Origin of the sequence: Azospirillum oryzae, from assembly GCF_008364795.1 — a bacterium.
GTDB classification, from domain to species: domain Bacteria; phylum Pseudomonadota; class Alphaproteobacteria; order Azospirillales; family Azospirillaceae; genus Azospirillum; species Azospirillum oryzae.
Map to the genome: position 1 here is coordinate 229,535 of NZ_VTTM01000008.1, position 41,914 is coordinate 271,448.

Consider the following 41,914-nt stretch of genomic DNA (forward strand, 5'->3'; position numbering starts at 1 on the left):
CAAGGACCTGCTGCGCTTCATCACCTGCGGGTCGGTGGACGACGGCAAGTCGACGCTGATCGGCCGGCTGCTCTACGACTGCAAATGCCTGTTCGAGGACCAGCTGGCCAGCCTGGAGACGGACTCCGGCCGTTTCGGCACCACCGGCGCCGGCCAGCTCGACCTCGCGCTGCTGGTCGACGGGCTGGCGGCGGAGCGCGAGCAGGGCATCACCATCGACGTCGCCTACCGCTTCTTCACCACCGAGCGCCGCAAGTTCATCGTCGCCGACACGCCGGGCCACGAGCAGTACACCCGCAACATGGTCACCGGCGCGTCCACCGCCGACGCCGCGGTGCTGCTGGTCGACGCGCGCAAGGGCGTGCTGACCCAGACCCGGCGCCACAGCACCATCGTCTCGCTGCTTGGCGTGCGCCATGTCGTGCTGGCGGTCAACAAGATGGATGCCGTCGGCTGGGACCGCGAGACCTTCGAGCGCATCGCCGCCGACTACCGCGTCTTCGCGGCGCGCATCGGCATCACCGACGTCACCTGCATCCCGGTCTCCGCGCTGACCGGCGACAACGTCACCAAGCCGTCGGACTCCATGGCCTGGTACGGCGGCCCTACCCTGCTCGGCCATCTGGAGAGCGTCGACGCCGCGGCGGAGCGGAAGCTCGGCTCCTTCCGCATGGCGGTGCAGTGGGTGAACCGGCCGAACCAGGACTTCCGCGGCTTCAGCGGCACGGTGGTCGGCGGCGCGGTGCGCGTCGGCGACGACGTCGCCATCCTGCCCGGCGGCCGGACCAGCCGGGTGGCCCGCCTCGTCACCATGGACGGCGACCTTGAGACGGCGGAGCCCGGACAAGCCGTCACCCTGGTGCTGGCTGACGAGGTCGACGCCAGCCGCGGCGACATGATCGTCGCCGCCGCCGGCCGGCCGGAGGTGGCCGACCAGTTCGCCGCCCATGTGGTGTGGATGGACGAGCAGCCGCTGCTGCCCGGCCGCTCCTATCTGCTGCGGGCCGGTACGGCGACGGTCGGCGCCCAGGTGACGGAGCTGAAGCATTCCATCAACGTCAACACCCAGGAGCATGCCGCCGCCAAGCATCTGGATCTCAACGACGTCGGCTTCTGCAATCTGGCGCTCGACCGCCCGATCCCGTTCGACGCCTATGCCGACAGCCGCGAGACCGGCAGCTTCATCCTGATCGACCGGCTGACCAACGCCACCGCCGGCTGCGGCATGATCCGCTTCCCCCTGCGCCGCGCCTCCAACATCCACCGCCACGCCACGAAGGTGGACAAGGCGGCGCGGGCGGGGGACTTGCAGAAGCCCTGCGTGCTGTGGTTCACCGGCCTGTCCGGTTCCGGCAAGTCCAGCGTCGCCGACCGGCTGGAGCAGGAGCTGCACCGTCTGGGACGGCGCACCATGATCCTGGACGGCGACAATGTCCGCCATGGCCTGAACAGGGATCTGGGCTTCACCGACGAGGACCGGGTGGAGAACATCCGCCGCGTCGCCGAGGTGTCGAAGCTGATGGTGGAGGCCGGGCTGATCGTGCTGGTCAGCTTCATCTCCCCCTTCCGCGAGGAGCGCCGGATGGCGCGCACCCTGGTGGAGGACGGCGAGTTCCTGGAGATCTTCATGGATACGCCGCTGGAGGTCTGCGAGGCGCGCGACCCCAAGGGGCTGTACAGGAAGGCGCGCGCCGGCCAGCTCCCCCACTTCACCGGCATCGACAGCGCCTACGAGCCGCCGGAAGCCCCGGAGATCACCTTGAAGGGCGGCGAACACGGCACCGACGAGATGGTCGCCCAGGTGATCGAGGAGCTGCGGCGGCGCGGGGTGATCTGACCGGGCAGCGCCCCGATGAGGGGAAGGGTGTCCGCTTCCATCGGGAGCGGACACCTTTTTCCATTGTGGATCACCCCAGCGTGCGCTTCACGATCAGCGACAGCTTTTCCAGCATCGCCGGATCGCGGTGGGAGGGGGCGGTCATGATGGCGTTGTCCAGCGCGGTGTGGCAGCCCTGGGTGCACGCACCCTCGCGCCCCGCCACCTTCGGCGCCAGGGCCGAGACCAGCGCGCGCGCCCTGCCGGCATTGGCGACCACCACCCGGATCACCGCATCGACCGACACATGGTCGTGCCCCTCGTGCCAGCAGTCGTAATCGGTGACCATGGCGACGGTCGCGTAGCACATCTCCGCCTCGCGGGCGAGCTTGGCCTCCGGCATGTTGGTCATGCCGATGACGTCGCAGCCCCAGCTGCGGTAGAGGTTCGATTCGGCGACGGTGGAGAATTGCGGCCCCTCCATCACCATGTAGGTGCCGCGCCGCTGGTGCGGGATGTCCAGCTCGACCAGCGCCTGCTCGATCAGGTCGCCCAGCCGGCCGCAGACCGGATGGCCCAGCGCCACATGGGCGACCAGCCCGCTGCCGAAGAAGGTTTTGTCGCGGGCGAAAGTGCGGTCGATGAACTGGTCGATCACCACGAAGGTGCCCGGCGGCAGATGCTCCTTCAGCGAGCCGACCGCCGACACCGACAGGATCTCGGTCACACCCAGCTGCTTAAGCGCATGGATGTTGGCGCGGAAATTCAGCTCCGACGGCGGGATGCGGTGGCCGCGGCCGTGGCGCGGCAGGAAGACCAGCTTCTGCCCCGCCAGCTCGCCGGTCAGCAGTTCGTCCGACGGGTCGCCGAAGGGCGTGGTCACCTTGACCCAGCGGGTGTTCTCCAGCCCGTCGATGTCGTACAGGCCGCTGCCGCCGATCACCCCCAGAACCGTTTCGCCAACCGCATCACTGCTCATGCCCTGCTCTCCCCGCTGAAGCCGGTGCGACTATTCCGGGCAGACCGGGAGAAGGCAACAGCGGACTTCCTCCACAAGCGGCCACAAGCAGATTGATGCAGGCCCGTCCGCTCACTACTCTCGCCAGCCCGGCTTTTGATGGAGTGTCAGTCATGCGGATCGACGGGACGGCCTATCGCACCATCTGGCCGGACGGCGAGGGTGCCGTCGCCATCATCGACCAGACCCGGCTGCCGCACGACTTCGCCGTCGTCCGCCTGACCAGCCTGGAGGAGGCCGCCCACGCCATCCGCGCCATGCTGGTGCGCGGCGCCCCGCTGATCGGTGCCGCGGCGGCCTACGGCGTGGCCCTGGCCCTGCGCGCCGACGCCAGCGACCGCGGGCTGGAGCGGGCCTGCGCCACCCTGCTGGCGACCCGCCCGACGGCGGTCAACCTGCGCTGGGCGCTGGAGCGCATGCGCGGCCTGCTGGCCCCGCTGCCGGAGGCCCAACGCGTCGGGGCCGCCGAGGCGGAGGCCGCGGCCATCGCCGACGAGGATGTCGAGATCAACCGCTCCATCGGCCTGCACGGCGCGGCGTTGATCCGCGCCGCGGCGGCGAACAAGGTTCCGGGTGAGCCGGTCAATGTGCTGACCCACTGCAACGCCGGCTGGCTCGCCACCGTCGACTGGGGCACGGCGCTCGCCCCCGTCTATGCCGCCTTCGAGCAGGGCATCCCGCTGCATGTCTGGGTGGACGAGACGAGGCCGCGCAACCAGGGCGCCAGCCTGACCGCCTGGGAGCTGAAGCACCACGGCGTCCCCCACACCGTCATCGCTGACAATGTCGGCGGCCATCTGATGCAGCATGGCAAGGTCGACCTGTGCATCGTCGGCACCGACCGCACCACCGCGACCGGCGACGTCTGCAACAAGATCGGCACCTATCTGAAGGCGTTGGCCGCGCACGACAACGGCGTGCCCTTCTATGTCGGGCTGCCGTCGCCGACCATCGACTGGACCATCGGCGACGGCGTGCGCGACATCCCCATCGAGGAGCGCGACGGCCGCGAGGTGAGCGAGCTGACCGGCCGCACCGCCGACGGCCGGATCGAGACGGTGCGCGTCACCCCCGACGGCAGCCCGGTCGCCAATTACGCCTTCGACGTCACGCCGGCCCGGCTGGTGACCGGCCTGATCACCGAACGCGGCGTCTGCCCCGCCACGCGCGACGGACTGCTGGGACTGTTTCCCGAGCGGGGCTGAGGGCGTCACCGGCACGGTGACGGTCAGGCGTCTGGCGGCTCCCCCACCATCTCCCGCGCCCGCCGCAGGTCGGCGACGAAATCGCGATAGGCCTGCTCCGCCGTCTCTCCGGCCGGCAGGCGCAGCAGGTAGGACGGGTGGACGGTGACGAAGCCGTTCCAGTCGCCGAAGCCCATCGGCCCGCGTTCCCGCAGGACCGACACGCTGCGTCCGGTCAGCGCCAGGGCCGCCGTGGCGCCCAGCGTCACCACCAGACGCGGGCGGACGAAGCCCAGCTCCTTCATCAGCCACCAGCGGTAATGCTTCACCTCGCCGGCGGTCGGCGACTGGTGCAGGCGGCGCTTGCCGCGGGCGACGAACTTGAAATGCTTCACCGCGTTGGTCAGGTAGGCGGCGCTGCGCTCGATCCCGGCCTCCTCCAGCGCGCGGGTCAGCAGCTGCCCGGCCGGGCCGACGAAGGGGCGGCCCTCCAGGTCCTCCTGGTCGCCGGGCTGCTCGCCGACGATGGCGATGGCGGCTCCCACCGGCCCCTCGCCCGGCACCGCCTGCGTCGCCCCCGGCACCAGCGGATCCGCCGCCAGGATGATGCGGTTCAGCTCGGCCAGCGTCGCCGGCTCCTGCCGGGCCATGGCGGCGACGGCCTTGTCGGGGTTGCGGCGGCGGGGGGTGGCGGCTTCCGCCTCGATCATCGCCTGCACCCGCGCAGGCGCGGAGCGGATCATACCGGGAATGGCCGCCGCCTCCGGCAAATTGGCCCAGTATTTCCGCGGCATCTCCGCCCGCATTGCCGCGGGGTTCACCCGCGCCGGGTTGAAGGTGCTCTCGTAATAGCGCTGCCAGCCCTCGGCGAAGCGGTCGTCACGGTCGAGCCCCTCCGGCTTCACCGCCGCCGGCCCGACGGTCAGCGACCGCCGGTCCCACTGCAGCGAGCCCACCGGCGTCAGGATCGTCCAGACCAGACTCTCGAAGCGCTCGACGAAGAAGGGGGCGGTGGCCTCGACGATGAAATGGTCGGGCTCGAACCACGCGACATAGCGCTCGGCCCCATCAGGATCCCTCACCTCGCGGAAGCGCAGGAAGGCGTGCATCTTGTGCAGGTCGCGCCTTACCGCCTTGTCCAGCAGCGCCAGCCGGTGCACCAGCGGGTCGGCATGGTGGTCGAGCATGTCGCGCTCCCCCCGCAGCACCCGCCAGACCAGCCGGTGCAACAGGGCGTAGCGTTCCGGATCGCGGTGGCAGACCACGCTTTCGATCAGCGCCCCCACCGGGCGCGGCAGCGATACCGGCGGCGCGTCCGCCGGCAGAGGTGCGTCATCCCCGAACAGCGACGGCGCCGCCCCGACGCTCCACACCACCTCGCCCGGATCGGCGCCGAGCGCGACCAGCCCGCGCAGCGCGCGGCGGAAGCCGTCGAGGTCGGCGCCGTCCTTCAGGTCCACGCGGTACATGGGGCGATACACGGCTCAGAACAGGCTGAGCTGCTTGGGCGGCGCCACCAGACGCTGCCGCAGGTCGGCGCGGTCGGTCAGCCCGCCCGGATGGTGGTCGGCGGCGATCAGGAAGGCGCGCGCCCGCTTCAGCCCGGACGACAGCCGGGCCACATCCTCCAGCCGCAAGGTGGTGTGGCGCCGCGCCTCGACGATCTTGTCGACCGCCCGCGCGCCCAGCCCCGGCACGCGCAGCAGCATCTCGCGGTCGGCGCTGTTGACGTCGACCGGGAAGCGCTCGCGGTTCTTCAGGGCCCAGGCCAGCTTGGGATCGATGCCGAGGTCCAGCATCCCGCCCTCGCCCCCGGCGGCGATCTCCTCCACCGTGAAGCCGTAATAGCGCAGCAGCCAGTCGGCCTGGTACAGCCGGTTCTCGCGCTGCAGCGGCGGCGGCTTGGCCGGCAGGGCGGAACTCGCCTCCGGGATCGGGCTGAAGGCCGAATAATAGACCCGCCGCAGCCCATAGCGGCGATAGAGCGTGTCGCTGGTCTCCAGCACCGACAGGTCGGTGGAGGCGTCGGCGCCGACGATCATCTGGGTGCTCTGCCCGGCGGGGGAGAAGCGGCGCTTCTCCTCCTTGGCCTCCAGGATGCGTTCGCCGACCTGCCCCATCACCGCCTTGATCGCGGTGCCGTCCTTCTCCGGCGCGAACTCCTTCAGGCTGCGGTCGGAAGCCAGTTCCAGGTTGATCGACAGCCGGTCGGCCCACAGCCCGGCCTGCTCGATCAGCCAGGGGCTGGCCTCCGGGATCGTCTTCAGGTGGATGTAGCCGGCGAAGCCATGGTCGCGCCGCAGCGTGCGCGCCACCAGCATCAGCTGCTCCATCGTGTAATCGGGCGAGCGGATGATGCCGGAGGACAGGAACAGCCCCTCGATGCAGTTGCGCTTGTAGAAGCCCAGCGTCAGCCGCACCACCTCGTCCACGCTGAACCGCGCCCGCCGCACGTTGGAGGAGCGGCGGTTGATGCAGTAGGCGCAGTCGAACAGGCAATAGTTGGTCAGCAGGATCTTGAGCAGCGAGACGCAGCGCCCGTCCGGCGTATAGGCATGGCAGATGCCGGCCCCGGTGGTCGAGCCGATGCCGTCCGGCCCGCCCGTCCGCCGCTTCGCCCCCGACGACGCGCAGGAGGCGTCGTACTTCGCCGCGTCGGCGAGAATTTCGAGCTTGTCGAGCAGCGCGTCATCCACCGTGGAGGCTTCCCTCTCCCTTGAAGATGTTCGCAATATGTTCTTTTGAAAGCAAAAGGCAAGCCGAATGGCGGGGGCAAAATTGCGTCTCCGGCCCGCCCCGTCAGCCCACCAAAAGCGCCTCGCCCAGTTTCCGCAGCACGCTGTCCCAGTCGCCCGGCGCCGTCTGCCGGAACAGCCTGACCGACGGATACCAGACCGTGTCGTGGCGCCCCTGCATCCAGCGCCATTCGGCGCTGTGGGGAAGCAGCGCCCAGGTCGGGCGCCCCAGCCCGCCGGCGAGATGGACGGTCGAGTTGTCGACCGACACCACCAGATCCATGGCGGAGATCAGCGCCGCCAGCCCGTCGATGTCGCCCCAGGCATCCAGCCCCGGATCGGTGACGCCGGCGGCGGCGGCCTCCGCGGCGACGTCGCCATATTGCAGGCTGACCAGCCTCACGCCGGGCCGCTCCAGCGCATGTGCCAGCCGGGCGAGCGGGAGGGAGCGCAGATGCCCGACGGCGGCGTTCTTGCTGCTCCACGAAACCCCGATCAAGCGCCGGCCATCCCCGAGACGCCGCCGCAGTTCGGCCACCCGGTCGGGATCGGCCTTCAGGAAGGCGGGCTGGCGGCCGGCGAAGTCCTCGATCCGGCGGCGCATCAGGCGCGGCAGGCTGCCGGCCGGGATCTGCGCGACCACGTCCGGCGCGGTCAGCCGTCCGTCCGGCGGTTCGCCGCGCGCCACCACGGTGACGCCCGGCAGGCAGTGGGGCAGGCAGTGGGGCAGGCCGCGGGCGAAGAGCGGGGCCAGCCGCGCGTCGCAGTCCAGCACCACCCGTGCCCCCTCCCCGGCCAGCTGCGGGATCAGGCTGGCGAACATCACCTCGTCGCCCAGCCCCTGCTCGCCCCACACCAGCAGTCTGCCGTCGCCCAGCGGCCTGCCGTCCCAGAGCGGCTGGGGGAACTCCGCCCGCGGGAAGCGGCCGGACGGCACGGCCCAGCCCAGCTCATAGTCGTCCCACCCCTCCGCCAGCCGGCCGAGCGTCAGCAGGGCGATGGAGCGGTTGAAACGCGCCTGGGGGGCGCCGTCATCGGCGTTGACCGCCTGTTCGAAGGCGCCCAGCGCCTCGCCGGCCTTTCCCCGCGCCATCAGGACGGAGCCCAGCGTGTTCCAGCCCCCGGCAAATTTGGGTTCAAATTCGGGTTCTGCGGCGACGGCGGCCCGCGAGTCCGCTTCCGCCGGTTCCAGCCGGCCCAGCTTCAGCCAGCCGTCGGCGCGGTTGTTCAGCAGCACCGGGTTCCCCGGCAGCAGGGCCAGCCCGCGGCCATAGCCGGCGACCGAATCCGCAAGCCGCCCCAGCCCCTTCAACCGGTTGGCAAGCTCGTTCCACAAGGCCGGATCGCCGGGGGCGAGCGCCACGGCGATGCGCGCGGCCTCCGCCGCCCGCTCCGGCAGCCCTTCCCCCGCCAGCAGGCTGGCGAGGGTGGAGAACAGCCCGGCATCCGCCGGATCGTCCGAGACGGTCATCGCCCGGCGCTGGGCCGCCATGGCGGCCCCACCCCGCCCCAGTTCCCGCTCTGTGGCGGCGAGCCGCAGCAGCGCCCTGGCATGCGCCGGCTCCAGCACCAGCGCCGCGCGGAAGCCGTCCCGCGCCCCGGCGAACCGCCCCTGCGCCTCCCGCAGCAGCGCCCGGTTCAGGTGGATGCTGGCGTGGAGCGGCGCCACCCTCAGCAGGGCGCCATACTGCTCCTCCGCCTCGGCCGTCCGTCCCAGATCCTGCAGGAACCCGGCCAGCTGGAAGCGCGGTTCCACCGCCTCCGGCTGCAGGGCGACGGCGTTGGCGTAGAGGCGGGCGGCGCGGTCCGGCCGCTTCAGCGCGGCCTCGACCCGTGCCAGATTGATGGAGAAATCGGCGATGTCGGGCGCGACGGCGATGGCGCGGCGGATCCGGTTGATCGCCTCGTCCGTCCGGCCGGTCAGCGCCGCCAGGATGCCCCACAGGTGAAGCGCATGGGGATGGCCGGGGGACGCCGCGAGAATGCGGCGATACAGGGTGTCGGCCTTGGCGAAGCGCCCGGCCTCCTGATGATCCAGCGCCGCGACCAGGGCTTCCTGCAATGTTGCCATCGCCCTTTATAGGTTGGGGGGAATTGCCGGTACAAGTCCCGCTCCGGTTCCGGTCCTTATCGGCTCGCAAATTGTTCGGGGGCCGTCTTGACAGGAAAGCGGGACGGGGCCACGTGCTCATCACCTGGATCCGGGCCCCTCTGGCGACTTAGACGTGGTCGCGATGTCGGATCTCTTCACCTGCTTTTGCGCCGACGGGCGTGACCGCACTTGGAGGGACCGATGTCCTTTTCCCCGACCCCTTCGCCGGAAAGCCCGCCCCGGATCCCGGCCCTTCCCGCTTCCGACGCCTCCCCGACGCGCGCCGCCCCTCCGGCGCGCGGCCGCAGCCTCACGCCCCTTCGGGGCGACAGTCTTGCGCCTTGTCAGGGTGTCGGCGGCAGGGCCTTTCCCGCAACTTCCTCATGAGAACGAGCATCGCCATGGACCAGACCGAACGCCAGATCATCGACGACCTGTTCGCCAAGCTGCATCAGGCCGAGGCGCAATCCGGCCCGCGCGATCCCGAGGCCGAGGCGCTGATCCGCGAGCGCATCGCCCGCCAGCCGGCCGCCCCCTATCTGATGGCCCAGGCCATCGTGATGATGGAGCAGGCGCTCGCCGCCTCGCAAGGCCGCAACGAGGAGCTGGAGCGCCAGCTGCGCGAGCGTCCCGCCGCTCCGGCCCAGTCCGGCGGCGGCGGTCTGTTCGGCAGCCTGTTCGGCGGCGGACGGCCGGCTCCCCAGCCCCAGCCCCAGTACCAGCACCCCGCCGCCGCCCAGGCGGCCATGCCGCCGGGTTCGCCCTGGGGCCGTCCGGCCGCCAACGGGCCGGCCGCCAATGGGCCGGCAGGCGCCCCGGCCTATGGCGACCCCCGCGTCGCCGGTTATGCCCAGCAGCCGCGGGCCGGCGGCGGCTTCATGGCCGGGGCCATGCAGACGGCGGCCGGCGTCGCCGGCGGCATGCTGATCGGCAGCGCGCTGTCCAGCATGCTCTCCGGCGGCGAGGCGGTGGCCGCCGAGGCCGCCGGTGCGGCCACCGACGCGGCGACCGCCGCCACCGATCATGCCGAACAGGCGGTCGAGGACAGCGGCTGGGGCGATTTCGGCGGCGAAGAAGAACTCTGAGGCCCGCGCCGGTTCGCGGGAGGGAGGCGACCGGCCCCCTTCCCGCGGGCCTGTTCCCTCAGGCCTTCACGATGCGCTCGTCGAAGCCCTCGACGGCGCGCATGGCGTTGCGGGTGTCGACCACCAGCGGGCAATGGGCGGCGAGGCTGTGCCAGTCGATGCCGTCATGGTCGGTGACGATCACCGCCGCGTCGAAGCCGGCAAGCCGCTCCGCGTCCCAGGCGACGGAGGTGCGGCCGGCAAGCGCCGCATGCTCGCGGGTGACCGGCAGCACGGGGATGAAGGGGTCGTGGTATTCGACCGCCGCCCCGCGCTCCAGCAGCATCTCCATCAGCCGCAGCCCCGGCGACTCCCGGCTGTCGTCGACGTTCTTCTTGTAGGCCATGCCGACCAGCAGGATGCGCGCCCGGCTCAGCCCGATGCCGGCGCGGCGGTCGAGCGCCAATGCCAAGCGGTCGACCACATGGCGCGGCATCATCGTGTTGACCTCTCCCGCCAGCTCGATGAAGCGGGTGGAGATCTGGTACTCGCGCGCCTTCCAGGTCAGATAGAAGGGGTCGATCGGGATGCAGTGGCCGCCCAGGCCGGGGCCGGGATAGAAGGGCATGAAGCCGAAGGGCTTGGTCTTCGCCGCCTCGATCACCTCCCAGATGTCGATGCCCATCGGCTCGAAGACGATCTTCAGCTCGTTCACCAGGGCGATGTTGACGGAGCGGAAGATGTTCTCGGTCAGCTTGGTCGCCTCAGCCGCCCGCGTGCCCGACACCGGAACCACCTGCGGCACCACCTGCTCGTAGAGCGCCACCGCCAGCCGCCGCGCGCCGTCGTCGTCGCCGCCGACCACCTTGGGGATGGTGCTGGTGGTGAAGCTGATGTTGCCGGGATCCTCGCGCTCGGGCGAATAGGCCAGGAAGAAGTCGCGTCCGCTGGCCAGCCCGGTCTCCTCCAGGATCGGCCGCATCACCTCGTCGGTGGTGCCGGGCCAGGTGGTCGATTCCAGAACCACCAGCTGGCCCGGCCGCAGCCGGTCGCGGATCAGCCGGGTGGAGGCCTCGACGAAGCTCAGATCCGGCTCGCGCTGCGGCGACAGCGGGGTGGGCACGCAGACGATCACGGCGTCGCAGGCGGCGAATTGGTCGGCGTCGGTCGTCGCCCGGAACCGCCCGGTCGCCACCGCCTCGGCGACGCGCCCGTCGGCGATCTGCCGGATGTAGGAACGCCCGCTATTCAGCGCCGCCGCCTTCGCCGGGTCGATGTCGAAGCCGGTGACCGCAAAGCCGGCCCCGGTCAGCGCCAGGGCCAGCGGCAGCCCGACATAGCCGAGCCCGATCACCGCCACCCGCGCGCTGCGGCCACGATAGGCGTTTTCCAGCGACTGGATGTCGGGCGCCTGGATATCGAGCGAGGTGTCCGCTGTGCTCATCATGACGTTCCGTATCGACACTTCGAAGAGCTGGGCAACCTGCCAGCCATCGCCGAATGTGTGACGGTCGGCACGGCTTTGCGCAACCCCCCGTTCCGCATGCGTGTCGAGAGCCGGTCCCGGCCGGCCTTCCGGCGCCGCTTACAGCCGGTCCGCCCCGAAGGTGTCGCAGGATTCCAGCCGGCCGCTTTCCAGGCCGGTGCGGAACCAGCGGACGCGCTGGGCGGAGCTGCCGTGGGTGAAGCTGTCGGGGCTGACGGTGCCGCGCGCCTGACGCTGCAGGCGGTCGTCGCCGATGGCACTGGCGGCGGTCAGCGCCTCCTCGACGTCGCCGGGCTCCAGCATCCGGCGGTCGCGGTTGGCGTGGTTGCCCCAGATGCCGGCGAAGCAGTCGGCCTGCAGCTCCAGCCGCACCGACAGGGCGTTGGCCTGGGCCTGATCGCCCGCCCGCTGCTGGGCCGCCTGCACCCGGTCGGAGATGCCCAGCAGGTTCTGGACATGATGGCCGACCTCATGGGCGATGACATAGGCCTGGGCGAAGTCGCCGGGCGCCTGGAAGCGGTCGCGCAGCTCGCGGTAGAAGCCGAGGTCGATGTAGAGCTTGCGGTCCATCGGGCAGTAGAAGGGCCCCATCGCCGCCTGCGCCCGGCCGCAGCCCGACGACACCGTGCCGGTGAACAGCACCAGCGTCGGATCCTGGTACTGGCGCCCCATCTGCTGGAACAGGCCCTGCCAGGTGTCCTCGGTGTCGGCCAGCACGACGGAGACGAAGCGCTTCAGCTCGTCGTCGGCCTGGCTGCGCGGGGCGGCATCGCCGATCTGCGTCCGCCCGGCCGTGCTGCGGTCCGCCTGCTCGCCGCCACCCAGCAGCACCGTCGGGTCGACCCCCAGCACCATCGACACCAGCAGCAGAACGATGGCTCCGCCGATGCCCAGCCCGCCCCGGCCGATGCGGAAGCCGCCGCCCCCGCCGCCGCCGAAGCCACCACCGGAGCCGCCGCCGGCACCCCCGCCAGCACCCCCTTGGCCGCGACGGTCCTCGACATTCTCGCTTTCCCGTCCGCCCTGCCACCGCATCGCCACCCTCCTTTCGGCCATCCTTCGTGATGGACCGGTGGAGACGAAACCATGGGGCCGCTCGCGCGTTCCCTGGAGACCCGTAGCCAGAAGGAGGACCGGAGCGACGAGAGGAGAGGAGCAGCTTGTAAAAACCTGTTTCGCCCCCATCTGGAGACATGGCCGACACCGCATTCGCGGTGCGTTTCCCTGCCCCCTCCGGTTCATCGAGGGGGAGCTTTCCTCGGGGAACACCGGTCTTTTGGGGCATGCCCGTTCCGGGGCCGGTCCCGCTTATCGGAGCCTTGCCGGGCGGTGTCCGCCGCAAGGGCTCCTGTTTCAAGATGTCACACACTAGGAAGAGCCGGCCGGCCCCCGAGTCCATCGGTCAGCCTATCCGGCCTGGAGAATTTTCATGACGACCCCGATCCATTCCACCGCCTCCCATTCCATCGGCCATTTCGCAGCCCAGTCCGCGCTTGCGCCTGCTCATCTGGCCGCCACCCGTCGTTCCGCCGGCCAATTCGCCGCAGTCGACGGCAAAAAGGCCGATTTCCGCTCCAATCCCGAGCCGTCCGGCTTGACCCGGAGCGAAGTGCGGCAGATTGTGCTCGACATCCTGGGCTGAGCCTCTTGACCCGGGCTCGCTCCTTTCTACCCCTCCACGACCATAGGAGATCACCATAGCCAAGCTCTACGACGCGGACCCCGTCCGCGAAGGCCCGCGCCTCAACCGTGAAATCACCGCCCGTATGGTCCGCCTCGTCGGCGCCGACGGCGAGATGGTCGGCGTGGTGCCGCTCCGCCAAGCGCTGGAAGCCGCCGCGGATGCCGACCTCGACCTCGTCGAAGTGGCGCCCCAGGCGGATCCGCCTGTCTGCAAGATCCTCGATTACGGCAAGTTCCGTTTCGAGGAGCAGAAGAAGGCCAACGAGGCGCGGAAGAAGCAGAAGATCATCGAGCTGAAGGAAATCAAGCTTCGGCCGAACATCGACGATCACGACTATGAAGTGAAGATGCGCTCCGCCATCCGCTTCATCGAGGAAGGCGACAAGGTCAAGATGACCATGCGCTTCCGCGGTCGCGAGATGGCGCACCAGGATCTCGGTCTGAATGTGCTCGTCCGCGTGCGCGACCAGCTCCAGGACATCGCCAAGGTCGAGCAGATGCCCCGGGTCGAAGGTCGTATGATGGTTATGGTGCTGGCCCCGCGCTGAGCCCTGGCCAAAAGGGAACCTGCGGGGCGGTGCGCCGCCCCGCCCCTTTCCCCTGATGACTGCAAATCCCGCCCCAAATTGCGCCGGACAATTCCCGGCAAATTCTGCGTAATGCGGCGGAATAATACCTGGATATTCGTATTGGGTTATTGACCCTGTCGGTATCGAGCGCGGATCATTGGGAAGTTTGCTTCCCCCTGTGTTCCGGAAAGTCGTTGTAATGAAGGACGAACGTGTCGCGCCCGCCTGGGAACCCATCTCCGGCGAACGGCAGTTCCGCCTGCTGGTCCAGAGCGTGGTCGACTACGCCATCTTCATGCTCGACCCCACCGGCGTCATCCGCAGCTGGAATGCGGGGGCGGCCCGGATGAAGGGCTATGCCGCCGACGAGATCATCGGCCAACATTTCTCCAGCTTCTACACGCCAGAGGACCGCGCCGCCGGCGTGCCCCAGCGCGCCCTCGCCACCGCCCTGTCGGAGGGCAAGTTCGAGGCGGAGGGCTGGCGCCTGCGCAAGGACGGCACCCGCTTCTGGGCCAGCGTCGTCATCGACCCCATCCGCGACGAGACCGGGACTTTGCGCGGCTTCGCCAAGGTCACCCGCGACATCACCGAACGCCGCAAGGCCCAGCAGGCGCTGGACGAGGCGCGCGAGGCCCTGGCCCAGGCGCAGAAGATGGAGGCGGTCGGCCAGCTGACCGGCGGCGTCGCCCACGACTTCAACAACCTGCTGCAGGCGATCAGCAGCAGCCTGGAGTTGATCGAGCAGCGGCTGTCGGCCGGCCGCACCGACATCGCCCCCTTCGCCGCCACCGCGCGCGCCGCGGTGGACCGGGCCGCCACCCTGACCCGGCGCCTGCTGGCCTTCGCCCGGCGCCAGCCGCTGAAGCCGGAGCGCACCGACCTCAACATGCTGGTGGTCGGGCTGTGGGACCTGCTGGGCCGCTCGGTGGGCGAGGAGATCCGGCTGGAACGCCGGCTGGCGGAACCGCTGTGGCCGGTCCATGCCGATGTGAACCAGATCGAAAGCGCCCTGCTCAACCTGGTCATCAACGCCCGCGACGCCATGCCCGACGGCGGATCGGTGACGGTGGAGACCGCCAACGCCGTTTTTGCATCGGGCGACCTCGTCAACGATCCTGGGGTGGAGCCCGGCGACTATGCCGTGCTGACCGTGCGCGACAGCGGCACCGGCATGCCGCCGGACGTGCTGGCCCGCGTCTTCGAGCCCTTCTTCACCACCAAGCCGATCGGCCAGGGCACCGGGCTGGGGCTGAGCCAGCTCTACGGCTTCGCCCGCCAGTCCGGCGGCTTCGTCCGCATCGACAGTGCGGTCGGCCGCGGCACCGCGGTGCATCTCCACCTGCCGCGCGACGATGCCGCCGCCGAGCAGGCCGCTCCGGCCCCTGCTTCCGCCGCCGTCCCCGCCCCGCCCACCGACCGGGCCGGGCGGGGCACGGTGCTGGTGGTGGAGGACGAGGAGCTGGTCCGCATGCTGCTGGTGGAGGTGCTGGAGGGCGACGGCTACACCGTGCTGGAGGCCGCCGACGGCGCCACGGCGCTTGCCCGGCTGAGCGAGGCCGCGGCAGGGCGGGAAGGCGCAGGGGAAGGCGCAGGGCCGCCGGTCGACCTGCTGGTGACCGATGTCGGGCTGCCCGGCCTGAACGGCCGCCAGCTGGCGGAGGCGGCGAAGGCGCATTATCCCGATCTGAAGGTGCTGTTCCTGACCGGCTATGCCTTCCAAGCCCTGGACGACAGGCCCGGCGATGGCGAGGATGGGCTTGGCCGCAACATGCGCCTGCTGGCCAAGCCGGTGGCGGTCGATGCCTTCCGCGCCATGGTCCGTTCGATGCTGTCCGACGGATGACGCCGGCCGCCCGGCGGCCATCCCGCCCCGTCCCGCTTTCAAAGGGGAAGCCCGCAACGCCGACAGCGCCCGCGCCGCAGCGGGGCTGCACCAACCGCCGGACCTGAGACGATGCCCCTGCTCGCCCGCGTTTCGACGCTGCTGCTGCTTTCCCTGACCGTTTTCGCGGTCCTGCTGGCGCCCCTGCCGGCCTCGGCCAGGAGTTCGGCCGAGAAGGCCTGGACGCCGGTCGCCGCGGAGATCCTGATGGACGCGCACAGCGGCAAGGTCCTGCGGGCGCGCAATGCCGACCAACTGACCTACCCGGCCTCGCTGACCAAGATGATGACGCTGATGCTGACCTTCGAGGCGCTGGACCGCGGCACGCTGCGGCTGAACCAGAGCCTCGTGGTGTCGCGGCATGCCGCGTCGATGCCGCCGTCGCGGTTGTGGCTGGCGCCCGGCAGCACCATCACGGTGGAGCAGGCGATCCTGGCGCTGGTCACCCGCTCGGCCAACGACGTCGCGGTGGTGCTGGGCGAGGCGCTGGGCGGCAGCGAGCCTGCCTTCGCCAAAAAGATGACGGCGCGTGCCCGGCGGCTTGGCATGCGCCACACGGTGTTCCGCAACGCATCGGGCCTGCCCGACCGGCTGCAGCGGACGACGGCGCGCGACATGGCGATCCTGTCCCGGGCGCTGATCGGCCGCCATGCCAAACATTACGCCTATTTCAAGCGCCGCAGCTTCGACTGGCAGGGCGATACGGTCTATGGCCACAACCGCCTGATGGCGCGCTATCCCGGCATGGACGGCATCAAGACCGGCTACATCGCCGCGTCCGGCTTCAACCTTGCCGCCTCGGCGGTGCGGGACGGACGCCGCCTGATCGCGGTGGTGCTGGGCGGGCACAGCGCCGACGCCCGCGACAGCTTGGTCGCCGACCTGCTGGATGCCGGCTTCCAGCGCCCGACCAGCCCGTCCCGGCCGGCGCCCGCGCAGCCGGATCTGGTGATCACCAAGAACAGCGCCTCGACCGCCGAACGCAGCACGGCGGTGAGCGTGGCCGTCCCGTCGCTGAAGCCGGCCGCCACGGAAGCGGCGGACAGCTCCTGGTCCATCCAGGTCGGCGCCTTCGCCAGCCATGCCGCCGCGGTGCGCAGCGCCCGCGACACGGCCAAACGCCTGGGCTCCCTCGCTGCCGGCGCCAGCCCCGCGGTGGTCCGCTCCGGCGGTCTCTACAAGGCCCGCCTGACGGGATTCCCCGCCGCGACCGCCGACGCGGCCTGCAGCGCCCTGAAGACGGCCGGACGCGGCTGCTTCCCGGTGCGGGGCGGGTGACGCGGGTGCGGAGCGCTTCCTAGAGTCTGTCCGATGCTTATTGAAGCATCGGACAGACTCTAGCCTTTTGATTTGCCGTGCGATTCACGCTTCAGACGATTCCGTCTGAACCGATCGCACTCTAAATCGCCGCCATGATGTGGCTGATCAGGGCCGCCGGCGGGATCGGCTTGGACAGGATGCGGATGCCGGGCTCGCGCCCCAGATCCTGCAGCACCGCCTTCTCGGCATAGCCGGTGACGATCAGGACCGGCAGGCCGGGGCGGTGACGGCGGATGAGGCGGGTCAGGTCGGCGCCGGTCATGCCGGGCATGGCGAAGTCGGTGACCAGGACGCCGATCCCCTCGTCCGCCTCCAGCAGAGCCAGGGCCTCCTCGCCGCTGGAGGCCTCCGACACCAGGATGCCGGCCTCGTCCAGCACCGCGGCGTTCGCCATGCGGACCAGGGCGTCGTCCTCGACCAGCAGCACGCGCACGGCGGCAGGCTGGGTGGCGGACGGCACGGGCGGCGGCTGGTTTCCGGCGGCGGCCCCGGCGGGCGCGTCCGACCCGCCGTCCGCCGGAACCGGGGCGTGGGGCAGGTACAGCGTCACCGCGGTGCCGAGGCCGGGATGGCTTTCCAGGCGCATGCCGCCGCCGGACTGCGCGGTCAGGCCGTGGACCATGCTCAGCCCCAGCCCGCTGCCCTGCCCGACCGGCTTGGTGGTGAAGAAGGGGTCGCAGGCCCGCGCCAGCACGTCCGGCGGCATGCCGGTGCCGCTGTCGCGCACCGTCACGGCGACATAGCTGCCCGGCGCCAGGGTGGGCGCTGGTGCGGGAGAGATCCCGTCGCCCGCCCCCGTCTCCGCGTCCTTTCCCGTCCCCACCGACAGGCTGGTCACGGCGATGGTCAGGGTGCCGCCGTCCGGCATGGCGTCGCGGGCGTTGATGGCGAGGTTCAGCAGGGCGATGTCGAACTGGTGGGGATCGACCAGCGCCGGCGGCACGGCGTCGTCGCGGTCGATGCGGATGCGGATGGCGCCGCCCAGCGTGTGTTCCAGCAGCGACGCCATCCCCGCCACCTGGGCGCCGAGGTCGACCGGCGCCGGGGCCAGCCGCTGGCGGCGGGCGAAGGCCAGCAGATGCTGGGTCAGGGTGGCGCCGCGGTCGACCGCCTGGCTTGCCACCTCCAGCGCCCGGCGGCTCTCCGCCCCGCGCAGCTCGCCGCCGGCCTCCAGCATGTGCAGGCTGGAGCGCACCGCCTGCAGCAGGTTGTTGAAGTCGTGGGCGACGCCGCCGGTCAGCTGGCCCAGCGCCTCCATCTTCTGCAGCTGGCGGACATGCTCCTCCGCCTCGTCGCGGGCCTCGACCGCCTGCCGGCGCTCGCCGAGCGCGCGGTTGGCGGTCTCGTAGGCCAGGAACTGGCGCGCCATCGCCCACAGCATCAGGGCGAGCGCCACCGCGCTGACCAGCCCGGCGCCGGCGATGACGACCGCCTGGCTCTGCCAGCGGGCCAGGACCTCTCCCCGTGTCCGGCTGACCGAGACGACCAGCGGGTAGTTGCGCAGGAGCTGGGCGGACAGGATGCGGTCCTTGTCATCGACCGAGCGCTGCAGGGTGGCGGTGGCGGTGCCGGACAGGGCGATCTGGCTGTCGATGGCGGGATTGGCGGCGATGGTCCCGACCTTGTCGGGCAGCGGCGGGAAGCGCGCCAGCAGCATGCCGTCGCGCCACCACAGGCTGAAGCCGCTGCCCGGCACCACATGAAGGCTGCGGTAGAACTGGTCGAAATAGGACAGGCGGATGGCCCCGACGACCAAGCCGGCCAGCCCGCCGTCGGGGGTGTTCACGCGCCGCGCGATGTAGAGCGTCCACTCCCCGGTGACCATGCTCTTCGTCGGCCGGCTGACATAGGCCTGTCCGGGATCGGCGTCCTTGAGTGCGAGGTAATAGTCGCGCTGGGACAGGTCGAGCGTCGGAGCCGGGAACTGGCGGGTGGAATTGACCAGTCCGCCGTCGGCGGCGACCAGGCTCAGGGCCTCCATCTGCGGCAGGCTGGACGCCTTGGCCTTCAGGATTTCATGAACCTGCCGTTCGAAGCGCAGCCGCTTGAAGGCCTCGAGGCTGCGCCGGTACTCAAGCGGGATCTGCTCGGCGACCCCGTCGACGGTCAGGTCGATCCCTTCGATGGCGCGCGCCGTCTGCTCGGCCAGCGAGGCGTTGAGCGTGCGCAGGCCCAGCGTGGCCTCGGCCAGCGTCTCGTCATGCAGCCGGTTCAGGACGATCGCGGTGCCGCCGCACAGCACCGCCAGCACGGCCACGCCGAGCGCCCCGATGCGCTGGAGCGGACGGTTGGTTCTCAGAAGCCGCAGCATGACGCCCGTATCCGATCCGCCCTCACAGCCGCGTCCGCATCCATCCCCGGTCCTGTCCCCGCCCCTGTTCCCGCCCCTGTGTCCGCTGCCGTCGCCATGACGATCCGCTTCCCCCCGTGACGGCCCCAAGTGTGACGAGCCAAGTGATGACGGGCCCAAGTGGCGCTCGCCGTCCGGAAGCACGGATGGTTTCGACACTGCATTGAGCGTGACTATAGACGGCGCCGCCTGCCGGGCAACCGGCTGCAGGTCATAGAGCGCGCTTGTCCGCTGCGGTGCTTCGTCCCGGAGGGGGCTTTTCCGTCAATGCCGGTCGTGCAGGCAGTGGGCGTGGTCGGCCAGCACCTCGATCACGTGGCAGCTGCGCACCTGGTCCTGGGCGCAGCCATCGACCATCCGCCGCACCTCGTCGCGCAGGGCTTCCAGCCGGGCGATCCTGGACTCGATCTCGGCCAGATGGGTGCGGGCCAGCAGGTCGGCGTCCCGGCAGGGCCGGCCCGGATCGTCGGCCATGGCCAGCAGCTGGCGGATCGCCTCCACCTCGAAGCCCAGTTCGCGGGCATGGCGGATGAAGCGCAGGCGGTTGACCGCCTTGTCGTCGTAGGTGCGGCGGTTGCTGCCGGTGCGCGGCGCCTCCGGCAGCAGTCCGATGCTTTCGTAATAGCGGATGGTCGGGATCTTCACGCCGGTCCGCTTGGCGAGCGCGCCGATGGTCAGGCTGGACATGGTCGGCATTTCCCTCTCGATCCTCCAGTCTCTGGAGAATTTAGGCTCCGGGGAAGCGGCCGGCAATGTGCCGCTTCCGGGGACGGAACCGCTGGCCCCCTGGGGGAAGAGGGATCAGGCCTCGGCCGCCTTCCCGTATTTTCTATTTCCGCTTGTTCATCCCGCCACCAACGGTTATTACCCCGCCCCAAGTCTTGGCCCCGTGCAGCAAGGGCGTCGCTGTGAAGATCCTGTGCGTCATCCCGCATTTCTACCGCCCCAAGGCCGGCCATGCCGCCGGCGGGAACAATTCCAGTGATATCAATCGTAAGGCGGAACGCATCGCCGTCCTTGGCGAGACCATTTCCGCCTTGCATCAGCTCTATGGAAACCGGGTAGCCGGTCTCGATCATTGGCGCAAGGTGGCGTGGCAGGCCGTATCCCCGCATCGTGCCGAAATCGATGTGATCGTCTGCACAGTCGGCGACAACCATCTGCTCAATTCTCTGCGGATCAGCCCGGTTCTCTACCGCCAGGCCAAGTTCAACGACGATTTCCCGCCAACCCGGTTGGGATTCGGCGCCCATATGGCGATGCGGGAACTGGCGGGGCAGTATGACTGGTACTGCTATGTCGAAGACGACATCATCATGACCGACCCGCTGTTCTTCCGCAAACGGGCGCTGTTCGATGCGCAGTTCGGGCCGGAGGCGCTGCTGCAGCCCAACCGGTTCGAGAACGCTTCGGCCTTCGGCTACAAGGTCTATCCGGACTACGTTCTCGGCCGGCCCTGGACGACCATGCATCAGGATCTGTCCGACCGGCCGGAGTTGACCATGGAGTTCATGGGAGAGGCCGTTCGGTTCGAGCGCACGTCCTATCCGGCGGCCGGAAGCTTCTGCCTCAATGCAGCGCAGCTTGAGCGCTGGGTATCCCACCCGTCCTTCCTCGACATGGACGAATCCTTCCTGGGGCCGCTCGACTCCGCGGGGATCCTGTCGATCATGAAGGCCTTCCGGGTCTACAAGCCGGTTCTGGACCATGGCTCCTTTCTGGAGGTGAAGCATGGCTCGCCCCGCTGGTCGCCCATCGTCGGGCTGGAACAGCATCCCATCATCCCCAGGACCGACCCTTTCGCCGGACTTCCGGGGCATTCGCCTGAAGACGGCGAGCCGGATGCGGATAGCGGGGCGGCAGGGTCTGCCGAGCAGGTCGGCTGAAACCGCAGGCCGCTGAGGCGGCCGGGTTCGGGCTTCTGCCGGGCTGTGCATGGACGGCGTTTTCCCTCTTGATCCTCCAGTCGCTGGAGAATTTAGGCTCTGTGGGAACCGTCGAAGATGCGCATCCGGAAGGAGCTTTCCCATGTACGAAACGCAGGGCGATGTCGGGACCGGCGGAGCCGTCTTGCGCACCAGCCGCTACCGGGTTTCCGGCATGGATTGCGGATCCTGCGCCGCCAAGATCGAGACGGCGCTGCGCCGGGTGCCGGGGATCCATGAGGTGCGGGTGTCGGTTCCCGCCGGCACGGTGGCCGTCTCCCATGAGGACAGGCTCGACGCCGATGCGGTGGTCCGTCCGCTGGCGGCGCTCGGCTATGGCGCCACCCCCGCCGATCCGGTCGCGGACGGCCCGGCGGCCCCGGCGGCGGCTTGCGGCGGCGGCTGCTGCGGGTCCGGCGCGGTCCATTCCCACTCCCACTCCCACGGCGATGCGGATGAGGCGCCCTGGTGGCGCGGGCGCAAGGCCCGGCTGACCGTGGCGGCCGGTGCGGCCCTGGCCGCCGCGACGGTCCTCGGCCTGCTGGTGCCGGCGACGGAGCCCTGGGCCTTTCCGCTGGCGCTGCTGGTCGGGCTGGTTCCGGTGGCGCGCCGCGCCCTGGCGGCGGCACGGGCCGGAACCCCCTTCTCCATCGAGATGCTGATGACGGTCGCCGCCATCGGCGCGCTGCTGATCGGCGCGGTGGAGGAGGCGGCGACGGTCCTGGTCCTCTTCCTGATCGGCGAATTGCTTGAGGGGGTGGCCGCCGGCCGGGCGCGGGCCGGCATCCGCGGCCTGACCGCCCTGGTCCCCGACACCGCGTTGCTGGAGCAGGGCGCCGCCGCGCCGCAGGCCGTTCCCGCCGCCGGGCTGGCCGTCGGGTCGGTCATCCTGGTGCGGCCGGGCGACCGGGTGGCGGCCGACGGCATCGTGCTGTCCGGCCGCAGCGCCGTCGACGAATCCCCCGTCACCGGCGAAAGCGTGCCGAAGCCCAAAGGCGTGGGCGATGCGGTCTTCGCCGGCACCATCAACGCCGACGGCGCGCTGCGCGTCCGCGTCACCGCCGCGGCGCGCGACAACACCATCGCCCGCATCGTCCGGCTGGTGGAGGAGGCGCAGGCGAGCAAGGCCCCGACCGAACGGCTGATCGACCGCTTCGCCCGCTTCTACACGCCGGGCATCGTCGGGGTGGCGGCGCTGGTCGCCCTGGTGCCGCCGCTGGCCTTCGGCGGCGGCTGGACGGAGTGGATCTACCGCGCCCTGGCGGTCCTGCTGATCGGCTGCCCCTGCGCGCTGGTGATCTCCACCCCGGCGGCCATCGCCGCCGGCCTGTCCAACGGCGCCCGGCGCGGGCTGCTGCTGAAGGGCGGCGCGGTGCTGGAGGCGTTGGGCCGCATCACCACCGTCGCCTTCGACAAGACCGGCACCCTGACGGAAGGCAGGCCCCGCGTCACCGACCTGACCTCCTTCGGCGCCGGCGAGGCGGAACTGCTGGCCGACGCCGCGGCGCTGGAAGCCGGGTCGAGCCACCCGCTGGCCCGCGCCATCCTGGCCGCGGCGGCCGAACGCGGCATCGCCCCGTCGGCGGCCGACGAGCTCACCGCCCTGCCCGGCGCCGGCCTGAACGGCCGGGTGGGGGGCCGTCTGGTGGCGCTGCTGTCGCCCCAGGCCGCCGCCTCCGCCCTGAAGCCTGCGCAGGCGGAGCAGGCCGCGGCCTTCGCCGACGCGGGCAAGACGGTCTCCGTCCTGCTGGTGGACGGCACCGCCGCCGGGTTGATCGCCATGCGCGACGAGCCGCGCCCCGACGCCCGCAGCGGGATCGCGGCGCTGGACCGCGCCGGCATCCGCTCGCTGATGGTGACCGGCGACAATGCCCGGACCGCCGGGGCGGTCGCCGGAGCGTTGGGCATGACGGCGCATGCCGAACTGCTGCCGGAGGACAAGCTGCGCATCGTCCGCGGCCTCCAGGCCGGCGGGCAGCGGGTGGCGAAGGTCGGCGACGGCATCAACGACGCCCCGGCGCTCGCCGCCGCCGATGTCGGCATCGCGATGGGCGGCGGCACCGACGTGGCGCTGGAGACGGCCGACGCCGCCATCCTGCACGGCCGGGTCGGCGACGTGGCGGCGATGGTGGCGTTGTCACGCCGCACCATGGCCAACATACGTCAAAACATCGCATTGGCTTTGGGCTTGAAGGCTGTCTTCCTGCTCACCACCGTGTTGGGCGTCACCGGGCTGTGGCCCGCGATCCTGGCGGACACCGGCGCCACCGTGCTGGTCACCGCCAACGCCCTGCGCCTTCTGTCCGTCCGTCCCTGAGTGTTCGAGGGAACGCCCGGACCAAAGTTCTGATTTCGTTAGGAGAAATTCGATGAGCATGACGCGGCGGACGATGATGCGGGGGGCGGCGCAAGGGGCCTTGGCAGCCGTTCTGGTGCTCGGCCTCGGGTCGATGGGGCTGCCGGGCATGGTCCGCGCCGCCGTTCCCGCCGGCGGTCCGGCGGTGGAGGTCTGGAAGGCCGCGAGCTGCGAATGCTGCGAGGGCTGGGTGCGGCACATGCGCGCCGCCGGTTTCGAGGTCACCGTCCACACCGTCGACGACGTGACGCCGATGAAGCGCATGGCCGGCGTGCCGGACGACCTCGCCTCCTGCCACACGGCGCGGGTCGGCGGCTATGTGCTGGAGGGCCATGTGCCGGCCGACGACGTGCGGCGGCTTCTGGCCGAACGGCCGCAGGCCCGCGGGCTGGCGGTCCCCGGCATGCCGCAGGACGCCCCCGGCATGGACATGGGCGTCGGCCAGCCCTATCAGGTCATGCTGTTCGGCGGCGCCGGCGGACCGCAGGTCTTCGCCCGGCATTGACGGGCCCGATGCATCCCGGATGATGGCCGAGGGTGATGACCATGGGCGGCGTTCAGGCCGCCTCGGCCATTGGTGGGCTGGCCGGCGCGGCTTTGCGCGACCGGACCAGCAGGCCGTTGACCATCGCCTGCCCCGGCAGTTCGATGAAGCGGTAGGTCAGGGCCGACAGGACGATCACCGCCAGCAGATAGCCGCCGCTCACCAGATCCATCACCCAGGCGTCGCCGAAGGAAAGCAACCGGTCGCTGCCGCCCTGCACCTCGCGTTCGACGAACAGCGGCCGGCCGAGGACCCCCTGCATCACCGTCGTGCCTTTCTGCAGCACGGCGATCAGCAGGGCATGCACCATGTAGATCGAGTAGGACCAGGCGCCCAGCCGCTGGAAGGGCGAGGTCGCCAGCAGGCGGGAGACCGGCCCGGCTTCGAAGGCGAACACCCACACCACCAGCCCGAACAGGAGCGGGGCCGCCAGCGACAGGGCGTTGCCCCCCGCGGCCGAGACGAAGGCCACCACCGCCAGCAGCGCCCCCGCCTCGGTCAGCCCACCGGCAAGCCGGGACACGGCTTTATCGGGGCGCCAGCCAGCCGCCGCCTGATACAGCCGATAGACGAGACAGCCGGTGAAGAAGCCGTAGAGGCAGCGGAAATAGCCGTAGTCGATGCTGGTGTCGATGTGGTTGGCGGAAAAGCGCATCACCACCAGGGCGCCGGCGACGGCGAGCGTGGCCATGGCGACGGCCAGCACCATCGGCCGGCGCACCGCCAGGCAGAGGATGGCGAAGGTGATGTAGACGAAGAACTCCGCGCTGATCGACCAGCTCGGGATGTTCCAGGTCCATTGATCCTCCACCCCCAGCGCATGGACCAGGGCGAAGTTGCTGACCAGGGCCGATGGGGCATAGGTCCCGGTGAAGGCGGCGGTTCCAGCATGGCCGCCGGATGGTCCGGAGACCGCCTTCACGCATTCCAGCGCCACGAAGGCCAGCAGCACCGCCGCATGCAGCGGCCAGACCCGGCCGAACCGCCGGACCAGGAAGGTTCCGGCCGACGCACCGCCGCCGATGCGGCCGGAATAGGCGTGGACGATGACAAAGCCGCTCAAAACAAAGAAGAAATCGACAAAAAGATAGCTGCCGTGCACGAAGTCGAGCATGTGGAAATGATCGATGCTGTGCAAATGGTACAGGGCAACGCATAACGCGCACAGGCCACGCCAGCCGTCGAGCACCGGGAACCGCATGGGAACCTCCGGGTGATGTTCAAAGGCGTTTCTTGGAAAATCTGTTCAAAAGGGCAACAAAACCTACGACTGATTGCGGGAAGTAAAAAAGGACGCGGGAGGTTTATACCGAAGGATCGCCGACTACCCATGGCGGCCCTGCCCCGAGACCAGCGGCACTGCGCTCTCCCGTTCGGGTGATCCCGGACATCCGGTCTCATGCGTTGAAATATCCGCTCCGGAGGATAGGATCGGCGGCAATGGCATCTGCGAAGACATGGGCGAAGACTTGGGCGCGGGCGGTCAAGCGCGACGTGCTGGCGGTCTATCTGGCGGCGCGCGACCCGCGCACCCCCTGGCCTGTCCGCCTCCTGGCGATGGCGGTCGCCGCCTATGCGCTGAGCCCGATCGACCTGATCCCCGATTTCATCCCGGTCCTGGGCTATCTGGACGATCTGCTGATCGTGCCGCTCGGCATCCTGCTGGTCGTCCGCCTGATCCCGCCGGAGCTTCTGGCCGAACACCGGGCCGCCGCGGCGCGCCGATCCGCCCGCCCGGTCAGCGTCGCCGCCGCCGCGGTCATGATCGCCCTCTGGCTGGCGGCGGGCGCCCTGCTGTGGCGGTGGCTGGCGCCGTCGGTCGAAGGTTGGCTGTCCTAGAGTCTGTCCGATGCTTATTGAAGCATCGGACAGACTCTAGCCTTTTGATTTACCGTGCGATTCACGCTTCAGACGATTCCGTCTGAACCGATCGCACTCTAGCCGCCCGCCGCCACGCCGTCCATGGAGCGCGCCATGATTCCGGCGACGACGGCGTCGAGGTCGCCGCCGCGGTAGAGCGTGCCTTCGATGCCCGCCCGCTGCGCCGCCTGCAGGTCGGTGTCGCGGTCGCCGATCAGGAAGCTGCCCTTCGGCTCCACCGGCCACTCGGCCATCGCCTGCAGCAGCATTCCGGGTTCCGGCTTGCGGCAGGCGCAGTCGGTCCGGTAGGGCGGCTCGCCATGCTCGGGATGGTGCGGGCAGTGGTAGAAGGCGTCGACATGGGCGCCGACGGCATGCAGTTCCTGCTGCATCCAGCGATGCAGGGTCCGCACATGCTCCTCGCTGTAGAGGCCGCGGGCGACGCCGGCCTGGTTGGTGACGACGAAGACCAGGAAGCCGGCATCGTTCAGCCGCTTCACCGCCTCCCTCGCCCCCGGCATCCAGGTGATCTGGTCGGGGCGGTGGGCGAAGCCGATGTCCTCGTTCAGCACGCCGTCACGGTCGAAGAAGGCGGCTCTGCGGCGATTGGCGTTCGGGGCCGGGTGTGACTCGTTGGGCATGATAGAGGGGGGCATGATGGAGGCGGGCCGTCTTTCTCGCGGTGGGAAACTTGCGGTTCGGTCTGGTTGAAAAGCCGCCCAGGTGTCGCCGTTGTCAACCCGGATGCGTCAACCCGGATGCGGCTTCCCGGCCTGCTCCTCCACCGCCTGGCCGCGCAGCAGACATCCGCAGCGGCCCGGCATCTCATCACTGAACCAATTCATGCCCCGTCAACAAAGCAGGTCATTCATCGATAAGACGATATGGCATCGATAAGATGACATGGTTTCATGAAAACATATATTCGCTCCACGCCGTCACCTCACCCCCGCACCTCACCCCGCTCGATCCGGCGGACGCAGCCCAGCAGCAGATCTTCCAGGTTCAGCGGCGGCATGTCGATGTGGATGGCCTCGAAGCCGCGGTCGCGGGCCCGGACCGTCAGGTCGCGGTTCGCCGCGGCGATCGACAACAGGACGGGGCGCACGGCACCGCGCATCGCCGCCAGCCGGTCGAAGGCCGTGGGCCACGGCCCGCAAGCTTCCCGGCGCTCCTGACCCGTCTCCCCCATCACGATCAGGTCGGGAACGAGGGGGCCGGGGGTGCAGCGATCGAACAGGGCGAGGTGGCCCCGCGCCAGCAGCGCCAGCCCTTCGTCCATCGTGCCGCCCGCCACGACCCGCCATCCCAGCGTTTCCAGATAAAGCCGCAGCCCTTCGCGCAGCAGCGGACTGCGGTCGGCGACCAGTGCCCAGCGCACCCGGTTCCCGCCCCTGCGCATGGCCGGACCGCCGGTCGCCGGCAGGGCGGCGTCTTCCATTCCGCAGTCGTCCGTCATGGGGGCCTTGCTCCGCTTCGATGACTCCTGTTTCCGGCAAGGGGTCGATCCGACGACTTTTGAGGAAAATTACAACGACCGCATCCTTCACATGACGGACGAAACGCTCGGCCTATGGTCATACGCAACCGATTGGTCTTGAGCGCGGGCGATTGCCTACAGGAAATTGTCTGCAAGCGGAGGTTTTCCCCCATGGCGCAGGCTGCGGACTCGCTGATCGAGGACATCTACGACGCGGTGACCTTTCCGGAGCGCTGGGGCGGCATCCTGGAACGGCTCTGCGCCTTGAGCGATGCGACGCACGGCCTCCTGTTCACCACCGCCTCCCATCACGACAGCCGGGCCGACGCGCTGTGGGCCCGCCACAACATCACCGACAGGCAACTGGTCGACTATACCACCCATTTCCGTCACCGCGACGTCTGGGCGAACGCGGCGGCGGCGCGTGGCCTGCTGAGCCGCTGCGGGGTCCGCCGCGGCGAGGAACTGGTGTCCGACGCGGTGCTGCGGCGCTCCGCCTTCTTCAATGAGCTGCTGCGGGGTCACGGCATGGGCCGGCTGTGCGCGCTCGCCCTGTCCGACGGCGGCGAACTGGCGCCGGTGCAGCCGGTGCTGAGCCTCTACCGGCCGGCCGACGCCGCCCCCTTCCCCGACGAGACGGTGCGGCTCCTGCAGGGCTGCGCCCCGCATCTTCAGCGGGCGATACGGCTGCGCGTCCGGCTGTGGGGGCGCCAGGACGGCCGGGAGGAGGACGTCCTGTGGAGCGGCCGGATGATCGACCGCCTGCCGATGGGGGTTGCCCTGCTCGACGCGGCCGGGCGGATCCTCTGCCTGAACCGGGCCGGACAGGCGATGGTCGATGCGCGGGACGGGCTGCGGCTTCAGCAGGGGCGTCTGCAGGCCGAACAGGGGGCCGAGGCGCGCCGGCTTTCCCATGTGCTGGAGGCGGCGGTGTCGGCCGGTGCCAGGACCGCGGCGGTGCGCCGGGGCGAGGCGGCCGACCTCCGGGTGTCGCGCCCGTCCGGCCGGGCGCCCTATCTGCTGACCGTCCTGCCGCTGTCGCCCGAGGCGGCGGGGCCGTTCGGCGGAGACGGCGCCCGCATCCGGGCGGTGGTCTATATCGTCGACCCGGCTGCCGTGGCGCCGGGGCTGGGCGCGCGGCTGGGCGGCCTGTTCGGCCTGACGCCGGTGGAGGCCGCCCTGGTCGCCGACCTGCTGGCCGACCTGACCCCGGCCGAGATCGGCGACCGCCGCGGCGTGGCGATCAGCACCGTGCGCAGCCAGCTGCGCAGCATCTTCGCCAAGACCGGAACCAGCCGCCAGAGCGAGCTGATGAATCTGGTCAACCGCTGCCTGATGCTGCCGGAGGGACCGTGAGGAAGATGGTCACGGCAGCGCCGACACCACCAGGAGGCCGAGATAGATGCCGATGAACAGGCCCAGCACGATGCCGTAATCGGCTTCGGTCATTGGATTGGAATCGGGGTCGAACTGCCGCATGAATACGCCTTCTGCGCCGTCTGTCCTGCCTGAATAACAGTGGACGGCGGCGGGGCGTTGCGACATCTGCGGGCTATAGGGGGGAGCGCCATCCGGGACCGGCCCCTGCGAACCGGTCTCCTCGATTGCATCCAGATCAGGTGGAGGAGCTTTCCGCCTGCCCGGTGATGGCGGGCTTCGCCGGCGCCTCTTCGGCAAGCGCGCGGTAGGCCAGTCCGCCCGCCAGCCCGCCGGCCAGCGGCGCGAGCCAGAACAGCCAGAGCTGCTGCAGCGCCCATCCGCCGACCACCAGCGCCGGACCGGTGCTGCGCGCCGGGTTCACCGAGGTGTTGGTCACCGGGATGCTGATCAGGTGGATGAGGACGAGCGCCATGCCGATGGCCAGCGGCGCGAAGCCGGCCGGCGCCCGCCGGTCGGTGGAGCCCAGGATCACCAGCACGAAGAAGAAGGTCAGCACCAGCTCGATCGCCAGGGCCGAGGTGATGCTGTACTGGCCGGGCGAGTGCGCCTCGTACCCGTTGGCGGCGAGGCCGTTGACGGCCAGGCTGTAGTCGGCCTTTCCGGTGGCGATGACATACAGGACCAGGGCCGCCGCGAAGGCCCCGACCAGCTGGGCCAGCACGTAAGGCAGGATGTCCTTGGCCGGGAACCGCCCGCCCGCCCACAGCCCGACCGTGACCGCCGGGTTCAGGTGGCAGCCGGAGATGTGGCCGATGGAATAGGCCATGGTCAGGACGGTGAGGCCGAAGGCGAGGGAGACGCCGAGCAGTCCGATCCCGACCTGCGGAAAGGCGGCGGCGAGCACGGCGCTGCCGCAGCCGCCGAAGACCAGCCAGAATGTCCCGAGAAACTCGGCGGAACTGCGCCTTATCATACTCATGCCAACCTCCCACTGCTGTCAGGGTTGCCGAAGGCCGGTGGACGCCGGTATGGGCACGAGCATAAATCCGCCGCCGGCAGGCACGGCTTCGCGCGTTCGGAGAGGGGGATGTGGCAGAAGAACAGGGTGGCGGAGGATGCTCCCCGATCAGCCGAACGATCAGCCGAAGAGGTGCCGTTCTCCCAGCTCCTCGGCGCGCTTGCGTTCCAGTTCCTGATTGTAGCGGCGCAGCGCGTAGGCCTCCGTCAAATAGCCGAGCAGCCGCTTCGTCGCCGTGCTCTCCACGACCGGAAGGCTTTCCTCCTCCGTGTCGGTGAAGAGCTTGAGAGCGCTGCGCACATTCTGCCCCGGCAGCAGGACGGCATCCGCCGACCGGGCGAGATCGCCGGCGGTGCGCTGGTCCATGTCCGCCTGCAGGGTCGGATCATGCACGGTGGAGAGGGTGACGATGCCGGCATAGGCTCCGCGTTCGTCGAGCACGAAGACCTGCTTGGCGCTGCCGAGCGGAAACATGCGGCGCAGCTCGGCCAGGCTCATGGATGCGGGGACGCTCTTGGCGTCGCGGCGCATCATCCGTCCCACCGTCAGGTTCTCGATCCAGCCGATGTCGTGCGCGCCGTGGATGGGCAGGCCGCGCAGGTGGAAGCGCCAGGTGGCGAAGGAATGGCCGAACGTCCGGCGCACGATCATCGTCGCGACCGCCACGCTGGTGAGCACGCCGAGGGTGACGGGAAAATCGGCGGTGGCCTCCTCGACCAGCATGACCATGGTGAGCGGGGCGCCGACGATGGCGGCGGCGACCGACCCCATCCCGATCAGGATGAAGGCGGTATAGTGGATGCCCACGTCGGGCAGCAGCCAGCCGACGATCTTCACGAAGAGGCTGCCGTACAGGCTGCCCAGGAACAGCGAAGAGCTGAACAGCCCGCCGCGGAAGCCGGAGCCGAGGGAGATGGACGAGGCGATGACCTTGGCGGCCAGCAGGCCCGCCAGGACGATCCCGTCATAGCCGAGGACGATGTTGTGCTGGATCGCGCCGTGGCCGCTGCCCAGCACCTGCGGGTAGAGCATGGCGATCGCCCCGACCAGCAGCCCCCCGACGGCCGGCCTGAGCCAGCCGGGGACATGTGCCGCCCGGAACAGCCGCTCCGCCAGCGTCACCGCCTTCATCGTGGCGATGCCGAGGATGGCGGCGCCGATGCCGACCAGGACGAAGAAGGGATAGTCGCTCGGACCCACGCTGACGGCGTCGTAGACGGCGAAGATGGTGTCGTGGCCGCTGGTCCAGCGGGTGATGATGCCGGCGGTGATGGCGGACAGGCTGACCGGCGCCAGGGCGGCGAGCGTATAGCTGCCGATCACCAGTTCGAAGGCATAGAAGGCCCCGGCGAGCGGGGCGTTGAACGCGGCGGCGATGGCGGCGGCGGCGCCGCAGCCGACCAGGATCCGCAGGTCGGCGCGGCGAAGCTTGAAGGCCTGCCCGGCCGTGGAGGTGACGCCCGCCCCCACCTGGGTGTAGGCCGCCTCCATGCCGACCGAGGCGCCGAAGGCGTTGGACATCAAGGTCGAGGCGGCCAGGCGAAGGCTGTCGAGCAGGGACATCGTGCCGCCGTAGAGCGCGTTCGCCTCGATGGGGTCGACGATGTCCTTCGCCCGCAGGCGCCGGGCGAAGCTGCCGAAAATGCCGAGCGCCAGCCCGCCCACCATCGGAATGATCAGCGGCTGCCAGGGGCCGATGGCCACGCCTGCGCTCAGATGGGCGCCGCGCGGGAGATCGAAGAGCACCGAATGCAGCAGCCCGACGGCTTTCTGGAGCAGGGCGACCCCGCCGGCGATCAGGGCCGCGGCAAGCACCCCGAGGGCGACGATGGCGAAATCATTGTCGCGGACATTCCGGCTGGCCAGGGCGCGGAGCAGGAACAGGCGGCTGCGGAACCAGCCGCCGTGACGGCCCTCCGGAGCGGGGTGCAGGGACGGCCGGTCGCCCGTGTCCTTCCGTTTGGGAAGGAGGGGAATGGGGGGCAGGGACATGGCGGGACGCGGCTGTTGGAGCCCCCGGGACGGGCGGACATCCCCGGCATCTGCAGCGTCGTGCGTTCAATATGAAACGCGCGACGCTGTGGCTTCATGTTTGGCGATTGGATTCACGCACCAAATCGATTCCGATTTTACGCGATCCGGTCTAAGCGGCGCCGGTGCCGGACGCAACGACAAACTCACCGGCCCCTGCCCCCGCCTCCGCCCGTTTGAAATCCATGGTCCAGTTCGTTTCCCAGCTTTCGCCGCCGTCGGCGGACATCGCCTGCTCCCAGCGCGGGCTGGCGGTGTGGGTATCCAGCCAGAGGAAACGAGTCTTGACCGGCCGCCCCTTGAAGCAGTCATCCGCGTAAAAAGTTCCGACCTCACCCTCGAACCGTCCCATCACCGGGGTCTCGATCGAAAGCGGATCGGCGGTGGAAAGCCACCAGATGGCCCAGAGCCCGCGCCGTGGATCGTAGGACCTGATTGCAATCGCTCTGTAAGCGCCCTGCGGGAGGTTCAGAAAATTGTCCTCGATGTTTCCGTTCCCGCCAAGCACCGGCCGCATGTCCGCCGTTCCGGTGAAGCTGTCCCACTCCTGACAGCCGGCCAGACGCTCTCGCAGACGGCGATGCGAGACGTGCCAGGATCCAATCTCGAAATCAAAGGCACGCGCCATCTCGTCATGGTCGCTCATCTGCAATCTCCCAGGCCAAACAAGAGTACAATGTTCGCTTTATGTTCCAAGCGGTGTCAAGGCCATAGGAGAAGTGACCCAAAAGCCGCCGTCCGCGACGATGCCTGGGGACGACGCCGGGGGGGCGGTGCCGTGGTGGTGCTGGTCGATGACGACCCGCTGATCCGGGCCGGTGCGGCGTCGCCCTCATCCAGGATGCGATCCACCCGCCCCTTCGGCAGCCGGACGGCCACCCCGGCTTTTGCCCGGGGTGGCCGTCGGAGGCGGGCGGTTGACATCCGCCCTGCCACGCATTGTGCGCTTCAGATCACTGCTTGTTGCCGGGCTTGGCGCCGGACTTGTTGGCGTCCGCCCTGCCGCCGACCGGCTCCACCTTGACGTCGGTGCGGCGGGCGACGGCCTCCACGGTCTTTTCCTGTTCGGACGCCGTCTTGGACAGCACGACCTCCTCGACGACGCGGGCCTTCTTGGTGATCTCCGGCGTTTCGGAGGCCGCCGTCAGCTCGATGGTCTTCTCACCGAAGGCGGCCTTCTCCTCGTCGGGGCTCAGGGGCCGGTCGACCTTGCGGTGTTCCACATCCACCGTCTCGTCGCGCAGCGTCACGGTTTCCCGGACCGGCGTCTCGGTGACCTCCGACGTGGCCTTCACCCCGCCCTTGGCGACCCGGCGCTTGCCGATCTCGACCTCCTCCTTCACCGACTGGAGGGTCTCCTGCTCGACGCTGCCGCCGTTGCCCGCCTTCTGGGCCGGCTTACCCGCCGCCGAGGGGGCGGGCAGGTCGACGGATCCATTCTCGTCGAGGATGGCTTCCGCCGCGTCGGCATCCTGGTCGGCAATGTCGGCCGCGACCAGGGTGTGGCCCTGGCGGATGGCCGCACCGTACTGCTCGGCCAGTTCCTTCTCGAAGCCGTGCCCCAGCAGGCCCCGGGCGGCCTTGTCGGCGCTGTCGGGGCCGCCGAAGGTTTCGATATCGGCTTCCTGGCAGCCCGCCGCGATCAGAGCCTGGAAGGCCTTTTTGGCGGAACCGCTTTCCTTGTAAAGTCCAACGACGATCGTGCTCATGATATTCTCCAGTAGGATTTAAAGTATTTCAGGGGCTTGAGATAAGGCAGGCCGCTCAGGCCGCAGGGGCGTCCGGCGGCGGATCCTGGTCGACGACGACCTCCTGCCGGCGCAGCGTGACACGTTCGGTCATCTTGCGGCTCGCGGTGCGGCGGGTGATCCGGACCTCTTCCACCAGCTTCAGGCGGACCTCCACGACCGCCACCTCCTCGATCACCGAGATGACGGTCGTGTCGCCGTCCTGACGGTCGGGGATCGGGGCATCGACGAAGCGTCCGACGGGGAACCGCTCGACCTCCAGCGTCTCCACCGACAGGTCGGCTTCGACAGGCTGCTCATGCTCGTGGCTGATGGTGCGGGCATGAACGGTCCCGGTCACCTGGGCCCGTTTGTTGACGCTCACCCGCTCTTCGACGGCGAGAAGCGTCTGCGGCCCGTTTTCGTCCGAGTTGGTCAACGGAGGTCCTCCTGCGGTTCTGCTCCTGCGGTTCCGGTGGGCCGGGGAGCTGGAAAGAGCCGGCCGGATGCCGGCGGCGGCGTCAGGCCTCGGGCCGGGGCGTCATCTGCTTGGCGCCTTCCGTCATGCGGGACGCGGCCTGGGCGATGCGGACATTGACTTCGAAGAAGGCCAGCCAGCCGCCGAGCAGATAGCGGCTGCCCGCCATCATGATGTCCTGCGGGCCGTGGGCCCGGAGCATGCTGCTCATCATCTCGTTCTGGCGCTCGACCGCCTGGTTCATGAAGGTGACGGCCTCCGCGAGGCCTCCCCCATAAATCGCTGCCGGAGCATTGCCGGATTCCGTCGCCCGTCCGGCATCCGGAAAGCCACCCATGCTGCCGCTGCCGGACAGCTTCGGCGGCCAGGGTCTCGGCTGCTGGCCGAGGAGGCCGCGGGAGGCCTGTGCTGCCGCTGCGCCGGCTTTCGGCGCTTGCTCTTCACTGGCACTGCGGATGCTGGGGCGGATGTTGGGCCTCTTGGATGCCTCGGCGCTTGCCGCGGCTTCGTCGCTGGCGCTGTGAATGGTGGGGCGGGTGGTGGGAGTCGGGTGCGTGCCGTCGTCCATGTCGTCTCCATGACTGTTCGGGATGGTGGTCGGGTGCGGGCAGGGAGCGCCGGGCTCGACCTGAATGACTTAGGCAAATATTATGCTGCGCTGCAAAAAATCAATTGGCGCAGAAATATAATTATGAGAACTCCACTATAAATCGTAAGCTAAAAGGAGATAATGTTTGAAGAAATGTGGCCGGTATTATGACATTCGTGATTTCGAGAAAATTGCTTTCTCTGGATAATTAATATGTTTTGTTTGTCAGATCAGGCGTCCGTCGATGTGTCGGCGCCACTTTTGCGTATAATGAGCCTGTGGTCCGCACCTGTATCTTTTCAAAAGAAACGACCAAACGCAGGGAGCGTTGCATGCCCGGTAATCCCCGCGACCAGAAGGACGCAGAGAAGATGGTCAAGGCGGAGGAGGCGCGTGGCGGTCCCTTCGTGGTGGCCGCGGAATCGACCCTGATGCCGATGCTGATCGCCGATCCGACCCTGCCGGATGTGCCGGTCGTCTTCGTCAACGCCGCGTTCATCAAACTGAGCGGCTATGCGCGTGAGGAGGTTCTGGGCAGGAGCTATCACCTCCTGTCCGGCGCCGACACCGACCCGGAGGTGGCGCGTGCCATCGACCTGGCCGTGCGCGCCGGGGAGGCCATCGTGCGCGGGGTGCAGCTTTACCGGAAGGACGGAAAGCTGCTGTGGGTGCTCCAGCATGTCGCCCCCGTCTTCGAGGAGGGGCGCATCCGTTACCACTTCGCCTCATTTGTCGACATCACCGAGCGCAAGGCGGCGGAAGACCAATTGCGGCAGCTCAACGAGGAGCTCGACCGCCGCATCTCGTCACGCACCGAGCGGCTGGACGATCTCAACCGCCAGCTCGCCAGTGAAGTCGAGCGCCGCATCGAAGTGGAACGGGTGCTGCGCAAAACGCTTTACGACAAGGATTTGCTGCTGCGCGACAAGGACGACCTGATGCGGGAGGTGAACCACCGCGTCAAGAACACCTTGCAGATGGCCTCGTCCTTTCTGCGCATCCAGCTGAGCGTTGCCCGGAGCCAGGGGCCGGCCGTGCAGGAGGCGCTGCACAGCGCCGTGGAGCGGCTGGACCGCATGGCCGAGATCCACGAGAAGCTCTACCGGGCGCAGGGGCTGCAGGAGATCGAGTTCGGCGGGTATCTGGGGATGCTGTGCCGTGACCTGCTGGCGTCCTTCGGGGCCGCACCCAGCCCGAACATCGTGCTGGACGTCGATGCCGACGAGGCCTTTTTGAAGCCGGATCAGGCCATCCCGCTGGCCCTCATCGCCAACGAAGCGATGATCAACGCGCTGAAATACGCCTTCCCCGATGGACGCCCCGGCCGCATCGCCGTCTCGTTCCGCCACACCTCGCGCAGCCTTCTGTGCATGACCATCGGTGACGACGGCGTCGGCATGCCCGACGAACGGCGGACCGGCTCGCTCGGCCTCACCCTGATGGAGTTGCTGGCCAAGCAGATCGAAGGCGGCGTGACCGTCAGGTCCGGCAAGGGCACCACCGTCACGGTGTCGATCCCGGCGTGACCGCCCGAGATCCCGGCGTGACCGCCCGATGGCGACGGGTCCAAGCGGCCGGAGCGAAGCGGTCATGACGCTGCATATCCCGACATCCGAGGTTCTGCGTGGCTTGCTGGACGAGGCTCCGGCGGACTGCATCACGCTCGGCTGGCTGCTGGAAAAACTCCACAAGCGCTCCTTCGGCATCGTTCTGCTGCTGCTGGCGCTGATCGGGCTGGCTCCGGGAACGTCGCCGGTCGTCGGGCTGCTGCTGACCGTTCCCGCTTTCCAGATGATCCTGGCGCGCGAGAGTCCGGTTTTTCCCCGGATCATCACGTCCCGGCGCTTTTCGACACGGCGCCTGGTCCGGCTGGTCGATCGTGCCGTGCCGGTGCTGAGGCGCATGGAGACGGTCATACACCCGCGCTGGAAGACGCCGTTCGAAGCGACGACGCGTGTGGTCGGGCTGGTCGTTCTCGCGCTGACAAGCGTCTTCTTCGTCCCGATCCCCCTGAGCAACGTCGTGCCGGCCGTGACGATCATGCTGATCGCCCTGGCTTATCTGGAGGAGGACGGGGTGTTGCTGGCGCTGTCCCTGGCGGTTGCCGCCGCCGTTCTCTTCGTCGCGACCTTCACCATCTGGCAATCGGTCCAGGCGGTCCGGTTCATGGCGTCTTGAGCCGGGCATCGCAACGGCGTCGCCGCGACCTGCCCCGATGGAGCGGGGGAAGGATCGCGCTCCACATTGAGGCAATAAAAGCGTATAAGAATTAAGAAAAGAAAAGCGTACAGGATTTTGCGCCAAATGAGATTTGATATAAATATTTGAGGTTGATCATTGTGTCGTAAATTATCGCCACCATATTCATTATGAAACTCGTAACAGGAGGTTGCGATGACGCTCAGGAATACGACGCTATCAGAGTGGACCGCTTCAGAGCGTGCAGCCTGGGCGTTGTCCGCGCCGAAATGGAAAAGCATGGCCTATCTGACACTTGGCATGTCAGTCGGCTTTCTTGCAGGGTTGGCGTTCTCGGGCTTCAGCGGATAGCGTGTCTGCTGCAAGATGAACGTCCTGCAAAGACGACGGCTGCGACGACGGCTGCGCTCGACCACCCGAATAGCATCTGCTGGACGCCATCCGCCGCAAGCCCGTCAATTCGAACGGGCACCTCGCTTGCCATCAAAGCTTGCCATCAAAATGCGATTACCAGGTCATTCGTCCGACCGGCGACCTGACCCGGAGAGCACCTTCGGAAACCGCCGGACATGCACGGGAGCATCTTTCGATGAGCACCGCATTCACCCGCACAACCACCAGGACCGTGACGTTCACCCGTCCCTTCGAATTGAGCGGCATGGACGGAGTGCAGCCGGCGGGGAGCTACGTCGTGGAAACCGACGAGGAGCTGATCGACTCGCTCTCTTTCCCCGTGTACCGCCGTACTGCGACCTGGATCCATCTGCCGCATGTCGATGGACGCTCCAATGGAGGGTCGGGCATGGCGCAGACGGCGCTCATCGACCCGGATGAACTGGACAGGATCCTGGCATCGGCGGAAACGCCGGAAACGGAACCCCCATACGGTTCGCAGGGGCATGGTTCGCAGGGCACGTGAAACCGGGTCGGGACCGGTCGGGTGCCTTCACCCTCATGCCGGGATGACTGTCGCGGCGAGGAACACGCAAGAGCGGTGCAGTCAGTCCAGTTCCTACTGTGGACCGCACCGGAGAGGAGAAGCCGTCATGCTAGCCACCCACCCAAGCAAGCGCCTGTCGTCGGTCCATTTTCTGCGCGGGAAAATGTTCATTCAGACCGCTTCGGCGCTCCCGGCTGCCGTGAGCATTGCCGATGAACGGCAACGCCAGCTGGAGCGTGGCGCCCGGCTTCGTGGCTGGGACGACGACGGTGGTGCGCAGCCGGAAGAGCACGCCAAGGAGTGAAGCGCGCTTCACTCGACGTTCAAGTCCGATCGTCCAACTGTGAATCGGCATGGAATACGGGCTCCGTCGCGATGACCGCGGACAACCTTGCGGACGAGCTTGCGGCTGTGACCGGTGCGGCGGACGATCTCCTGGATGGCGACGCCCTCCTTGGCCAAGGCGAGAATGACGCCGTTGGTCTCCTCCCGGCGCAGATCGAGCCATGATGCCGATGCCGCGGATGAAGCCGGAACGGACAACAATCCAGCGCCATCAAATCTGCGACAGAGCCCCTTTCCCGCGCCGATCCAGGGTCCCGATCTCAAGCCGATCGACCCCTGCCGTCATCTGATTGTTGAAATGGTCTGTTAGACTTTCGCATGGAGCTGAAATACGGAAGCAGTGAGCGGTCTATACCAAGTACCAACTGTCTGCTCGTTGGAGCCGGTCCGATATTTGGAACTCATCCGCAACGGCCGGCGCGAGGCGTCGGTCTGGGTGAGCCGGATAAGCGTCGTGAAGGTTCGCGGCGCGCCCAGCGCCAATGGGAGCCAACCATGTCGGACATCATCATCACCGAAAAGCAACTCTCCAAGTCCGCCTTCTCGGCGGTCATCAACCTGCCGATCGAGCAGGTTGACATCGCCGACTGGCTGTTCAATCTGCCGGAAGCCGAGTACCAGCGCTGCTGCCCGCCCGACCACATCTCGGCCGGCTCGACCACGACCGACGACGGCAAGCGCATGTCGATCAATGTGGAGATGATCGGTCAGACCTTGATGGTCCAGCACTACGTTGCCGAGGTCGCCACCCCGAGCCTGTGCAAGATGGTCTCGACCTCGGACGCCTTCACCCCGAACGGCCGCACGCGTGTCCAGGTCATCTGGACCCTCAGCGTCGAGAAGATCGACGATAAGAGCTGCAAGTACACCAACAGCGTGGTCGCCCACCCGACCCAGGAATTCCTCGATTTCATCGACAAGCACGGCACGCCGTTCGATGACGCCGCGGCCGCCCGTCAACGCGACGGCGGCGACCACAACAGCCGCGAAACCCCGCTGTTCGCCGCCAGCATCGAGCGCCGGGCCCTGGCCCGCAGCGTCGCCAAGGCCGCTTGAGCCTTCCATCAACCCGATCGAGCGCAGGACGGCTCCCCCGGCAATCCGTCCCGCAGTCCATCGACGTTCAGCCCGGCCCTTGCGGTCGGGACTGAACCGCCGTCCCGGCTACGCGTGGCTTCACAGTCTTGTCCTCGGAAGGGTGAAGCAAGCCCTGCTCTCGGGCCCGGTCGAGGAGGGCTTTGACGCTCGATGGCGCCCAGGTCCGGGCGCCGGTTTTGGTCGGGATGCCCTGACGCTCCAGCTGGCGGCCGATGCGGGCGAGCGTCGGCTTCTCCCCATCGGTCGCGTTGTGGATGGTGGCGACCAATTCCACCAAGCGCCTGTCCTGCACCACCGCCTTCTTGGAGTGGCGCGGCGCCGCCTTCAGCAGGCTGGGATCGGCCAAGCCGTCGCCGACCAGGCGACGGACGGCCCGGATCAGCGCGTCGCGCGTCCAGGGCGCCGGGTTGTCGCCCGGGCGCTTCTTCACCGCCGTGTTGAGCACGTCGACGACGCGGTCCCACGGGTGCGCCGGCCGCAGCCGTTCGACGACCGGCAGAAACTCCCCGGCGCCCGCAGCGACCCGCTCGCTGAGGCGGTCGTCCCGGGCGTGGGCCACCCGGCGCCGGGCGAGCGGGTCCTTGGCGATCAGTCCCGGATTGCCCGGCTGCTTGCCGATCGCCTTGGCGGCCCTCACGCCGGCCTTCGTCCGCTCGCGGATCAACGAGCGCTCGAACTCGGCTACGGCGCCGAGGATCTGCAGGGTGAATTTCCCCTGCGGGCTGCCGGTGTCGATCGGATCGCCGAGCGACTTGAAGGCCGCTCCCTTGCGTTCCAGGCCATCGATCACATCGAGCAGATGGGCGAGCGAGCGTGCCAGGCGGTCGATGCGCACCACCACCAGCGTGTCGCCCTTGCGGACCCGGTTCAGCACCGCCTTGAGCTGCGGCCGCTCGCGGTCGGCGCCTGAGGCGTTCTCCCGAAAGACCTCGGTGCAGCCGAATGCCTTCAGGTCGAGGAACTGCGCCTCGGTCGACTGGTCCTCGGTGGAGACACGTGCGTAGCCGATGAGGGCCATGGGTGCCTGTTTCCTGTGTCCGATGGCTTCCCAACCAACAGGGCAAGGCAACCCCATCCGGCCGGCTGCGCTAGAATACCCTGTTTTCAGGTCTACCGCATGACTATAACCGTCCGGTTGATACCCAGCGGAAAAAATTCGGCCGCCACGCCTGCCCCCAATCCTCTCCGCAGACAGCGAGACAAGACGCCAAACCAGACGATCGGCCGGTAAGCGCCGGCCGAGATGGTCGGACGCGCAACCCCATGCTGGGTAAGGTTCGCCCGCTTCCCGATGTCGGTGCAGTTAGAAAAGATCGCTGCAATCGGCTATCCTGGCGCGGCTGTCCCGGAGCCGCGATGATCCTCCTCTCCCTTCTCCCCGCCCTGCTCGCCGCCGAACGCGCGCTCGGCCGCCTCGACCAGGCGCTCGCCGACCCGGCGCGGCGCCGACGCCTCGCCGCCGATGCCGCCCGCCGCTCGGCCGCCGCCGTGATCCGGCTCGACGGCCACCGCCTCGACGCCCACGACTTCCAGCGCGCCCTGGCCGCCCCGGAGCACGCCCAGGGCGAGGCCGCCCGCGCCGCCCTGCTGGTGCCGCTGTTCGCCCAGCTGCCGGCCGGCCTGACCGTCGCCCTGCCGCCGGAGCGCGCCCCCGTCCGGCCTGCGTCGGTCCCGGCCAGGGAGGCGGACCCGGGGGACGTCGTGGCCGCGGTGCGCGCCTCGATCGCCGCGCTGGAGGCGGTCGATCTCGGGGGCGGCGAGGACCCGGAGGACGTGGAAGGCGATGCGGCCGGCGCCGTCCCGCCGCTGCTGGCGCCCTGGACCCGGCCCTGGCTGGACGAGTTGCACCAGCGCTGGAGTGTTGCCCAGGGCGGCCGTCCGGTCGGCCTCGGCGAGGCCCGCGCCGCCGATGCCGGTCCGGCGCTGCAGGCGGTGGCCGAGGCCCTGGATGCCGCCCCCGGCCTGCTCGGGGCTGCGGCGGCGATCCGCGCCCTGGCGCTGCGGCCCGACCCGGGAGCGCCGGAGCGCCGCGGTCCGGACGATGATGTCGAAAGCGTCGCCCTGCGCGCCGCGGTCGCGGCGGGGCGGCCGCCGACCTCCTGGTGGAGCGTGGTGGTGTGGCTCGCCGCCCCCGATCTGGTCCGTGCCGCCTGCCGCCTGCATCATGCTTGGCCGCCGCTGACGGCAGCGCTCGCCCGCGACGTCACCGGCTACCGGCTCGCCCTGGGTGGGACCGAGGGCGCCTGGACCCGCTGGATCCTCGACAGCATTCCCGAGCTGGTGGCGCATGAGTTGGAACGGCTGCGCCACCTCGATCTGCTGCAGGAGCATTGGGAGGCGCGGCTGGCCGCCACGCCGCGGCGCAGCAGCTCGCGGCTGCCCGACGTGCTGGACTGGCTGCACGACCGTCCGGCCTTCACCATCAGCCGGGTGGCGGGCGAGCTGAAGGGGCGTTGCGGCCTGTCGCTGCGCGGGGTGCATCTGCTGGTGGAGCAGCTCGCCAAGGCCGGCGTGGTGCGCGACATCGCCGACCGCGGCGGCGAGCGGGTCTGGGCCTGCGACCTCAGCTTCCTGCCGCCCGGCCGCTGAACGGCCGGGCCTTATCCAGCAGGCCATGGCGCAGTTGGACCGGCGGACCGTGATGCGGCGTCCTGAGGAAGGCCTTAGAGCACCTAACAAAAGGGCGTTTGGGCTGTTGAGAGGTGTATGGCTTCACCTCTCGTATCCGACGCCCTTTGGGCG

At 69.1% G+C, this 41,914-nt stretch carries 36 protein-coding genes and 1 pseudogene (1 of these 37 only partly in view); 19 read left to right on the plus strand and 18 right to left on the minus strand.

Annotation, left to right across the window (positions count from 1 at the left end):
• Nucleotides 1–1,837 carry the 3' portion of a sulfate adenylyltransferase subunit CysN gene (cysN, locus tag FZ938_RS21280; protein ID WP_149200436.1) on the plus strand. 107 nt of this gene lie to the left of the window's left edge, so the window shows 1,837 of its 1,944 coding nt (coding positions 108–1,944); its start codon lies beyond the left edge, outside the window; it ends in the stop codon at nt 1,835–1,837.
• A gap of 70 nt (nt 1,838–1,907) precedes the next feature.
• Here cysN and FZ938_RS21285 read toward each other — a convergent pair whose 3' ends face one another.
• Entirely contained in the window at nt 1,908–2,795 is an 888-nt protein-coding gene (locus FZ938_RS21285) for an S-methyl-5'-thioadenosine phosphorylase (RefSeq protein ID WP_149200437.1), read from the minus strand.
• A gap of 152 nt (nt 2,796–2,947) precedes the next feature.
• Between FZ938_RS21285 and mtnA the strand changes: the two genes are divergently transcribed.
• Nucleotides 2,948–4,039, plus strand: coding sequence for an S-methyl-5-thioribose-1-phosphate isomerase (gene mtnA / locus FZ938_RS21290; protein ID WP_149200438.1), 1,092 nt, complete (start codon nt 2,948–2,950; stop codon nt 4,037–4,039).
• A gap of 23 nt (nt 4,040–4,062) precedes the next feature.
• Here mtnA and FZ938_RS21295 read toward each other — a convergent pair whose 3' ends face one another.
• The 3 genes from FZ938_RS21295 to FZ938_RS31400 all read right to left on the minus strand — a co-directional run bounded on the left by FZ938_RS21295 (nt 4,063) and on the right by FZ938_RS31400 (nt 8,824).
• Complete coding sequence (locus FZ938_RS21295; RefSeq protein ID WP_149200439.1) at nt 4,063–5,487, minus strand: UdgX family uracil-DNA binding protein; 1,425 nt, start codon at nt 5,485–5,487, stop codon at nt 4,063–4,065.
• A gap of 15 nt (nt 5,488–5,502) precedes the next feature.
• Nucleotides 5,503–6,714, minus strand: coding sequence for a putative DNA modification/repair radical SAM protein (locus FZ938_RS21300; RefSeq protein WP_149200440.1), 1,212 nt, complete (start codon nt 6,712–6,714; stop codon nt 5,503–5,505).
• Between the two features lie 103 nt (nt 6,715–6,817).
• Nucleotides 6,818–8,824, minus strand: coding sequence for a tetratricopeptide repeat protein (locus tag FZ938_RS31400; protein ID WP_149200441.1), 2,007 nt, complete (start codon nt 8,822–8,824; stop codon nt 6,818–6,820).
• A 422-nt stretch (nt 8,825–9,246) separates the two neighbouring features.
• On the opposite strand from FZ938_RS31400, the gene FZ938_RS21310 reads away from it, so the two are divergent.
• On the plus strand, nt 9,247–9,930 hold the full coding sequence (locus tag FZ938_RS21310; protein WP_149200442.1) for a DUF2076 domain-containing protein: 684 nt from the start codon (nt 9,247–9,249) through the stop codon (nt 9,928–9,930).
• 58 nt (nt 9,931–9,988) lie between these two features.
• Here FZ938_RS21310 and FZ938_RS21315 read toward each other — a convergent pair whose 3' ends face one another.
• Both FZ938_RS21315 and ypfJ read right to left on the minus strand, forming a co-directional pair.
• Complete coding sequence (locus FZ938_RS21315; RefSeq protein ID WP_211101137.1) at nt 9,989–11,353, minus strand: nucleotide sugar dehydrogenase; 1,365 nt, start codon at nt 11,351–11,353, stop codon at nt 9,989–9,991.
• Nucleotides 11,354–11,494: 141 nt separating this feature from the next.
• Nucleotides 11,495–12,430 carry a KPN_02809 family neutral zinc metallopeptidase gene (ypfJ, locus tag FZ938_RS21320; RefSeq protein ID WP_149200444.1) on the minus strand — a complete coding sequence of 312 codons (936 nt, stop codon included), beginning with the start codon at nt 12,428–12,430 and terminating at the stop codon, nt 11,495–11,497.
• A gap of 394 nt (nt 12,431–12,824) precedes the next feature.
• Here ypfJ and FZ938_RS21325 point away from each other — a divergent pair, with 394 nt between their 5' ends.
• From FZ938_RS21325 to FZ938_RS21340, 4 genes are all read left to right on the plus strand, one after another.
• Complete coding sequence (locus FZ938_RS21325) at nt 12,825–13,037, plus strand: hypothetical protein (RefSeq protein WP_149200445.1); 213 nt, start codon at nt 12,825–12,827, stop codon at nt 13,035–13,037.
• Between the two features lie 55 nt (nt 13,038–13,092).
• A complete protein-coding gene (infC, locus tag FZ938_RS21330) occupies nt 13,093–13,626 on the plus strand; it encodes a translation initiation factor IF-3 (protein WP_111070757.1) in 534 nt (177 codons plus the stop codon).
• 220 nt (nt 13,627–13,846) lie between these two features.
• Nucleotides 13,847–15,493, plus strand: coding sequence for a PAS domain-containing sensor histidine kinase (locus FZ938_RS21335; RefSeq protein WP_149200446.1), 1,647 nt, complete (start codon nt 13,847–13,849; stop codon nt 15,491–15,493).
• Nucleotides 15,494–15,604: 111 nt separating this feature from the next.
• Nucleotides 15,605–16,810 (plus strand): D-alanyl-D-alanine carboxypeptidase family protein, encoded by a 1,206-nt coding sequence (locus FZ938_RS21340; RefSeq protein ID WP_149200447.1) that lies wholly within the window; start codon nt 15,605–15,607, stop codon nt 16,808–16,810.
• Nucleotides 16,811–16,931: 121 nt separating this feature from the next.
• On the opposite strand, the gene FZ938_RS21345 is transcribed toward FZ938_RS21340, so the two are convergent.
• Nucleotides 16,932–19,163, minus strand: a complete 2,232-nt coding sequence (locus tag FZ938_RS21345) for a hybrid sensor histidine kinase/response regulator (protein WP_149200448.1) — start codon at nt 19,161–19,163, stop codon at nt 16,932–16,934.
• Nucleotides 19,164–19,466: 303 nt separating this feature from the next.
• A complete protein-coding gene (locus tag FZ938_RS21350) occupies nt 19,467–19,889 on the minus strand; it encodes a MerR family transcriptional regulator (protein ID WP_149200481.1) in 423 nt (140 codons plus the stop codon).
• Nucleotides 19,890–20,110: 221 nt separating this feature from the next.
• On the opposite strand from FZ938_RS21350, the gene FZ938_RS21355 reads away from it, so the two are divergent.
• From FZ938_RS21355 to FZ938_RS21365, 3 genes are all read left to right on the plus strand, one after another.
• Entirely contained in the window at nt 20,111–21,088 is a 978-nt protein-coding gene (locus FZ938_RS21355; protein WP_149200449.1) for a calcium-binding protein, read from the plus strand.
• A 142-nt stretch (nt 21,089–21,230) separates the two neighbouring features.
• On the plus strand, nt 21,231–23,444 hold the full coding sequence (locus tag FZ938_RS21360; protein ID WP_149200450.1) for a heavy metal translocating P-type ATPase: 2,214 nt from the start codon (nt 21,231–21,233) through the stop codon (nt 23,442–23,444).
• 52 nt (nt 23,445–23,496) lie between these two features.
• Complete coding sequence (locus FZ938_RS21365; RefSeq protein WP_149200451.1) at nt 23,497–23,988, plus strand: DUF411 domain-containing protein; 492 nt, start codon at nt 23,497–23,499, stop codon at nt 23,986–23,988.
• A 52-nt stretch (nt 23,989–24,040) separates the two neighbouring features.
• On the opposite strand, the gene FZ938_RS21370 is transcribed toward FZ938_RS21365, so the two are convergent.
• Entirely contained in the window at nt 24,041–25,228 is a 1,188-nt protein-coding gene (locus FZ938_RS21370) for an acyltransferase family protein (RefSeq protein ID WP_149200452.1), read from the minus strand.
• A 260-nt stretch (nt 25,229–25,488) separates the two neighbouring features.
• Here FZ938_RS21370 and FZ938_RS21375 point away from each other — a divergent pair.
• Nucleotides 25,489–25,803, plus strand: a pseudogene (locus FZ938_RS21375) (YkvA family protein); the annotation flags it as partial.
• A 161-nt stretch (nt 25,804–25,964) separates the two neighbouring features.
• Here the strand turns inward: FZ938_RS21375 and FZ938_RS21380 are convergent.
• Together FZ938_RS21380 and FZ938_RS21385 are read right to left on the minus strand one after the other, a co-directional pair.
• Nucleotides 25,965–26,528, minus strand: coding sequence for a D-glycero-alpha-D-manno-heptose-1,7-bisphosphate 7-phosphatase (locus FZ938_RS21380; protein ID WP_149200454.1), 564 nt, complete (start codon nt 26,526–26,528; stop codon nt 25,965–25,967).
• 302 nt (nt 26,529–26,830) lie between these two features.
• On the minus strand, nt 26,831–27,346 hold the full coding sequence (locus tag FZ938_RS21385) for a response regulator (RefSeq protein ID WP_149200455.1): 516 nt from the start codon (nt 27,344–27,346) through the stop codon (nt 26,831–26,833).
• A 192-nt stretch (nt 27,347–27,538) separates the two neighbouring features.
• Between FZ938_RS21385 and FZ938_RS21390 the strand changes: the two genes are divergently transcribed.
• Nucleotides 27,539–28,723 carry a helix-turn-helix transcriptional regulator gene (locus tag FZ938_RS21390; protein WP_149200456.1) on the plus strand — a complete coding sequence of 395 codons (1,185 nt, stop codon included), beginning with the start codon at nt 27,539–27,541 and terminating at the stop codon, nt 28,721–28,723.
• A gap of 259 nt (nt 28,724–28,982) precedes the next feature.
• Here FZ938_RS21390 and aqpZ read toward each other — a convergent pair whose 3' ends face one another.
• The 6 genes from aqpZ to FZ938_RS21420 all read right to left on the minus strand — a co-directional run bounded on the left by aqpZ (nt 28,983) and on the right by FZ938_RS21420 (nt 34,569).
• Complete coding sequence (gene aqpZ / locus FZ938_RS21395) at nt 28,983–29,726, minus strand: aquaporin Z (protein ID WP_149200457.1); 744 nt, start codon at nt 29,724–29,726, stop codon at nt 28,983–28,985.
• A 159-nt stretch (nt 29,727–29,885) separates the two neighbouring features.
• Nucleotides 29,886–31,757: a chloride channel protein gene (locus tag FZ938_RS21400; protein WP_149200458.1), complete on the minus strand. Its 1,872-nt coding sequence runs from the start codon at nt 31,755–31,757 to the stop codon at nt 29,886–29,888.
• Nucleotides 31,758–31,908: 151 nt separating this feature from the next.
• Nucleotides 31,909–32,442, minus strand: coding sequence for a DUF1579 domain-containing protein (locus FZ938_RS21405; RefSeq protein WP_149200459.1), 534 nt, complete (start codon nt 32,440–32,442; stop codon nt 31,909–31,911).
• 307 nt (nt 32,443–32,749) lie between these two features.
• Complete coding sequence (locus tag FZ938_RS21410) at nt 32,750–33,505, minus strand: YsnF/AvaK domain-containing protein (protein ID WP_149200460.1); 756 nt, start codon at nt 33,503–33,505, stop codon at nt 32,750–32,752.
• 55 nt (nt 33,506–33,560) lie between these two features.
• Complete coding sequence (locus FZ938_RS21415; RefSeq protein ID WP_149200461.1) at nt 33,561–33,962, minus strand: YsnF/AvaK domain-containing protein; 402 nt, start codon at nt 33,960–33,962, stop codon at nt 33,561–33,563.
• 82 nt (nt 33,963–34,044) lie between these two features.
• Nucleotides 34,045–34,569, minus strand: a complete 525-nt coding sequence (locus FZ938_RS21420) for a hypothetical protein (protein ID WP_149200462.1) — start codon at nt 34,567–34,569, stop codon at nt 34,045–34,047.
• A gap of 353 nt (nt 34,570–34,922) precedes the next feature.
• On the opposite strand from FZ938_RS21420, the gene FZ938_RS21425 reads away from it, so the two are divergent.
• From FZ938_RS21425 to FZ938_RS21445, 6 genes are all read left to right on the plus strand, one after another.
• Entirely contained in the window at nt 34,923–36,116 is a 1,194-nt protein-coding gene (locus FZ938_RS21425; RefSeq protein ID WP_246457179.1) for a sensor histidine kinase, read from the plus strand.
• A 64-nt stretch (nt 36,117–36,180) separates the two neighbouring features.
• Entirely contained in the window at nt 36,181–36,768 is a 588-nt protein-coding gene (locus FZ938_RS21430; protein ID WP_246457180.1) for an exopolysaccharide biosynthesis protein, read from the plus strand.
• A 610-nt stretch (nt 36,769–37,378) separates the two neighbouring features.
• Nucleotides 37,379–37,708 (plus strand): hypothetical protein, encoded by a 330-nt coding sequence (locus tag FZ938_RS21435; protein ID WP_246457182.1) that lies wholly within the window; start codon nt 37,379–37,381, stop codon nt 37,706–37,708.
• Nucleotides 37,709–37,835: 127 nt separating this feature from the next.
• Entirely contained in the window at nt 37,836–38,033 is a 198-nt protein-coding gene (locus FZ938_RS21440) for a hypothetical protein (protein WP_149200464.1), read from the plus strand.
• 71 nt (nt 38,034–38,104) lie between these two features.
• Nucleotides 38,105–38,239, plus strand: coding sequence for a hypothetical protein (locus FZ938_RS31405; RefSeq protein WP_281497567.1), 135 nt, complete (start codon nt 38,105–38,107; stop codon nt 38,237–38,239).
• A 330-nt stretch (nt 38,240–38,569) separates the two neighbouring features.
• The gene (locus tag FZ938_RS21445; RefSeq protein ID WP_149200465.1) at nt 38,570–39,130 is read left to right on the plus strand and encodes a hypothetical protein; all 561 of its coding nucleotides are present in this window, start codon (nt 38,570–38,572) and stop codon (nt 39,128–39,130) included.
• A 67-nt stretch (nt 39,131–39,197) separates the two neighbouring features.
• On the opposite strand, the gene FZ938_RS21450 is transcribed toward FZ938_RS21445, so the two are convergent.
• Nucleotides 39,198–40,190, minus strand: coding sequence for a recombinase family protein (locus tag FZ938_RS21450; RefSeq protein ID WP_149200466.1), 993 nt, complete (start codon nt 40,188–40,190; stop codon nt 39,198–39,200).
• A gap of 338 nt (nt 40,191–40,528) precedes the next feature.
• Here FZ938_RS21450 and FZ938_RS21455 point away from each other — a divergent pair, with 338 nt between their 5' ends.
• On the plus strand, nt 40,529–41,761 hold the full coding sequence (locus tag FZ938_RS21455) for a hypothetical protein (protein WP_149200467.1): 1,233 nt from the start codon (nt 40,529–40,531) through the stop codon (nt 41,759–41,761).
• The last annotated feature ends 153 nt before the right edge of the window (nt 41,762–41,914 follow it).

Bases quoted from the DNA above. Each gene is read 5' to 3' on its own strand.
- FZ938_RS21285 (WP_149200437.1), bottom strand. From the start codon at position 2,795: ATGAGCAGTGATGCGGTTGGCGAAACGGTTCTGGGGGTGATCGGCGGC.
- mtnA (WP_149200438.1), top strand. From the start codon at position 2,948: ATGCGGATCGACGGGACGGCCTATCGCACCATCTGGCCGGACGGCGAG.
- FZ938_RS21295 (WP_149200439.1), bottom strand. From the start codon at position 5,487: ATGTACCGCGTGGACCTGAAGGACGGCGCCGACCTCGACGGCTTCCGC.
- FZ938_RS31400 (WP_149200441.1), bottom strand. From the start codon at position 8,824: ATGGCAACATTGCAGGAAGCCCTGGTCGCGGCGCTGGATCATCAGGAG.
- FZ938_RS21310 (WP_149200442.1), top strand. From the start codon at position 9,247: ATGGACCAGACCGAACGCCAGATCATCGACGACCTGTTCGCCAAGCTG.
- FZ938_RS21315 (WP_211101137.1), bottom strand. From the start codon at position 11,353: ATGAGCACAGCGGACACCTCGCTCGATATCCAGGCGCCCGACATCCAG.
- ypfJ (WP_149200444.1), bottom strand. From the start codon at position 12,430: ATGCGGTGGCAGGGCGGACGGGAAAGCGAGAATGTCGAGGACCGTCGC.
- FZ938_RS21325 (WP_149200445.1), top strand. From the start codon at position 12,825: ATGACGACCCCGATCCATTCCACCGCCTCCCATTCCATCGGCCATTTC.
- FZ938_RS21335 (WP_149200446.1), top strand. From the start codon at position 13,847: ATGAAGGACGAACGTGTCGCGCCCGCCTGGGAACCCATCTCCGGCGAA.
- FZ938_RS21340 (WP_149200447.1), top strand. From the start codon at position 15,605: ATGCCCCTGCTCGCCCGCGTTTCGACGCTGCTGCTGCTTTCCCTGACC.
- FZ938_RS21345 (WP_149200448.1), bottom strand. From the start codon at position 19,163: ATGCTGCGGCTTCTGAGAACCAACCGTCCGCTCCAGCGCATCGGGGCG.
- FZ938_RS21350 (WP_149200481.1), bottom strand. From the start codon at position 19,889: ATGTCCAGCCTGACCATCGGCGCGCTCGCCAAGCGGACCGGCGTGAAG.
- FZ938_RS21360 (WP_149200450.1), top strand. From the start codon at position 21,231: ATGTACGAAACGCAGGGCGATGTCGGGACCGGCGGAGCCGTCTTGCGC.
- FZ938_RS21365 (WP_149200451.1), top strand. From the start codon at position 23,497: ATGAGCATGACGCGGCGGACGATGATGCGGGGGGCGGCGCAAGGGGCC.
- FZ938_RS21370 (WP_149200452.1), bottom strand. From the start codon at position 25,228: ATGCGGTTCCCGGTGCTCGACGGCTGGCGTGGCCTGTGCGCGTTATGC.
- FZ938_RS21380 (WP_149200454.1), bottom strand. From the start codon at position 26,528: ATGCCCAACGAGTCACACCCGGCCCCGAACGCCAATCGCCGCAGAGCC.
- FZ938_RS21385 (WP_149200455.1), bottom strand. From the start codon at position 27,346: ATGACGGACGACTGCGGAATGGAAGACGCCGCCCTGCCGGCGACCGGC.
- FZ938_RS21390 (WP_149200456.1), top strand. From the start codon at position 27,539: ATGGCGCAGGCTGCGGACTCGCTGATCGAGGACATCTACGACGCGGTG.
- aqpZ (WP_149200457.1), bottom strand. From the start codon at position 29,726: ATGAGTATGATAAGGCGCAGTTCCGCCGAGTTTCTCGGGACATTCTGG.
- FZ938_RS21400 (WP_149200458.1), bottom strand. From the start codon at position 31,757: ATGTCCCTGCCCCCCATTCCCCTCCTTCCCAAACGGAAGGACACGGGC.
- FZ938_RS21405 (WP_149200459.1), bottom strand. From the start codon at position 32,442: ATGAGCGACCATGACGAGATGGCGCGTGCCTTTGATTTCGAGATTGGA.
- FZ938_RS21410 (WP_149200460.1), bottom strand. From the start codon at position 33,505: ATGAGCACGATCGTCGTTGGACTTTACAAGGAAAGCGGTTCCGCCAAA.
- FZ938_RS21420 (WP_149200462.1), bottom strand. From the start codon at position 34,569: ATGGACGACGGCACGCACCCGACTCCCACCACCCGCCCCACCATTCAC.
- FZ938_RS21425 (WP_246457179.1), top strand. From the start codon at position 34,923: ATGCCCGGTAATCCCCGCGACCAGAAGGACGCAGAGAAGATGGTCAAG.
- FZ938_RS21430 (WP_246457180.1), top strand. From the start codon at position 36,181: ATGACGCTGCATATCCCGACATCCGAGGTTCTGCGTGGCTTGCTGGAC.
- FZ938_RS21435 (WP_246457182.1), top strand. From the start codon at position 37,379: ATGAGCACCGCATTCACCCGCACAACCACCAGGACCGTGACGTTCACC.
- FZ938_RS21440 (WP_149200464.1), top strand. From the start codon at position 37,836: ATGCTAGCCACCCACCCAAGCAAGCGCCTGTCGTCGGTCCATTTTCTG.
- FZ938_RS31405 (WP_281497567.1), top strand. From the start codon at position 38,105: ATGACCGCGGACAACCTTGCGGACGAGCTTGCGGCTGTGACCGGTGCG.
- FZ938_RS21445 (WP_149200465.1), top strand. From the start codon at position 38,570: ATGTCGGACATCATCATCACCGAAAAGCAACTCTCCAAGTCCGCCTTC.
- FZ938_RS21450 (WP_149200466.1), bottom strand. From the start codon at position 40,190: ATGGCCCTCATCGGCTACGCACGTGTCTCCACCGAGGACCAGTCGACC.
- FZ938_RS21455 (WP_149200467.1), top strand. From the start codon at position 40,529: ATGATCCTCCTCTCCCTTCTCCCCGCCCTGCTCGCCGCCGAACGCGCG.